The 54,558-nt window shown below is 70.3% G+C and carries 59 protein-coding genes (1 of these 59 only partly in view); 27 read left to right on the top strand and 32 right to left on the bottom strand.

Going from position 1 to position 54,558, the window contains the following annotated elements; translation table 11 throughout:
• Positions 1 to 150: 150 nt before the first annotated feature.
• Together VV01_RS23440 and VV01_RS24690 are read left to right on the top strand one after the other, a co-directional pair.
• Positions 151 to 336, top strand: coding sequence for a hypothetical protein (locus VV01_RS23440; RefSeq protein WP_050670996.1), 186 nt, complete (start codon positions 151 to 153; stop codon positions 334 to 336).
• Between the two features lie 55 nt (positions 337 to 391).
• Complete coding sequence (locus tag VV01_RS24690; RefSeq protein ID WP_050670995.1) at positions 392 to 3,298, top strand: helix-turn-helix transcriptional regulator; 2,907 nt, start codon at positions 392 to 394, stop codon at positions 3,296 to 3,298.
• A gap of 94 nt (positions 3,299 to 3,392) precedes the next feature.
• Here the strand turns inward: VV01_RS24690 and VV01_RS17365 are convergent, their stop codons facing one another.
• From VV01_RS17365 to VV01_RS24805, 3 genes are read right to left on the bottom strand one after another with little or no spacing between them, the layout of a single operon-like run.
• The gene (locus VV01_RS17365; RefSeq protein ID WP_050670994.1) at positions 3,393 to 4,628 is read right to left on the bottom strand and encodes an RNA polymerase sigma factor; all 1,236 of its coding nucleotides are present in this window, start codon (positions 4,626 to 4,628) and stop codon (positions 3,393 to 3,395) included.
• Entirely contained in the window at positions 4,625 to 5,008 is a 384-nt protein-coding gene (locus VV01_RS17360; protein ID WP_050670993.1) for a YciI family protein, read from the bottom strand. The genes VV01_RS17365 and VV01_RS17360 overlap by 4 nt, the downstream gene beginning before the upstream one ends.
• A 14-nt stretch (positions 5,009 to 5,022) precedes the next feature.
• Positions 5,023 to 5,805, bottom strand: coding sequence for a VOC family protein (locus VV01_RS24805; protein WP_050670992.1), 783 nt, complete (start codon positions 5,803 to 5,805; stop codon positions 5,023 to 5,025).
• Positions 5,806 to 5,893: 88 nt separating this feature from the next.
• Here VV01_RS24805 and VV01_RS17350 point away from each other — a divergent pair, with 88 nt between their 5' ends.
• Both VV01_RS17350 and VV01_RS17345 read left to right on the top strand, forming a co-directional pair.
• The gene (locus tag VV01_RS17350; protein WP_071606591.1) at positions 5,894 to 6,262 is read left to right on the top strand and encodes a YciI family protein; all 369 of its coding nucleotides are present in this window, start codon (positions 5,894 to 5,896) and stop codon (positions 6,260 to 6,262) included.
• Positions 6,263 to 6,272: 10 nt separating this feature from the next.
• On the top strand, positions 6,273 to 6,689 hold the full coding sequence (locus tag VV01_RS17345) for a PaaI family thioesterase (RefSeq protein WP_050670990.1): 417 nt from the start codon (positions 6,273 to 6,275) through the stop codon (positions 6,687 to 6,689).
• Positions 6,690 to 6,726: 37 nt separating this feature from the next.
• Here VV01_RS17345 and VV01_RS17340 read toward each other — a convergent pair whose 3' ends face one another.
• The 6 genes from VV01_RS17340 to VV01_RS17315 form a co-directional block, all read right to left on the bottom strand.
• Positions 6,727 to 7,176: a DoxX family protein gene (locus VV01_RS17340; protein ID WP_050670989.1), complete on the bottom strand. Its 450-nt coding sequence runs from the start codon at positions 7,174 to 7,176 to the stop codon at positions 6,727 to 6,729.
• A gap of 71 nt (positions 7,177 to 7,247) precedes the next feature.
• Positions 7,248 to 8,825: an ABC-F family ATP-binding cassette domain-containing protein gene (locus VV01_RS17335; protein WP_050670988.1), complete on the bottom strand. Its 1,578-nt coding sequence runs from the start codon at positions 8,823 to 8,825 to the stop codon at positions 7,248 to 7,250.
• A 294-nt stretch (positions 8,826 to 9,119) separates the two neighbouring features.
• Positions 9,120 to 10,187, bottom strand: coding sequence for an FAD-dependent oxidoreductase (locus tag VV01_RS17330; protein WP_050670987.1), 1,068 nt, complete (start codon positions 10,185 to 10,187; stop codon positions 9,120 to 9,122).
• Positions 10,188 to 10,355: 168 nt separating this feature from the next.
• Positions 10,356 to 11,618: a cytochrome P450 gene (locus tag VV01_RS17325; protein ID WP_071606427.1), complete on the bottom strand. Its 1,263-nt coding sequence runs from the start codon at positions 11,616 to 11,618 to the stop codon at positions 10,356 to 10,358.
• 57 nt (positions 11,619 to 11,675) lie between these two features.
• The gene (locus VV01_RS17320) at positions 11,676 to 12,155 is read right to left on the bottom strand and encodes a GNAT family N-acetyltransferase (RefSeq protein WP_197275087.1); all 480 of its coding nucleotides are present in this window, start codon (positions 12,153 to 12,155) and stop codon (positions 11,676 to 11,678) included.
• Complete coding sequence (locus VV01_RS17315; protein WP_050670986.1) at positions 12,152 to 12,502, bottom strand: nucleoside triphosphate pyrophosphohydrolase family protein; 351 nt, start codon at positions 12,500 to 12,502, stop codon at positions 12,152 to 12,154. Before VV01_RS17315 ends, VV01_RS17320 begins: the two co-directional genes overlap by 4 nt.
• A 73-nt stretch (positions 12,503 to 12,575) precedes the next feature.
• Between VV01_RS17315 and VV01_RS17310 the strand changes: the two genes are divergently transcribed.
• Positions 12,576 to 13,493: a quinone oxidoreductase family protein gene (locus VV01_RS17310; RefSeq protein WP_050670985.1), complete on the top strand. Its 918-nt coding sequence runs from the start codon at positions 12,576 to 12,578 to the stop codon at positions 13,491 to 13,493.
• 135 nt (positions 13,494 to 13,628) lie between these two features.
• Here the strand turns inward: VV01_RS17310 and VV01_RS17305 are convergent, their stop codons facing one another.
• Both VV01_RS17305 and VV01_RS17300 read right to left on the bottom strand, forming a co-directional pair.
• Positions 13,629 to 14,693 carry a LacI family DNA-binding transcriptional regulator gene (locus VV01_RS17305; RefSeq protein WP_071606426.1) on the bottom strand — a complete coding sequence of 355 codons (1,065 nt, stop codon included), beginning with the start codon at positions 14,691 to 14,693 and terminating at the stop codon, positions 13,629 to 13,631.
• Between the two features lie 9 nt (positions 14,694 to 14,702).
• Positions 14,703 to 15,269, bottom strand: a complete 567-nt coding sequence (locus VV01_RS17300) for a hypothetical protein (protein WP_050670984.1) — start codon at positions 15,267 to 15,269, stop codon at positions 14,703 to 14,705.
• A gap of 139 nt (positions 15,270 to 15,408) precedes the next feature.
• Between VV01_RS17300 and VV01_RS17295 the strand changes: the two genes are divergently transcribed.
• From VV01_RS17295 to VV01_RS17285, 3 genes are all read left to right on the top strand, one after another.
• Positions 15,409 to 16,677, top strand: a complete 1,269-nt coding sequence (locus VV01_RS17295) for an MFS transporter (RefSeq protein ID WP_082221064.1) — start codon at positions 15,409 to 15,411, stop codon at positions 16,675 to 16,677.
• A 112-nt stretch (positions 16,678 to 16,789) separates the two neighbouring features.
• A complete protein-coding gene (locus VV01_RS17290; RefSeq protein WP_050670983.1) occupies positions 16,790 to 18,565 on the top strand; it encodes a long-chain-acyl-CoA synthetase in 1,776 nt (591 codons plus the stop codon).
• A 175-nt stretch (positions 18,566 to 18,740) separates the two neighbouring features.
• Positions 18,741 to 19,349 (top strand): FMN-binding negative transcriptional regulator, encoded by a 609-nt coding sequence (locus tag VV01_RS17285; protein ID WP_050670982.1) that lies wholly within the window; start codon positions 18,741 to 18,743, stop codon positions 19,347 to 19,349.
• Here VV01_RS17285 and VV01_RS17280 read toward each other — a convergent pair.
• The 3 genes from VV01_RS17280 to VV01_RS17270 all read right to left on the bottom strand — a co-directional run bounded on the left by VV01_RS17280 (position 19,346) and on the right by VV01_RS17270 (position 21,024).
• Positions 19,346 to 19,849, bottom strand: a complete 504-nt coding sequence (locus tag VV01_RS17280; protein ID WP_050670981.1) for an acyl-CoA thioesterase — start codon at positions 19,847 to 19,849, stop codon at positions 19,346 to 19,348. The genes VV01_RS17285 and VV01_RS17280 overlap by 4 nt on opposite strands.
• A 77-nt stretch (positions 19,850 to 19,926) precedes the next feature.
• On the bottom strand, positions 19,927 to 20,616 hold the full coding sequence (locus tag VV01_RS17275) for a histidine phosphatase family protein (protein ID WP_050670980.1): 690 nt from the start codon (positions 20,614 to 20,616) through the stop codon (positions 19,927 to 19,929).
• A gap of 30 nt (positions 20,617 to 20,646) precedes the next feature.
• Entirely contained in the window at positions 20,647 to 21,024 is a 378-nt protein-coding gene (locus tag VV01_RS17270; protein ID WP_050670979.1) for a winged helix-turn-helix transcriptional regulator, read from the bottom strand.
• 103 nt (positions 21,025 to 21,127) lie between these two features.
• Between VV01_RS17270 and VV01_RS17265 the strand changes: the two genes are divergently transcribed.
• Both VV01_RS17265 and VV01_RS17260 read left to right on the top strand, forming a co-directional pair.
• Positions 21,128 to 21,985, top strand: coding sequence for an SDR family oxidoreductase (locus tag VV01_RS17265; protein WP_050670978.1), 858 nt, complete (start codon positions 21,128 to 21,130; stop codon positions 21,983 to 21,985).
• Positions 21,986 to 22,094: 109 nt separating this feature from the next.
• A complete protein-coding gene (locus tag VV01_RS17260; RefSeq protein WP_050670977.1) occupies positions 22,095 to 22,919 on the top strand; it encodes an alpha/beta hydrolase family protein in 825 nt (274 codons plus the stop codon).
• On the opposite strand, the gene VV01_RS17255 is transcribed toward VV01_RS17260, so the two are convergent.
• From VV01_RS17255 to VV01_RS17240, 4 genes are all read right to left on the bottom strand, one after another.
• The gene (locus tag VV01_RS17255; protein ID WP_050670976.1) at positions 22,906 to 23,376 is read right to left on the bottom strand and encodes a DnaJ family domain-containing protein; all 471 of its coding nucleotides are present in this window, start codon (positions 23,374 to 23,376) and stop codon (positions 22,906 to 22,908) included. The genes VV01_RS17260 and VV01_RS17255 overlap by 14 nt on opposite strands.
• Before the next feature lie 23 nt (positions 23,377 to 23,399).
• Positions 23,400 to 23,618: a hypothetical protein gene (locus VV01_RS17250; RefSeq protein WP_157508902.1), complete on the bottom strand. Its 219-nt coding sequence runs from the start codon at positions 23,616 to 23,618 to the stop codon at positions 23,400 to 23,402.
• A 92-nt stretch (positions 23,619 to 23,710) separates the two neighbouring features.
• Complete coding sequence (locus VV01_RS17245) at positions 23,711 to 24,949, bottom strand: fatty acid desaturase family protein (protein WP_082221063.1); 1,239 nt, start codon at positions 24,947 to 24,949, stop codon at positions 23,711 to 23,713.
• Positions 24,950 to 24,983: 34 nt separating this feature from the next.
• On the bottom strand, positions 24,984 to 26,036 hold the full coding sequence (locus tag VV01_RS17240) for a ferredoxin reductase (protein WP_050670974.1): 1,053 nt from the start codon (positions 26,034 to 26,036) through the stop codon (positions 24,984 to 24,986).
• A 95-nt stretch (positions 26,037 to 26,131) separates the two neighbouring features.
• Between VV01_RS17240 and VV01_RS17235 the strand changes: the two genes are divergently transcribed.
• The 4 genes from VV01_RS17235 (at position 26,132) to VV01_RS17220 (ending at position 30,266) form a co-directional block, all read left to right on the top strand.
• The gene (locus tag VV01_RS17235) at positions 26,132 to 27,325 is read left to right on the top strand and encodes a PucR family transcriptional regulator (protein ID WP_050670973.1); all 1,194 of its coding nucleotides are present in this window, start codon (positions 26,132 to 26,134) and stop codon (positions 27,323 to 27,325) included.
• Positions 27,326 to 27,387: 62 nt separating this feature from the next.
• A complete protein-coding gene (locus VV01_RS17230; protein WP_050670972.1) occupies positions 27,388 to 28,335 on the top strand; it encodes an SGNH/GDSL hydrolase family protein in 948 nt (315 codons plus the stop codon).
• A 132-nt stretch (positions 28,336 to 28,467) separates the two neighbouring features.
• Positions 28,468 to 29,481, top strand: coding sequence for an SGNH/GDSL hydrolase family protein (locus tag VV01_RS17225; RefSeq protein ID WP_231635263.1), 1,014 nt, complete (start codon positions 28,468 to 28,470; stop codon positions 29,479 to 29,481).
• Positions 29,482 to 29,600: 119 nt separating this feature from the next.
• Positions 29,601 to 30,266 (top strand): histidine phosphatase family protein, encoded by a 666-nt coding sequence (locus VV01_RS17220; protein WP_050670971.1) that lies wholly within the window; start codon positions 29,601 to 29,603, stop codon positions 30,264 to 30,266.
• A gap of 120 nt (positions 30,267 to 30,386) precedes the next feature.
• On the opposite strand, the gene VV01_RS22470 is transcribed toward VV01_RS17220, so the two are convergent.
• Both VV01_RS22470 and VV01_RS17215 read right to left on the bottom strand, forming a co-directional pair.
• A complete protein-coding gene (locus VV01_RS22470) occupies positions 30,387 to 30,560 on the bottom strand; it encodes a CsbD family protein (RefSeq protein ID WP_071606423.1) in 174 nt (57 codons plus the stop codon).
• A gap of 225 nt (positions 30,561 to 30,785) precedes the next feature.
• Entirely contained in the window at positions 30,786 to 32,072 is a 1,287-nt protein-coding gene (locus tag VV01_RS17215; protein WP_050670970.1) for an MFS transporter, read from the bottom strand.
• Between the two features lie 109 nt (positions 32,073 to 32,181).
• Here VV01_RS17215 and VV01_RS17210 point away from each other — a divergent pair, with 109 nt between their 5' ends.
• Together VV01_RS17210 and VV01_RS17205 are read left to right on the top strand one after the other, a co-directional pair.
• The gene (locus tag VV01_RS17210) at positions 32,182 to 32,694 is read left to right on the top strand and encodes a hypothetical protein (RefSeq protein WP_050670969.1); all 513 of its coding nucleotides are present in this window, start codon (positions 32,182 to 32,184) and stop codon (positions 32,692 to 32,694) included.
• 2 nt (positions 32,695 to 32,696) lie between these two features.
• Complete coding sequence (locus VV01_RS17205) at positions 32,697 to 32,936, top strand: hypothetical protein (RefSeq protein ID WP_050670968.1); 240 nt, start codon at positions 32,697 to 32,699, stop codon at positions 32,934 to 32,936.
• A 324-nt stretch (positions 32,937 to 33,260) separates the two neighbouring features.
• Here the strand turns inward: VV01_RS17205 and VV01_RS17200 are convergent, their stop codons facing one another.
• The gene (locus tag VV01_RS17200; protein ID WP_050670967.1) at positions 33,261 to 33,650 is read right to left on the bottom strand and encodes a MarR family winged helix-turn-helix transcriptional regulator; all 390 of its coding nucleotides are present in this window, start codon (positions 33,648 to 33,650) and stop codon (positions 33,261 to 33,263) included.
• An 8-nt stretch (positions 33,651 to 33,658) separates the two neighbouring features.
• Here VV01_RS17200 and VV01_RS17195 point away from each other — a divergent pair, with 8 nt between their 5' ends.
• Both VV01_RS17195 and VV01_RS17190 read left to right on the top strand, forming a co-directional pair.
• A complete protein-coding gene (locus VV01_RS17195; RefSeq protein WP_050670966.1) occupies positions 33,659 to 34,117 on the top strand; it encodes an MFS transporter in 459 nt (152 codons plus the stop codon).
• 57 nt (positions 34,118 to 34,174) lie between these two features.
• Positions 34,175 to 34,405, top strand: a complete 231-nt coding sequence (locus VV01_RS17190) for a transposase (protein ID WP_050670965.1) — start codon at positions 34,175 to 34,177, stop codon at positions 34,403 to 34,405.
• Positions 34,406 to 35,188: 783 nt separating this feature from the next.
• Here VV01_RS17190 and VV01_RS17185 read toward each other — a convergent pair.
• From VV01_RS17185 to VV01_RS17170, 4 genes are all read right to left on the bottom strand, one after another.
• Entirely contained in the window at positions 35,189 to 36,319 is a 1,131-nt protein-coding gene (locus VV01_RS17185; RefSeq protein WP_197275086.1) for an NAD(P)/FAD-dependent oxidoreductase, read from the bottom strand.
• Positions 36,320 to 36,460: 141 nt separating this feature from the next.
• On the bottom strand, positions 36,461 to 36,763 hold the full coding sequence (locus VV01_RS17180) for a putative quinol monooxygenase (RefSeq protein ID WP_050670963.1): 303 nt from the start codon (positions 36,761 to 36,763) through the stop codon (positions 36,461 to 36,463).
• Positions 36,760 to 37,329 (bottom strand): type 1 glutamine amidotransferase domain-containing protein, encoded by a 570-nt coding sequence (locus tag VV01_RS17175; protein WP_050670962.1) that lies wholly within the window; start codon positions 37,327 to 37,329, stop codon positions 36,760 to 36,762. Before VV01_RS17175 ends, VV01_RS17180 begins: the two co-directional genes overlap by 4 nt.
• Before the next feature lies 1 nt (position 37,330).
• Positions 37,331 to 38,497: a glutathione-independent formaldehyde dehydrogenase gene (locus VV01_RS17170; protein ID WP_050670961.1), complete on the bottom strand. Its 1,167-nt coding sequence runs from the start codon at positions 38,495 to 38,497 to the stop codon at positions 37,331 to 37,333.
• 327 nt (positions 38,498 to 38,824) lie between these two features.
• Between VV01_RS17170 and VV01_RS17165 the strand changes: the two genes are divergently transcribed.
• The gene (locus VV01_RS17165) at positions 38,825 to 40,474 is read left to right on the top strand and encodes a PucR family transcriptional regulator (protein WP_197275085.1); all 1,650 of its coding nucleotides are present in this window, start codon (positions 38,825 to 38,827) and stop codon (positions 40,472 to 40,474) included.
• Between the two features lie 52 nt (positions 40,475 to 40,526).
• On the opposite strand, the gene VV01_RS17160 is transcribed toward VV01_RS17165, so the two are convergent.
• Complete coding sequence (locus tag VV01_RS17160; protein WP_050670959.1) at positions 40,527 to 41,693, bottom strand: low temperature requirement protein A; 1,167 nt, start codon at positions 41,691 to 41,693, stop codon at positions 40,527 to 40,529.
• A 161-nt stretch (positions 41,694 to 41,854) separates the two neighbouring features.
• Between VV01_RS17160 and VV01_RS17155 the strand changes: the two genes are divergently transcribed.
• The gene (locus VV01_RS17155) at positions 41,855 to 44,221 is read left to right on the top strand and encodes an ATP-binding cassette domain-containing protein (RefSeq protein WP_050670958.1); all 2,367 of its coding nucleotides are present in this window, start codon (positions 41,855 to 41,857) and stop codon (positions 44,219 to 44,221) included.
• A 102-nt stretch (positions 44,222 to 44,323) separates the two neighbouring features.
• Here the strand turns inward: VV01_RS17155 and VV01_RS17150 are convergent, their stop codons facing one another.
• A complete protein-coding gene (locus VV01_RS17150; protein ID WP_050670957.1) occupies positions 44,324 to 45,328 on the bottom strand; it encodes a cation diffusion facilitator family transporter in 1,005 nt (334 codons plus the stop codon).
• 30 nt (positions 45,329 to 45,358) lie between these two features.
• Between VV01_RS17150 and VV01_RS17145 the strand changes: the two genes are divergently transcribed.
• On the top strand, positions 45,359 to 46,138 hold the full coding sequence (locus VV01_RS17145; protein WP_050671994.1) for a fructosamine kinase family protein: 780 nt from the start codon (positions 45,359 to 45,361) through the stop codon (positions 46,136 to 46,138).
• A gap of 36 nt (positions 46,139 to 46,174) precedes the next feature.
• Here VV01_RS17145 and VV01_RS17140 read toward each other — a convergent pair whose 3' ends face one another.
• Positions 46,175 to 47,698, bottom strand: coding sequence for a fatty acyl-CoA synthetase (locus VV01_RS17140; RefSeq protein ID WP_050670956.1), 1,524 nt, complete (start codon positions 47,696 to 47,698; stop codon positions 46,175 to 46,177).
• An 88-nt stretch (positions 47,699 to 47,786) separates the two neighbouring features.
• Between VV01_RS17140 and VV01_RS17135 the strand changes: the two genes are divergently transcribed.
• Complete coding sequence (locus tag VV01_RS17135) at positions 47,787 to 48,077, top strand: YciI family protein (protein WP_050670955.1); 291 nt, start codon at positions 47,787 to 47,789, stop codon at positions 48,075 to 48,077.
• Between the two features lie 32 nt (positions 48,078 to 48,109).
• Here VV01_RS17135 and VV01_RS17130 read toward each other — a convergent pair whose 3' ends face one another.
• A complete protein-coding gene (locus VV01_RS17130) occupies positions 48,110 to 48,778 on the bottom strand; it encodes a phosphotransferase (RefSeq protein WP_050670954.1) in 669 nt (222 codons plus the stop codon).
• A 245-nt stretch (positions 48,779 to 49,023) separates the two neighbouring features.
• Here VV01_RS17130 and VV01_RS17125 point away from each other — a divergent pair, with 245 nt between their 5' ends.
• Positions 49,024 to 50,226: a S53 family peptidase gene (locus VV01_RS17125; protein WP_050670953.1), complete on the top strand. Its 1,203-nt coding sequence runs from the start codon at positions 49,024 to 49,026 to the stop codon at positions 50,224 to 50,226.
• A 91-nt stretch (positions 50,227 to 50,317) separates the two neighbouring features.
• Here the strand turns inward: VV01_RS17125 and VV01_RS17120 are convergent, their stop codons facing one another.
• Together VV01_RS17120 and VV01_RS17115 are read right to left on the bottom strand one after the other, a co-directional pair.
• Entirely contained in the window at positions 50,318 to 50,614 is a 297-nt protein-coding gene (locus VV01_RS17120; RefSeq protein WP_050670952.1) for a hypothetical protein, read from the bottom strand.
• 9 nt (positions 50,615 to 50,623) lie between these two features.
• On the bottom strand, positions 50,624 to 51,058 hold the full coding sequence (locus VV01_RS17115) for an Hsp20/alpha crystallin family protein (protein ID WP_050670951.1): 435 nt from the start codon (positions 51,056 to 51,058) through the stop codon (positions 50,624 to 50,626).
• Between the two features lie 137 nt (positions 51,059 to 51,195).
• Here VV01_RS17115 and VV01_RS17110 point away from each other — a divergent pair, with 137 nt between their 5' ends.
• The 3 genes from VV01_RS17110 to VV01_RS17100 all read left to right on the top strand — a co-directional run bounded on the left by VV01_RS17110 (position 51,196) and on the right by VV01_RS17100 (position 53,151).
• Positions 51,196 to 51,435 (top strand): MerR family transcriptional regulator, encoded by a 240-nt coding sequence (locus VV01_RS17110; protein ID WP_231635262.1) that lies wholly within the window; start codon positions 51,196 to 51,198, stop codon positions 51,433 to 51,435.
• A gap of 49 nt (positions 51,436 to 51,484) precedes the next feature.
• Positions 51,485 to 52,453 carry an alpha/beta fold hydrolase gene (locus VV01_RS17105; RefSeq protein ID WP_050670949.1) on the top strand — a complete coding sequence of 323 codons (969 nt, stop codon included), beginning with the start codon at positions 51,485 to 51,487 and terminating at the stop codon, positions 52,451 to 52,453.
• 86 nt (positions 52,454 to 52,539) lie between these two features.
• The gene (locus tag VV01_RS17100) at positions 52,540 to 53,151 is read left to right on the top strand and encodes a hypothetical protein (RefSeq protein WP_157508899.1); all 612 of its coding nucleotides are present in this window, start codon (positions 52,540 to 52,542) and stop codon (positions 53,149 to 53,151) included.
• Between the two features lie 6 nt (positions 53,152 to 53,157).
• Here VV01_RS17100 and VV01_RS17095 read toward each other — a convergent pair whose 3' ends face one another.
• Positions 53,158 to 53,946, bottom strand: a complete 789-nt coding sequence (locus VV01_RS17095) for a hypothetical protein (RefSeq protein ID WP_050670947.1) — start codon at positions 53,944 to 53,946, stop codon at positions 53,158 to 53,160.
• 198 nt (positions 53,947 to 54,144) lie between these two features.
• Between VV01_RS17095 and VV01_RS17090 the strand changes: the two genes are divergently transcribed.
• Positions 54,145 to 54,558: the 5' end (the start) of an FAD-binding dehydrogenase gene (locus VV01_RS17090; RefSeq protein WP_050670946.1), read on the top strand. It continues 1,254 nt past the right edge of the window; the window shows 414 of its 1,668 coding nt (coding positions 1–414); its start codon is at positions 54,145 to 54,147; the stop codon falls past the right edge of the window.

Raw genomic sequence — 54,558 nt, 5'->3', positions numbered from 1 at the left:
TACCTCAGGGGCGAGCGACCGGCGTACCTGAGGCGTCTAAGGCACTGAGTGCACCTCAAGATGCGCCATCTGCCTCAGGTGCCGGGCTACCTCAGAGGCCGACTGTGGGTGATGTCAGCAGCACGACCATCACCAGCAGGAGCAGAGATCATGAACGGATCGCAGGTCCAGGTCATCCAGGCCGAGGTCGCCTACCGCCAGAGCAAGATCGCCCACGACTACGCCGTCGCCCGCGGCTGGGAGCTCGGCCTGCGCCGTGCCGGTCGCCGCCTCGCGAGCGTGTGGAACCACGACTCGTCGTCGCGACCGGGCGTGCGCCGTGTCGCCGCTCACTGAGTCACGAGCGGAAATCACTGACGCACCTGTCGGGGGAGCGCGTCAGAATGAGGGGGTGCCGCCCCTGCCTGAGCCCGATCGCCCACTCGTCGGACGCACCGACGAGCTGGCCGACCTGACCGCCCGGGCAGTGGAGTCCGGCACCCCCTCACTCACGCTGCTGGGAGGTGACGCCGGCGTCGGCAAGACGCGGCTGCTCACCGAGCTCACCAACCGGGCCCGGCAGGCGGGCGCGCGCGTGCTGCTCGGCCACTGCCTCGACCTCGGCGACAGCAGCGCGCCCTACCTGCCGTTGTCGGAGATGTTCGCTCGGCTCGCGCAGGACGACCACGCGCTCGCCCAGCGCATCGTCGCCGACCGGCCGCTGCTCGGGTCGCTGCTGCCGGAGTTCTACCGCCGCGACGTGCCCGCAGGCCTGCAGCACGACACCGCCTCCTTCTTCGACTCGGTGCACATGGTCCTCGAAGAGCTCGCCGAGACCCAGCCGGTCGTCGCGGTCATCGAGGACGCCCACTGGGCCGACCGTTCCACGCGTGAGCTGCTGACGTTCTTGTTCACGCGCCGGTTCAGCGGGCCGGTGTCGCTGGTCGTCTCCTACCGCAGCGACGACCTCAACCGCCGACACCCGTTGCGGGCCAAGCTCGCCGAGTGGTCGCGCCTGGCCGGCGTCCACCGGGTGCTGCTCGACCCGTTGACCGACGCCGAGGTCCATGACCTGCTGCATCTGCTGCGCCCGGACGCCACCAGCGCCGACGCCGCCACGATCGTCGAGCGCGCCGGCGGCAACCCGTTCTTCGCCGAAGAGCTGCTGGCCGCGAGCGAGCTCGGCCGGTCCGGGCTGCCCGACGAGCTGGCCGACCTGCTGCTGGTGCGCATCGACGCCCTCGACGACGACGCCCGCACCGTCGTACGCGCCGCCTCCGTCGCGGGTCGCGCCGTCGACCACGGGCTGCTCGCCCGGGTCGTCGACCTGCCCGGTCGAGAGCTCGACCGCGCGCTGCGCAGCGTCGTCGACAGCCACGTCTTCGAGGTCACGGCCACCGGCGGATACGCGTTCCGGCACGCCTTGCTGGGTGAGGCCGTCTACGACGACCTGCTGCCGGGCGAGCGGGTCCAGCTGCACTGGGACTTCGCCGACGCCCTGCGCGAGCAGACCGGGGCGAGCGCGTCGGCTGCTCTGGCGCGCCACGCGCGGGCCGCGGGCAACGTCGAGCTGGCGCTCCGGGCGTCGATCCGCGCCGGCGACGAGGCGATGTGCGCGGCCGGTCCTGCCGACGCGGCCCGCCACTACGAAGACGCGTTGTCCCTGCTGTCCGAGCACAAGGACGTCGACCCGCCGCAGACTCGAGTCTCGTTGGCACTCAAGGCGGCTGGGGCGTTGAGCGCGGCCGGCAACCCCTACCGTGCGGCCGACCTGCTCAACGGCGAGTACTCCATGTACACCGGCGACGACACCACCGAACGCGCCTCGCTCATCGCCGCCATGATGCGCGCGCGGCTCCTCTCCGACGAGTCGGACGTCGGTGTCGACCTGCTGCGTGAGGCCATCTCCTGGCTCGGCGACGGGCAGCCCACACCCGTGCTCGCCGACCTCTACGCCGTGCTCGCGCGAGCCCTGATCGCCGACAACGAGTTCGAGGCGTCGCTGCTGGCCGCCACCGAGGCGGCGTCGCTGGCCAGAGACCTCGACCTGCCCGTCCTCGTCACCGACGCCATGACCTCCATCGCGCGGCTCGACGACTTCGCCGGTGACCCTGCCGGGGCCGAGCGTGCCCTGCGCGACGTGGTCGACCGGGCTCGCGCGGCCGGCCACGTCTCGGCCGAGCTGCGAGCGCTGCACCAGCTCGCCCGCGTGCAGGCCCGCATGGACCGCTTCCGCGACGCGTACGAGACGCACCGCGAGGGGTACGAGCGGTCGCGCGACACCGGCCACCTCACCGACCCGTTCGGCATCGAGACGCGGGTCTTCGGTGCGCTGTACGCGCTGATGATCGGTGAGTGGGACGCCGCCGACGAGCTGCTCGCACCGCAGAAGGGTGTGACCCTGCCGCCGCTGATGGAGTCGGTCGTGACGTCGGTCCGCATGCAGCGCGATCTCGTCCGCGGCAAGGACGACGCACTCGACGCCCTTCCTCAGATGCGCGCCTTGTGGTCACGCGACATGTTCCTCACCGTGCACAGCTCGTCCGTCGCCGTCGACGCCCAGGGTGGCCGCGGCGACCTCGACGCGATGCTCAAGACGTACGACGACGTGGTCGAGACCTTCACCCGCGTCTGGTCGATGCCGTCGTTCGATGCGCGAATCCGGTTGTCAGCGCTGGCGATCGGGCACATCGCGAGCGCTGTCGTGCAGGGGCGCGCCAAGGCCTCCGCCTACGCCGAGCGGGTCGCCTCATTGGCCGCGGCGGTCGAGGACGTCGTCGCCAAACGGCGTACCGAGGACGCGCTCGGCCTCGAGTCACGCGCCTGGGTCAACCGGGCACGCGCCGAGCAGGGGCGGTTCGACTGGGGCGGGCGTGGCCGCGTACCGGACCAGCTCGTCTCCGACTGGGAGTGTGCGACCGAGGTGTTCGACGAGGCCGAGCTGCCGTTCGAGGCCGCCCGGTCGCGGTTGCGGCTGGCCGAGCTGCTGGCGTCGGCCGGCCGCCGACCCGAGGCACGCGACCTGCTCGACCAGGTGCGTACGACCGCCGAGTCCCTCGGTGCGAGAGGGCTGCTCGCTGCGGCGGCGCGCGGGCGGCGTACGTCCGAGGCCGAGTCGTCGTCCGAGGTCACGCTCACGCCACGCGAGCGTGAGGTGCTGACCCTGGTCGCCGAGGGTCGCACCAACGGCGAGATCGCGGCGGCGCTGTTCATCAGTGCCAAGACCGCGTCGGTGCACGTCTCCAACATCCTGGCCAAGGTCGGCGCTGCCACCCGTACCGAGGCCGCTGCCATCGCCCGCCGCGACGCCCTGATCTGAGCGCTGAGGCACCGGCACCCGACGAGACCCCCCCACTTCTTGACGACCCCAGCCGCTCGACTGACGAGCACCCGTGCGGTTGTCGGGGTTCTCGTCAGTCGTCGGGGGTGCGTGAGCGACCCGTGGGGTGGGGCAGCGCGGCCCGTCGTCTCAGGAACTGCTGCTCCGGGATGCTCGTCGTGAGCTCGGCTGCGCGTTCGTACGCCGATCGCGCGCCTTCGGTGTCGCCTGCCATCTCGAGCAGGTGGGCTCGCACGGCGACGTACCGGTGGTGGTCGGCGAGCCGGTCGGCCAGGGGAGCGAGCTCGTCGAGGCCGGCCGCTGCGCCATCCACCATGGCCACCGCGACAGCCCGGTTGAGCTCGACCATCGGGCCGGGCTGCACGACCCGCAGCACGTCGTACAGCGCGAGCACCTGCGGCCAGTCGGTGTCGGAGGCGCGCGCGGCCTCGTCGTGCACGGCGGCGATCGCTGCCTGAACCTGGTAAGGCCCCAACGGAAAGCGGGCCAACGCGTCCTCGATGAGAGAGACACCTTCGGTGATCGCCGAGCCGTCCCACAGCGTGCGGTCCTGCTCGGCCAACGGCACCAGCGCGCCGTCAGCGGTCTCACGGCCGGGACGGCGGGCGTCGGTGAGCAGCATCAGCGCGAGCAGACCGGCCGCCTCCCCGTCGAGCGGTCGCGAGCGGTGCAGCAGCCGGCCCAGCCGGATCGCCTCGCGGGTGAGATCGCGACGCTGCAGGTCCTCACCCGACGAGGCGGTGTAGCCCTCGTTGAAGATCAGGTAGATCACCCGCTTCACCGCGTCCAGCCGGTCGTCGAGCTCGGTCGCCGATGGCATCTCGAACGACGTGCCCGCTGCGCGAATCGCCTTCTTGGCCCTGCTGATTCGCTGCGCCATCGTCGACTCGGGCGTGAGGAACGCGCGACCGATCTCGCGGGTCGTGAGACCGCCGACCGCGCGCAGCGTCAGCGCCACCTGCGACGCCTGCGACAGCTCGGGGTGGCAGCACAGCAGCAGCAGGGTGAGCGTGTCGTCCTGGTCGGGTACCTCGGGCGCCGGCCCGGCGGTGACCGCGGCCGACTCCTCGCGAGCCCGTCGGGCGCCCTCGCTGCGCAGCAGGTCGGTCGTACGCCGAGCGGCCACCGAGATCAGCCAGGCGCGCGGGTCACGTGGCAGACCGTCGCGCGGCCACTGCGTCGAGGCCGCGAGCAGCGCCTCCTGCACGGCCTCCTCGGCGAGCTCGAAGTGGCCGAACCGTCGTACGACGGCCGCGACGACCTGTGGCGTGAGCTCACGCCACAGGTCGTCGTACGACGGCTCGCTCACATCTCTGCGCCGGACGCGGTCATGATCGGGCGCAGCTCGATCGGCCCGAACCGGCTGGACGGGAACCGCCCGGCGATCTGCTCGGCCCGTTCCCAGGAGGCGCACTCCAGCACGAGGTATCCGGCGAGCTGTTCCTTGGTCTCGGCGTACGGGCCGTCGACCACGAGCATCTCGTCGTCGACCACGCGGACGGTGCGCGTACGGGCGGGGTCGGCGAGGGGCAGCCCGCTGACGTACTCGCCCGACTCCTCCAGCTCGGAGAGCAGCGTGTCGAGCTCGCGCTGCCAGCGCGCGATGTCGGCCGGGTCGGAGCCGTGCTGCGCGAACGTCGGATGCTCCCACCGGCGCGGGTTGTCGTGGATCAGCATGAGGAAGCGCATCGCCTCAGATCCTGTCACTGCGGCTGCAGGACGGACAGCACGTTGCCGGCCGGATCGGTGAACCACGCGATGGGCGGACCGCCGTTGTCGCGCGAGATGCCGTGCTCGTCCTGGCCGAACCCGTCGTACCGCAGCATCTGGACGCCCTGCTCGACCAGGCTCGCCACGGCGTCGTCGATGTCGTCGACCGGGATGTTGAGGATCGTGTGCTGGGCGGGGACGTGCGTCTCCTTCGGGTACGCCATCACGAAGTCGCTCTCACCGAGCCAGATCGTGAGCAGCCCCATCGGGCCGTCGGTGACGTCGAGGCCGAGCATGTCGCGGTAGAACGTCGCGGCCCGGGCGGTGTCGTCGACCGCGAACCCGCAGAACGGTCGCGTCGGGGTCGCATCACGCCGCGCCTCGGCGAGCATCTCGGCGTCGGTCTCGGGCTTCATCTGGATGACCTGGACGTAGGTGCCGTCCGGGTCGGTGAACGTCGCGAACCAGCCCGGCTCGCGCTCCTCCAGGGGCGTGATCCACGTCGTACCGGCCTGCTCGATCCGCTGCACCGCCGCCTGGATGTCGCGGACTCCGAGGTTGAGGATGACGCGGCCGGGCTCGGTGGCCTGGTCGGCGACGTCGTCGCGAGGGTCGGGCAGGACACCTGCTGCGCCGAGCTCGACGAACCCGAAGCGGTTGGACTCGGTCGCGAATGCCGTGGCGTACCAGTCACGCAGCCGCTCGGGATCGCGCGAGCCGAGCAGCAGGCTGTTCAGCTGCGGGGTCTGGTCGTGGGTGCGCTGACGGATGGTCATGAGAGCTCCTTGGTCGTGGGTGGCACGGGTACGTCGGAGCCGCCTCGCGTTTCTCGACACGGGTCGCCGGATCGGTCAGGGTGGAGCGATGAAGTACGTGCTGCTCATCCGCAGCTCGGCGCAGCAGTGGGCCGAGCTCAGCGACGACGACCGGGCCGCGATCGGGGCGGGCACGATGTCGGTCGGTGAGGCGCTGCGGCGCGACGGCCGGTACGTCGACGGCGCCGGTCTGGGTGACGTGTCGCGGACGCGCGTGGTCCGGCGCGACGCCGGCGACGAGGTGGTCGTCACCGACGGACCGCTCGCCGAGGCCAAGGAGCACCTCGCCGGGTTCATGGTCGTCGAGTGCGCGACCGAGCAGGAGGCGTACGACATCGCGGCCCGGCTGCCCGACGCGGCGTACGCCGGTGTCGACGTCCGCCCGTGCGCGCCCGAGGTCTGGCCGAGCCACACCTAGCCTTGCCCGCATGGACCTCACCCTCGACGACGCCCGCTCCGTCCTCGCTGCCCAGCCGTTCAGTGCGTTGCTCGGCACCCGCATCACCGCCTTCGGCGACGGCACGGCGACCCTCGAGCTGGAGATGAAGGACGAGCACCGGCAGCAGTTCGGCTACGCGCACGGCGGCGTGATCGCCTACCTGGTCGACAACGCGCTCACGTTCGCGGGCGGTTCGCGGCTGGGGCCGCAGGTGCTGACCGCCGGCTACACGATCGACCTCGTCGCGCCCGCGCGCGGGCCGCTCCTGCGCGCTGACGCGACGGTCGTGTCGGCGTCCGGTCGTCGCGCGGTCTGCCGGGCCGAGGTGCGCGACGTCTCGTCCGACGTCCTGTGCGCGGTTGCTCAGGGGACGATCGCGCTCGCCGGCTCGAAGGCCGACGGCTGACCCGTTGCGCTGCGCTGCTGCAGCGCAACGGCTCTCCTCAGACCGCGCTCGAGCGCAGCAGCCGCGACGTCGCGTGGTCGATGCTGAACCTGCCCGCACCGACGGCGGCGAGCGCGACCGCTGCTGCGCCGATCATCGCCACGAGCTCCCAGCCACCCTCGGAGACGAACAGGCCGCCGTCCTTGTGGACGAACCACCAGGCGCCGAGCATGTCGAGAGCGACGAGTGCGCTCACGAGCGAGGTGAGCAGCCCGGCGATCAGCAGTGCGCCACCGCCGACCTCGAGTGCGGCGACGGCGGGTGCGGTGAGCGCGGGCAGGGGCACACCCGACTTCTCGAACATCGCCTCGACGCCGTCCAGGCCGAGGTCGTTGAACTTCTGGAGGCCGTGAGCGATGAGCACGACTCCGAGCAGGGCACGCCCGATCAGCAGACCGGTGTCTCGTACGGCGGCCGGGGTGCGGACGGACGTCAGGAATGAGCGCACAGGGGTCTCCTCGTAGTAGTTGAACGATCAACCAGGGCGAGCGAGCCTGAACGCAGACTGAACGCCGCCCGTCAGCCCATCGAGAGGTGCGAACCCGTCCAGCGCTGCCGCAGCCAACGGTCGTGACTCGCGATCACGACGGTCGCGCGTGTCGTGGCCAGGGCGTCCTCGAGGTCGTCGACCAGCGCCAGCGACAGGTGGTTGGTCGGCTCGTCGAGCAGCAGCAGGTCCGGCCGCCGCGCGATGAGGACCGCCACCGCGAGACGGCGCTGCTGCCCCTGGCTGAGGTCGCCGACCGGTCGACCGAGGTCGCGCGGATGGATGAGCCCGAGCGCGCCCAGCGGTCGCGCGGCGTCCGGGGCGGCGGCGTCGTACACCTCGCGCGGCGTCCGCTGCGGGTCGGCGAACGCGACGTCCTGCTCCAGCAGGCCGACCCGCCGCGCCTGGACGACCAGGTCGCCCTCGGCCGCGAGTCGTCCGGCCAGCACTGCGAGCAGCGTCGACTTGCCGCACCCGTTCGGACCGGTGACGAGCAGGTGCTCGCCGGCGTCGACGTCGAGCCGGTCGAGGCGCAGGCGATGAGGTACGACGAGGTGCCGCGCTCGTACGCTGCCCGCCCTCTGTGATGCGAACGAGCCCGAGAACTCAAGTGGCGCAGGCGGTTTGGGGATCAGGTCGCGTTCGATGGCGGCGATCCGCTGCTCGGCGTCACGGATGCGGCGGCGCACGGTCGCCTGCACGTTCTGCCCCTTGAACGCGTAGATGAACTTGTCGTTGTCGCGCGGCCCCCGGTTGTGGGCGATGTCGAGGTCGGTGGTCCTGGTCCTGCCCTGCAGCTCGTTCAGCTCGTCGCGCTGGGCGACGAACGCCTCTTCCCAACGCCGTCGGCTGTCGCGCTTGTGCGCGAGATAGCCCGTGTAGTTGCCGGTGAACCGACGACCGCCCTCACCGTCGGTGCCGAGGTGCGACGGGTCGAGGTCGACGACCGCGGTGCACACGCGGTCGAGGAACACCCGGTCGTGACTCGCCACCAGCACGATGCCGGGCAGCGAGTTCAGCTGTGTCTCAAGGAAGTTCAGCGCATCGTCGTCGAGATGGTTGGTGGGTTCGTCGAGGACGACGCACTCCGGCTGGCGCGTCAGCAACGCCGCGAGCGCGAGCCGGGTGCGCTGACCGCCCGACAGCTCACGGACGAGCTGGTCCCGGTCGACCGTCGCGAGCCCCAGGCGCCGCGCCGCCATCTCGGCGCGGCGGTCGGCGTCCCAGGCGTCGTGCTGCTGCGCCCAGGTGAGCAGGGCGTCGTACTCCTCGGCCGCGCCGGGAGCGGTGAGGTCGGCGGCCAGCTGCTCCATCCGGCGTACCCCGTCGTGCAGCGGCGCGAGCGCATCGGTGAGCACCTGACCGACCGTCGACGTGGGGTCGAGGCCGCTGTCCTGGGCGAGATAGCCGAGGTCGTCGGGCGCCGTGACCTCGCCGCCGTCGGGCTGCTCGCGGCCGGTGACGATGCGGATCAGCGTCGACTTGCCGGCGCCGTTCTCGCCGACGAGACCGACACGCTGGCCGGGCGACACCACGAGGTCGACGCCGTCGAGGACGGGGCGGGTGTCGTAGGTCTTGGACAGGTCGCGGATGACCAGGGAGGTAGACATGAGAGCTCCTGCGGCGGGCCCGACGTCGTACGCCGGCCGGCCAGGTGGTGCGGGTTGCTCGCCGGGCGTACGACGTCAGTGCGTCGGGGCCGCAGGCGCGAGCAGGGCAGGAGTCAGTGCTTCATGATGCGTCGAGGCTAGGCGCGGGCACGCGGTCCGCGCAAACCCCTTTTCCACGAATCTCGTCTGTCCGGCAGTGCATGGAGTGCCGACCAGACGAGATTCGGGCAAGGGTGCGGCGAAGGCTGTCTGTCCGGCAGTGCATGGAGTGCCGGACAGACGAGACTCGTGCGGTCAGGCGACGCGAATCGCGTCCTGGGAGCGGAGATACCGGCGTACGCCGGCCGCGGCCGTCCGGCCTGCGCGGTTGGCTCCGATGGTGCTCGCCGACGGTCCGTAGCCGACCAGCTGGACCCGCTCGTCGGCCACCGCCGTCGTGCCACGGCCGTTGCGGTCGAGCTGGATGCCGCCGGCCGGCGTACGCAGGTGCAGCGGCGCCAGATGGCCGATCGCCGGACGGAAGCCGGTCGCCCAGAGGATCACGTCGACGGGTTCGTACGAGCCGTCCGGCCACCGCACGCCGTGCGGCTCGATGCGTTCGAACATGGGGCGCCGGGCGTCGTACGCCCCGAGCCGGGCGGCCTCCTGCTCCTGCTCGCGCAGCATCAGGCCGGTCACGCTGACGACGCTCTCGGGCGGGAGGCCTCGAGCGACGCGTTGCTCGACCAGCGCGACTGCTGCTGCGCCGGCCTCGGGCGTGAATCTGCTGGTGCGCCAGACGGGTTCGCGCCTCGTGACCCACAGAGTGTCGGTGATCGGGGCGAGGGCGCCGAGGAACTGCACGGCTGACGCGCCGCCGCCCACGACGAGCGTGCGCATGCCGACGAAGTGCTCGGGGCCCGGGTAGTCGACCGTGTGGATCTGCTCGCCGACGAAGGACTCCGCGCCCGGGTAGTGGGGGATGAACGGCCGTGACCAGGTGCCGGTCGCGTTGACGAGCGTGCGGGTACGCCAGGTGCCGGCGTCGGCGTGCACCACCAGCGTGCCGGCGTCGTCGGTCACGCGACGCACACGCACCGGTCGGCGTACGGGCAGGTCGTGGGCACGCTCGTACTCGGCGAAGTAGGCGGGCACCGCCAGGTTGGCGCGAGCGTGGGTGCGCGGGGGCGGCTGCGAGCCGGGCAGCTCGGCGACACCGTGCACGTCGGTCATGGTGAGCGCGTCCCACCGGTGCTGCCAGGCGCCGCCAGGAGCGTCGTCGGCGTCGAGGACGATGTGGTCGATGCCGAGTCGGCTCAGGTGGTACGACGTCGACAGGCCCGCCTGACCCGCACCGATCACCACGCTCGACAGCTCGCTCACGGCAGCGTCAACACCGGCCGGCCGCCCGATGTTTCCCAGAGCCCTCGGCAAGAACTGTCTGTCCGGCAGTGCATGGAGTGCCGACCAGACGGTTTTCGTACGAGGCTGTGCGAATCTCGTCTGTCCGGCAGTGCATGGAGTGCCGACCAGACGGTTTTCGTACGAGGGTCAGGCGGTGAGGGGCAATCGGCGTACGCCGCGGATCACCCGTGATGTCCGCATCGGCACCCGACCGGCCAGGCGCAGCGTCGGCATGCGCTCGGCCAGCACCCGCAGCGCGACCTCGGCCTCGAGCCGGGCCAGAGGAGCGCCGACGCAGTAGTGGATGCCGCTGGAGAACGCCAGGTGGTCGGAGCCGTCCGTGCGGGTGATGTCGAACCGGTCGGGCGACGCGAACGCCTCGGGGTCGCGGTTGGCGCCGCCGATCACCGTCACGATCCACTCGCCGGCGGGGAAGTGGCGACCGGCGATCTCGTTGTCCTGCAACGCTGTTCGTGACGTCAGCTGGATCGGCGGGTCGTAGCGCAACGTCTCCTCGACCACGGCCGACGCGAGCGACGGGTCGTCGGCCAGAAGCCGCCACTGGTCGGGGTGCAGCATGAGCTGGTGCACGGCGTTGCCGATCAGGTTGACCGTGGTCTCGAAGCCGGCGACGAGCAGCAGCTGGCACAGCGGCAGCATCTCGACGGCCTTGATGCCCTGACCCTTCTCGCCGGCGAGCAGCGTGAGCAGGTCGTCACGCGGGTCGGTCTCACGCTCGGCCAGCAGCCGCCTGAACATCGCCTCCAGCGATCGTTTCGCTCCGAGCGCCTGGTGGGCGTGGTGCAGCGACGTGATGCCGTCGAGCGCCCGCCCGAGGGCGGTGCCGTAGCGGATGAACGTGTCGCTGTCGGCGTCCGGCACGCCCAGCAGGTCGCTGATCACCATGATCGGCAGCGGTCCCGCGAGCGTGCGCTGCAGGTCGAACCGGCCGCCGCGCGGCACCGCGTCGAGGAACGTGTGCACCTGCTTCTCGATGGTGGGTTCGTACGCCGCCATGCGCCTGGGCGTGAACGCCGGAGCCGCAACCCGTCGGATGCGCGTGTGGTCGGGCGGGTTGAGCTCGAGCAGCGACAGGTCGATCTCGCCGGTCGAGCGTCCGACCTGCTCGCGCGGGGTGGTGCCCCAGTCGCGGCTGCGCAGTACCTGGCTGCAGACGGCGTGCGTGACGGTCACGTGGGTGTGCGGGAAGCGGCCGGGTGACAGCTCGGGGCGGGCGCGGATCTGCTCGTAGAGCGCGTACGGGTCGCGGTGCCAGGGGCGCAGCCCGATACGGGCCATCGGTTCGCGACGGATGCGACCGGCGTACTGCGTCTGCAGCTTGGCCTTGTAGAGCTCGGTCGCGAAGCTGCGGGCGAGGCGCAGCTCGTCGAGGTCGATCGGTGACTTCATGCTGGCCTCCGGACGGCGCACTACGGGAGTAGTGACCAGCATCACACAGATCGGCGCTCAGAGGGCGAGCTTCATGCCTTCGTGGCTCGCGACGAACCCGAGCCGCTCGTAGAACGCCTTGGCCTCGGGGCGTGACTTGTCGGTGGTCAGCTGGACGAGCGCAGCGCCGTGCGAGCGGCTGTACTCGATCGCCCACTCGAAAAGCGTTGTGCCCAAACCAGATCCGCGCTGCGACGACGCCACACGCACCGACTCGATCTGAGACCGTAGCGCCCCGCCACGCGACAGCCCGGCAATGAACGACAGCTGCAGCGTGCCCACGACCTCGTCGTCAGGGTCGAGCACGACGACGAGCAGCTGGTGGGGGTCGGCGTCGATGCGCTCGAACGCCGAGGCGTACGCCGGGTCGTCGCCTGCGCGTTCGCGGCCACTGCCGAGGTGGTCGTCGGCGAGCAGTCCGACGATGGCAGGGACATGCTGCGCCTCCGCTCGTGCCACGCGTCGTCCACCGGTCAGCTCGCCCACGATCGTCGTCACGCCGGCGAGCCTACGTCGGTGCTGAACCCGCGCCCGCGGTGGAAGTCCTCGTACTGCAGCCACTTGTCGTGCATCGCCTGCGAGACGTCGATCCCGCGGCTGCGGGCGAACACCAGGCACATGCCGATCACGTCGGCGAGCTCGGAGGCCGTTCGGGCGTCCTGCTCGGCCTGCGACAGCCCGCGGTCGCGACCCTGGCCGCTGGCGGTCAGATGCGCCTGGACCAGCTCGCCGACCTCCTCGGTGAGCTTGAGCAGGATCCACTCGTCGGTGCGCTCGACGGCGTAGTGGTCGGCGTATCCGGCCGAGACGTACTCGACGCGGTCGGTGAGCTCGGCGATGTCCACCGGGCGACCGTAGCGAGGTCCGGTGACAGCACGCAGTTGACCTCAAGTCGACTTCACTTCTTAGCGTCGGCGCATGACCTCCGAACAGACCAGCCGAGCCATGGCCGTCGACCGGCCCGGCGTCCTGCGCCTCGTCGAGCGCTCACTCCCGCAGCCCGGACCCGGGCAGGCGCGCATCCGCGTCCGCGCCGCCGGTGTCCAGCCGTACGACGGAGCCGTGGTCGACGGCTGGGCGCCACCCGGTGCCGGCTCGACGCCGCCGATCATCCCGGGCAACGAGTTCGCCGGCGATGTCGACGCTCTCGGTGAGGGTGTCGACGGAGTGGAGGTCGGCGACGCGGTGCTCGGGTTCGGGCAGCTCGGTTCCTACGCCGAGCATCTCGTGGTCGCCGCCGAGCAGGTCACGCCCAAGCCCGAGTCGATGTCGTGGCGGGTCGCCGGAGGGCTCACGGCCGGCGGCCAGACCGCGCACATCGCGCTGGAGATGCTGGAGGTCGGGCCGGGCGACGTGCTCCTCGTGCTCGGCGCGGCGGGTGGCGTGGGTCAGATGGCCGTTCAGCTCGCCCGAATCGCCGGAGCACGTGTCATCGGGGGAGCACGCGTCGCGCACCATGAGCGCCTTCGCTCTCTCGGTGTCGAACCCGTAGACACTGCAACGGGATTCGCCGATCGGATGCGCGATCTTGCTGAAGGTGAGGTGGACGCCGTCATCGACGGCGTCGGCGGCGAGCTGCTCGACGAGACGCTCGGCCTGGTCAAGGACCGTGCGCGGGTCATCACGCTCGTCGAGCACGGCCGCGCACCAGAGCTGGGCATCCGGACGACCGAGAACCGCCGCTCGGCCGAGCGCCTGGCCGAGCTCGCCGCACTTCAGGCGGCCGGCGACCTCGACGTGCGCATCCGCCGGACGTTCCCGCTGGAGCAGGCCGCCCACGCGCTGCAGGCCCTCCGCGAGGGAGGCGGCGGCAAGATCGTGCTGACGGTCGACTGAGTGGCGTGACGTGGCGACTCCCCGCTCGACGACGCTCGTACGCGCAGACGACGCGCACATCTCCGCGTCGTCTGCGCGTACGAGCGTCGGCTGGTCGGCGGCCGGGCCGGGAGAGGTGAGCGGTCGGCGTACGCGTCAGGCGGGGCCGGTGGTGTCGCCGACACGCAGATCGACGGTCATCGTCACGTCGGTGACGTGCTCGCCCGCGAGCGCGCGGCGTACGAGATCGCCGGCAAGCCGGCCCTTCTCGACCGGGTGCTGGTCGATCGTCGTGAGGCGGTGACCGAGCCACGGCAGCTCGACGCCGTCGTAGCCGGTGACCGACAGGTCGTCGGGCACTCGCAGGCCGCGCTCCGCGGCAGCCTGGATGACGCCCGCGGCGAGGAGGTCGCTCTGGGCGATGATCGCGGTCGGGCGCGGGTCGAGGTCGAGCAGCAGCCCGGCGGCCTCGCGGCCGTGCTCGACGGACGCGGTCTCGGCGCACACCATCGGCACGCCGTCGCCGAGCACGTCGAGGACGCCGTACGCGCGGTCTCGTGTGATCGGGTAGGTGGCGGCTGCGACGCGGGCTCGGTCGACGACACGCGTCGGCCCGGGCTGCCCGAGCGGCATCAGGACGTGTCCGACGCGCTGGTGCCCCAGATCGCGCAGATGGCGTGCCAGCCTCGCGGAGGCGCCGCGGTCGTCGACGGACAGCTGGGTGACGTGCGGGTCGATCGGCGAGCCGGTGGCGATCATCGGGATGCCGCGACGCGCGAGCTCGGGCACGAGCGGGTGCTGCTCGGCGCTGCACAGCAGGAACACGACGGCATCGACCGCGAACGACGAACCCGGCGGCTGGTCGCCGTCGTCGGGCTCGGGCATCAGCAGCAGGCCGGACCCGAGATCGCTCAGGCTCTGCGCCAGGCCGTCGCACAGCAGCACGGCGTAGGGGTCGCGGAACGCATGGATCAGGCGCGCCGGCACGACCGCGCCGACCACGCCCGAGCGGCCGTGCCGCAATGACGACGCGAGCGGGTCGGGGCCCTGGTAGCCGAGCTCGTCGGCCGCCGCGCGCACCTTGTCAGCGGTGGCCTGGGCGACGGGCTTCTTGCCGCTGTAGACCAAGGACGCCGTCGACATCGCCACGCCCGCCCGGGCCGCCACGTCACGCAGCGTGATCCTGGGCGGTCGGGTCGAGGACTCGCGGGCGACCGGCACCCGCTGAGGCTATCGAATCGATTCGGGGACGGTCGTCGTCGACGAGCCGGTGACGAGGAGCGAGCTGAGGCCCTCGGTGCGCAGGTCGGCGACCCGGTCGCGGATCGCCGGAGCGGCACTCAGGCCGTCGGTGCCCAGCACGCTCACGACCTTGCCGGTGTGCCGGTTCTTGAGCTGCGCGAGCAGCAGGCGGTGCGGCTGGTCGCCGACCGGCACCTCGACCTCGCGGGCGTTGACCAGCGCCCAGGTCTGCTTGCGCCAGGTCACGGCGGCCCCGCGGGCGGTCGGCGTACCGGCATCGAGCTGGTAGAAACCCCAGTCGCTGTCGCGTCGGATCTCCCGTGCCTGAGCTGGATCGACGTCGGTGAGGGTGGCGATCGACACCGACTGTCGTTCGAGCCGGTCCAGGGACGGGGAGGGCGAGCCGTCGTCGTACGACGCGACGCGGGTGGCCGTGGGTGCTGCGGTCGAGCGGTCCTCCGCATGGGCCGGGACGGTCGGGCTGGTGAGGGCGGCGAGCGCCGCGGTGGCGACGACCGCGAGGGTGGCGCGGGTCAGGTGGGTGCGCGTGCTCATGGGTGGCCTCCGTCGGCGCGTGCAGGGGTGCGGGTCCGGGGCTCAGAGGGACAAGGGCTGCGGATGGTTCCGGCGTGCTCGCGCTTGACGGCCGACTCGCGCCGAGAGCACAATCCTGATGCCGTATCGAATCGATTCGATGACCCGCCCAGCGAGAGCAGAGACCGCGCCCGTGCACCCCCAGGCCGACGCCCCGAGCCGCCCCGCGAACGCCGACCACGACTTCGCGCTGACCTCACGCGCGGTCTACGCGACGTTCGCGCTCAACGGCGCAGCGTTCGCGACCTGGGCCTCGCGCATCCCCGACATCAAGGCCGAGCTCGGCCTCAGCACGCAGGGCCTCGGGCTGCTGCTGCTCGCCATGTCGATCGGAGCGGTGATCGCGCTACCCACCTCGGGACGCATCACAGCACTGCTCGGGGTCCGTCGCGCCGTCCTGCTCGGAGCCGCCGCCGCGGCCGTCGGTATCGGCGGCGCCGGCCTCGCGGTCGGGCTCCTGCAGTCGGCCGCGCTCGCCGGGGTCGGGATGTTCGTCGCCGGCATGTCGATCGGGGTCTGGGACGTCGCCATGAACCTCGAGGGCGCGCACGTCGAGCACTGCATGGGCCGGGCGATCATGCCGAGATATCACGCGGCGTTCTCCGGCGGCACGGTCCTGTCCGCACTGCTCGGCGCGGCGGCGTCGGCAGGTGAGGTGAGCGTCGCTGTACACCTCCCGCTCATGCTGCTGCTCATCCTCGGCGCCATGCTGCTCACGGCCCGCGGCTTCCGCCTCGTCGCGTCGGCGGAGGTCGAGGACGACGACGAGCCGTCGACCGCACGCAGCGCCTGGCGCGAGCCGCGCACCCTGCTCATCGGGGTCGTCACTCTCGTCGCGGCCTTCACCGAAGGCACCGCCAACGACTGGGTCTCGGTCGCGTTCGTGGAGGGCCACGACCTGCCGAGCTGGGCCGGCGTCCTGGCGTTCGCCGTCTTCCTGTCGGCGATGACGCTCGGGCGGCTGAGTGGCACGCACCTGCTCGACCGTTACGGGCGCGTGCCGGTCCTGCGGGCCATGTTTGTCGCGGCGGTGATCGGCAGTCTGCTCGTGGTGTTCGGCTCGCCGACCCTGGCGTACGTCGGTGCCGCGGTCTGGGGCGTCGGCGTCGCCCTCGGGTTCCCGGTCGGGATGAGCGCGGCCTCCGACGACCCGCGCCGGGCCCACGCGCGGATGTCGGTCGTCAGCACCATCGGCTACACCGCGTTCATCGCCGGCCCGCCGCTGCTCGGCTTCCTCGGAGAGCACGTCGGGATCCTGCACGCGCTGCTCGCGGTCGGCTGTGCCGTCCTCGTCGCGCTGGCGTGCCTCCCTGCCGTCCGCGAGCCCGCGTCCCGAGACCGTGTCGGCGGCGTGGCGGACGCGGCGTAACCTCGGAAGGCGGAGCCTCTTCCGACCGCGATGTGAGAGACGTCGAGCGTTAGCCACCACGGTTACTGTGAAGTAAGTAACATCGCGCCGGACATTTCCGAAGGGAGCACTCATGAGTGTGCAGACGCGCCATCGCGTCGGACTGCTCGATGTCACCAAGGGTCTGGTGCGTCTGACGCCGGACCTGGGCATGGTCCTGACCAAGGGCCGAGGGCTCGTGACGCGCAAGCCGACGGCCAAGGAGTCGATCGGCCAGATCTTCCAGAAGGTCGCAGCAAAGCAGCCCGATCAGCCGTTCCTGAAGTTCGACGGGCAGGTGCTGTCCTACGGCGAGGCCAACAAGCAGGTCAACCGCTACGCCTCCGTCCTGCAGGAGCAGGGTGTCGAGCGCGGCGACGTCGTGGGCGTCCTCGCCCACAACGAGCTCGAGACGATGCTGGCGATGCTGGCGACCGTCAAGCTCGGTGCCATCGCCGGCCTGATCAACTACAACCAGCGCGGCGAGGTCCTGGCCCACAGCCTCGGCATCCTCGACGCCCGCGTCGTGCTCGTCGGCGACGACTGCCCCGAGGTCCTCCCGAGCGCGGGCGAGGCCGGTGCACGCCAGCACGTCCTGACGTTCAGCGACCTGCGTGCCAAGGCCCAGGGCGCCTCCGACGCCAACCCCGAGGTCACCGCGCAGATCGTGGCCAAGGAGAAGGCGTTCTACATCTTCACCTCGGGCACGACGGGCATGCCCAAGGCCAGCGTCATGAGCCACTTCCGGTGGCTGAAGTCGTACTCCGGCCTCGGCGCCCTCGGCGTCCGTCTGCGCAAGGACGACACGCTCTACTGCTGCCTGCCGCTCTACCACAACAACTCGGTGACCGTCGGCCTCAGCTCGGTGCTCGCGGGCGGCGCCGCCATGGCGATCGGCCGCAAGTTCTCGGCGTCGAAGTTCTGGGACGACATCGTCGCGTACGACGCCACGGCCTTCGTCTACATCGGCGAGGTCTGCCGCTACCTCCTCAGCCAGCCCGAGCGTCCGATCGATCGCGAGCACCGCGTGCGCGTCATCGTCGGCAACGGTCTGCGCCAGGACATCTGGCACGACTTCCAGCGGCGGTTCGGCATCGACCGCATCGCCGAGTTCTACGGCGCCAGCGAGTGCAACATCGCGTTCATCAACGCCTATGGTGTCGACGAGACCGCCGGCACCTGCCCGCTGCCCTACAAGGTGGTCGAGTACGACCTCGAGACCGGTGAGGCCAAGCGCAACGCCAAGGGCCGCCTGACCAAGGTCAAGACCGGTGAGACCGGCCTGCTGCTCGCCAAGATCACCGACAAGCAGCCCTTCGACGGCTACACCGACCCCGAGGCCACCGAGAAGAAGCTGCTGCGCAACGGCTTCAAGAAGGGCGACGTCTGGTTCAACACCGGCGACCTCGTCCGCCACCAGGGCCTGCAGCACGTCGCGTTCGTCGACCGGCTGGGTGACACCTTCCGGTGGAAGGGCGAGAACGTCGCGACCACCGAGGTCGAGGCCGCGCTCGCACGCGTCCCCGGCATCGCTGACAGCACCGTCTACGGCGTCGAGGTGCCCGGCACCGACGGTCGCGCCGGCATGGCGGCGGTCGTCCTCGAGCCGGGCGCCGACCTGCACGGGCAGGCCGTCGCCGACAAGCTGTACGACCTGCTCCCGTCGTACGCCGTGCCGCTGTTCATCCGCGTCGTCGACTCGCTCGAGCAGACCTCGACGTTCAAGAGCCGCAAGGTCGAGCTGCGCAACGAGGGCTTCGCCGACTCGCCCGACCCGGTGCTCGCGCTGAAGAGCTCGACCGAGGGTTACGTCGACTACTACGACGGCTACGCCGAAGAGGTCGCCCGCACCGGCAGCGCGCCCCGCTGACCTGAGTTCCACCTCTCGACGAATCTCGTCTGTCCGGCAGTGCATGGAGTGCCGGACAGACGAGATTCGTGTGTGTACGCCGGTCGGCGGCTGTCCCGGTGTGACCTACCGCGTGGGGCTGCTTCCGGTGTGACGTACCGCGCGATGGTGGTGGCGACGGCGTACCTTGACCGGCATGTACCTCCCTGCTCACACGGCCGTCGACGACCGCGCGCAGATCGAGGAGTTCGTGCGTCGTACGGGCGTGGCGAGCCTGGTCACGGTCGGCGCCGACGGCGTGCCCGACTCCACGACGGTCCCGGTGCTGTGGGAGGGCGACCGGCTGATCGCTCATCTGGCGCGGGCCAACCCGCAGGTCGCCCGCGTCGTCGAGGGGGCGAGTGCTCTCGCCGTCGTACGCGGACCGGACGGCTACATCACCCCGAGCTGGTACGCCTCCAAGGCCGAGCACGGTCGCGTCGTCCCCACCTGGAACTACACGGAAGTACAGATCCGCGGCACGGTCACGACGTACGACGACGCCGACCGGCTGCTCGACGTCGTCACCCGTCTCACGGATCATCATGAGATCCAACGGGATTCGCCGTGGGCGGTGACTGATGCGCCCGACAAGTACGTGCGCACGCGGCTCAAGGCGATCGTCGGTGTCGAGCTCGTGATCACCGATGTACATGCCAAGGCGAAGGTCAGCCGCGACAAGCCGGAGGCCGACCAGGAGTCGGTGCTGGCCGCCATGCCCGACGGTCCGATGCGCGCGGCTCAGCTCTCGGGCGGACTGGCCTAGCCGGCCAGACGGGACTCCTTGATGGCCGCCCGGCGGGCGAGCCGGTGCTCACGGCGGATCTGGGCCTCGCGGTGACGACGCTGGTCCTCGTCGGTCTCGGGGTCCAGCGCGCGGACCGCGCGCGGCTTGCCCTCGACGTCGACCGCGACCATCACGAGGTACGCCGATGCGACGTGCACGGGAGCGCTCAGCTCGTCCCACCGCGTCGTCTCGACGCGGGTGCCGACCTCCATCGAGGTGCGGCCCGCCCAGTTGACCTGGGCGTGCACGGTGACGACGTCGCCCACGCGCACGGGTGAGAGGAACAGCATCTCGTCCATGGAGGCGGTCACGGCCGCGCCGCCTGAGTAGCGGGCGGCGACGGTGCCGGCAGCGTCGTCGACGAGCTTCATGATGTTGCCGCCGTGCACCGTGCCGAGCAGGTTGGTGTCGTGCGCGCTCATGATGTGCGCCAACGTCACTCGGGTGTCCGACGGTGCTGCGGTTCGTGACTCGTCCATGGGTGGACCGTCAGCCCGACCCACGGCGTACGCGGCATCCACAGACGCCGACGTGACCGACGCCACGGAGAGTCAGGTCAGCGCTGCGTCGCGAGGTCGGCGGCGTCGAGGTGGCCGATCTCGTTGTAGGTCAACAGCTGGGGCCCGCGGCGGCCGACGGTGATGCGGGTGACGCCGGTGTTGATGCCGGTGAACGCGAACTGCTTCCAGACGTCCATGTCGCCGTCGGCGAGCACGCGTGAGGCGGCCCGGCTGATGCACCCGACCGAGCTGACCACCAGCTGGCGTGGCGACTCGTGGGCGAGGACCCGGTCGAGCGCGCCGTCGACGCGGTGGCGGAAGGTCGCGAACGTCTCGTCGTACTCGTCGTCGTGCTCCCCGGACGACCAGCGCAGGATGGCCTGCTCGAACATCTCCTCGAACGCCGCACGCGGGCGCAGCGTGCGCACCATGTCGGCCTTGAGCACGAGCAGGTGCTTGTACGCCGGTCGGTAGCCGCTGATGACGGCGTCGTGGTCGAGCTCGTTCCAGTCGGCGTCGATCTCGGCGTCGAGGTCCCAGCCGGCGCCGACCGCGATCTCGGCGAGCGTCTGCTGGTGGCGTCGCATGCCACCACAGACGATGCGGTCAGGGGTCCAGCCGCGACGCCCGAGGTCCTCACCGAGCAGCCGCGCCTGGCGCCGGCCGGTGGGGGAGAGCTGGTCGTAGTCGCTCTTGCCGAACGACGCCTGGCCGTGGCGTACGAGCAGGACGGACTGGGGCTCCATGGACAAGAACTATCGCACCTGGCGCCGACGTCAGCGCGACCTCGACGACTCGGCGACGATCGCGGGCGCGTGCTCGACCATCCACACCATGAGCGGCGTCAGCAGCGCGGTGAGCTCGAGACCGCGCGCGGTCAGGGAGTACTCGACGTGCGGCGGGACGACGGGGTGGGCGTCGCGGCGTACGAAACCGTCGGCGGCGAGCGTACGCAGCGTCTGGGCGAGCATCTTCTCGCTCACGCCGTCGGCTCGGCGACGCAGCTCGCTCCACCGCACGGGCTCGCCGTCGCTGAGCGCGAGCAGCACGAGCAGCCCCCACTTCGACATCACGTGGTCCATGACGACCCGACTCGGGCACCCGGCCTCGAACACCGCGTCGGGGAGCGCCTGCTGCGGAGTACTTACCTTCATGTAGGTACCTTACTTAAAAGTCGGTACTAACCACAGGGAAGTGCTTGCGGTTGAACGTCGTTCGACACCGATGACAGCAGTCACCAGCTCGAAAGGACCTCCCATGACCATCCTCGTCACCGGCGCGACCGGCCACCTCGGACGCCTCACGATCGACGCGCTCCTCCGCCGCGGCACGCCGGCCACCGACATCGCCGCCCTCGTGCGCGACCCCGGCAAGGCGACCGACCTCTCCGACCTCGGCGTCGACGTGCGCGTCGGCTCGTACGACGACCCGGCGGCCCTCGACGTCGCGTTGCAGGGCGTCGACCGCGTACTGCTCGTGTCGGGCAGTGAGCTCGGCCGACGGATCACCCAGCACCAGAACGTCATCGACGCCGCCGCGCGCGCCGGCGTCTCGCTCGTCGCCTACACCAGCGCGCCCCGCGCCGACGTCTCGCCGCTGGGTCTCGCGAAGGAGCACTGGGCGACCGAGCAGGCACTCGCCGACTCCGGCCTGCCGTCCGTCGTCCTGCGCAACGGCTGGTACCTGGAGAACTACACCGGTCAGATCAGCACGCAGGTCGAGCACGGCGTAGTGCTGGGTGCGGCCGGCGACGGTCGGGTGTCGGCGGCGGCGCGAGCCGACTACGCCGAGGCTGCGGCCGTCGTCCTCACGCAGGACGATCACGCAGGTCAGGTGTACGAGCTGGGCGGCGACGCGCCGTTCACGATGAGCGACTACGCGGCCGAGGTGGCGAAGGCATCGGGTGCGGCGGTCGAGTACCGCGACCTGCCTCAGGCCGAGTACGCCGCCGCGCTGGTCTCGGCGGGCGTGCCCGAGCCGTTCGCCGAGGTGCTCGCCGACAACGACGCGGGCCTGAAGGGCGGTGCGCTGCTGGTCGAGACCGGCGACCTCAGCCGGCTCATCGGGCGCCCGACCACGAGTCTGGCCGAGGGCGTACGAGCGGCTCTCGTCTGAGCGGCCGGGGCGCCGCGGTCGGCCCTCGGTCGCGGTGCCCCGATCTGCTTGCGCCGCGGGGCCGACGGAGCCATAGTTACTCGTGAGTAACGAGGCGAAGGAGCCCACCGTGCAGGTCCCACTCCCCGACGGGTCACAGCTCGAGGTCACGCTGACCGAGGTCGACGACGCCGGTGCGCCGGTGCTGATCGTGTGGCCGGCGTTCGGTGCGAAGGCCCGGTTCTACGGTCAGCTCGCCCGCGCCCTCGCCGCGCGCGGCATCGCGTCGGCCGTGGTGGAGTGGCGCGGTCAGGGTGGCAGCACACCGCGCGTCGACCGGGACGCCTCGTTCGGCTACCACGACCTCGCGAGCGTCGATGCGCCCGCGGTGACGGCGGCCGTCCGCGCGGCCCGGCCGCACAGCCCGCTCGTGCTGCTCGGCCACAGCCTCGGCGGGCACGTCTCCACCCTGTACGCCACCACGCACCCCGGCGAGGTCGACGGGCTCATCCTGGTGGGCTCGGCGTCGCCGTACTTCCGTGGCTACGGGTGGACCGGGATCCCGCGCTCGTACATCGGGACGTCGTTCATGGCGCTGACGTCACGCGTGGTCGGCTACTGGCCGGGCGACCGGCTGAAGTTCTGGGGCCGCCAGTCGACGGTGCTGATCCGCGACTGGTCGCGGCTGTCGCGCACCGGACGCTGGCAGCCGGCAGGCGCCGACGTCGACTACGAGAACGCCATGGAGACGGCGCAGCTCGACGTGCTCACGATCTCGATCGAGGGCGACCCGCTCGCGCCGGTCAAGGCCGTCCACGCCCTGACCGACCGCCTGCGCTCGGCGCGGGTCACGTCGTGGCACAGCGCTCGCCGCGTCGGGCACATCCAGTGGGTACGCAACCACGACGAGATCCTCGACCGCATCGAGCAGTGGCTGAAGGTCACCGTCGCCTGAACAGCTGCCACCAGCGGCGACGGGTGGGCGGCTCGGGAGGCGGTGCGACCGGCGTACGAGCGGCTCGCTCGGCGCGCAGCTCGCGCCACCGCTCGACCACGTCGTCGACGTCGACGCCCGCGACGATCGGCCGCGACAGCTGTCCGAACGTCGGCTGCAGGATCTCGTCCCGCACGCGACGGTTGAAGTCACGCAGCACCTCACGCACCGACTCCTCGGTGGCCAGGCCGGCCAGTGACTCGGGGAAGCCCTCACGTTCCTTGCGCAGCGCGAGCGCCGGGGGCAGGGTCGCGCTGGTGTCGAGGCCCTCGCGGCGTACCCAGCGCTTGACCCACCAGTCGGGGTCGTCGATGTCGTGCAGGTCGAGGGGCTTGCCGGTGCCCGGCAGCTCGTCGAACTCACCGCGCTCTTGGGCCTCGCGGATCACCCGGTCGATGTGCCCCTCGTGGTAGCCCATGCGACCCAGTATCCGTCGGGGCGTCACGTCGTCCGGACATGGCCGTCGTCGTCGACGCGCAGGGTGATCGTGCGGTCGGCTGCGGCCGGCAGGGCGCTCGGGTCGTACGCCGCGCTCACCGGCTTCAGCTGCTGCTGCGAGATGCCTGCAGCAGCAGCCTCTTTCGCGGGCAACGACCCGATGCCGAGGACGGCGACGGCTCCGACGGACAGGGCGGTGGCGATGGCTGCTGGCGTCTTCATGGGTACGACGGTCGCGCCGTCTCCCATGAGCCGCCTGTGAGCCTTCTGTGCCGGTCCTACGGCCGGCCGCGACGCCGGCCGTGCGCCGCAGGTCAGGCGTTGTTCCAGGCCTCGCGCAACGACGCGATCGGACGTCGCTTGTCGAAGGTGTCGGGCACGGCGAGCTTGCAGATCTGCTTCCACGTCGACGCGAGCTGAAGCGCGAAAGGCCCTGTGGTGTAAGGCAGTCCGTAGCGCGCGCAGATCTCGCGCACCCGCGGAGCGATCTTGATGTAGTGGTTGGACGGGATGTCCGGGAACAGGTGGTGCTCGATCTGGTGCGACAGGTTGCCGGTCATGATGTGGAACAGCCTGCTGCCCGAGATGTTGGCCGAGCCGAGCATCTGGCGGATGTACCAGTCGCCGCGGGTCTCGCCGTCGATCATCTCCTCGCTGAAGGTGTCGACCTCCTCGGGGAAGTGACCGCAGAAGATCACGGCGTGCGCCCACACGTTGCGGATGACGTTGGCGGCGAGCGAACCGGTGAGGGCACGGCCGCCGGACTTGGTGAGCATCGCGATCGCCGGGAGCGCGATGTACTCCTTGACCACCTGGTCCTGCGCCTTGACGCGCAGGGCGAGCAGGTCGCTGTCGAACTGCTCGCGTGTCTTGTAGCCGGCCTTGACCATGTCCCACTCGAGGTCGTACGACGCGATGCCCCACTCGAAGACGAACGAAAGTCCAACGTTGACAAGGGGATTGAAGACATCGCGCTTCTGCCACGGCTGGTCGGGGCTGACGCGCAGGATGTTGTATCCCACGTCGCGGTCCTTGCCGATGACGTTGGTCCACGTGTGGTGCAGGTCGTTGTGGGTGTGCTGCCAGCCACGGGCCGGCGCGACGAAGTCCCACTCGTAGGTCGTGGAGTGGATGTCGGGATCGCGCATCCAGTCCCACTGGCCGTGCAGGACGTTGTGGCCGATCTCCATGTTGTCGAGGATCTTGCCGAGGGCGATCATGCCCGTGCCGGCGAGCCACAGCGGCTTGTAGCGGCTGCCGAGCAGTGCCGCCCGGCCGGCGAGCTCGAGGCTCTTCTGGATGGTGATCATCCGCCGGATGTAGGCCGCGTCCTTGGCGCCGCGCGAGGCGATGACCTCGTCGCGCAGGGCGTCGAGCTCCTCGCCGAGCCGGCGTACGTCGTCGTCCGAGAGGTGCGCGGCAGCCGGTGGGCGTACGGCGACGCCGCCGTCGGTGGGCAGGACGCCGGTGCGCTTCTCCTTGGGCGGCGTGTGACTGCGCCCGATGTCCTGGGCGGTCTTGTCGGCCTGCGTGGACTCGGCGGTCAGGGTCATGAGTGCTCCTCTGTGGGGGTGAGGGGGCGTGGAGCTAGACGTCGAGGTGGACGGGCCCGCACGGGGCGGAGATGCAGGTCTGGATGAGGTCGCCCTCGTCGGCGCGGATCTCGCCGGTACGCAGGTCCTTGACCTGGCCCGCGCGCAGCGGGACGAGGCAGCTGCGGCAGATCCCCATGCGGCAGCCGTGCGGCATGAGGACCCCTGCGTCCTCGCCGAGCTCGAGCAGAGTGGTGGAGCCGTCCCCGTCGGCCTCCTTGTCGGACTTCTCGAACACCACGTGCCCGCCGCTGCCGCCGTCGGCGAGCAGTGCGGTCTCGAAGCGTTCGACGCTCAACGCGTCGGGTGCGTGGTGCTCGTGCCACATGGCGGTGGCGTCGTCGAGCAGCTGGGCCGGACCGCAGACGTAGGCCTTGCGCGAGCGCCAGTCGGGGCACAGCCGGTCGAGGTCAGCGGGGGTGGTGAGGTCGATGCGGCCGTCGGTGCCGGTGTAGCGGTGCACCACGTGCAGCGACTCGTGCTCGGCGGCCAGGCGCGCGAGCTCGTCGCGGAACAGCGCGTCCTGAGAGGTGCGCGCCGAGTGGATCAGGACGACGTCGGCGTCGGGGCGGCGCGGCACGAGCGTACGGATCATCGACATGACGGGCGTGATGCCCGAGCCCGCGGTGAGCATCAGCAACGGTCGCGGGCCGGTCGGCAGGACGAAGTCACCCTGGGGTGGCGCGAGGAACAGGATGTCGCCGACCTTGGTGTGCTGCACGAGGTGGCTGGAGACACGGCCGACGGCGGTCACGGTGATGGCTGGGTCCTCGCCGGCCGGCGCCGACAACGAATAGCTGCGCCACTGGCGTACGCCGTCGATCTCGACGCCGATGCGGGCGTACTGACCGGCCTCGTGCGCGTGCCAGCCGCGCCCGGGACGGAACGTGATCGTGACGCTGCCGGAGCACTCAGGGGTCACCGAACGGACCACGCCACGGAGCTGTCTGGCCGAGGACAGCCGGTTGACCAGTCGCAGGTAGTCCTGCGGTTGGTACGGCGCGGTGAACACGGACGCTGCGGACAGCGCGACCTCTCGTACACCCACGTGTCCAGTGTGATTGCTGTGCGCGGCATAAATCTGCTGCCTCGCACTACAATCAGATCGCCAGAAACTATCCCCTCGCGAGCAAAGTTCCCGATATGTCCGAGCATCTGCCCCCAGCGGACGGTGATCCTCCGTGGGCTGAGCTCCCCGCCGAGGTGTCCGAGGCGATCCGGCCGCACGTCAGCGAGATCGTCGAGCAGATCATCGCGGCGATCCAGCGTGACGTCCCGGCGTACTCCCGACCGCTCGAAGGCGACTTCGGCACCGCCGTACGCCGCGGGGTCGAGGTGGCGCTCAGCCGACTGCTGCTCGAGCTGCCCGGCCGGGCCGAGCCGGCACTGAGCGCCGACGACCGGCTCGTCTACCAGCAGCTGGGTCGCGGTGAGGCGCGGACCGGTCGCCCCCTGGAGGCGCTGCTGGCGGCGTACCGCATCGGAGCGCGCGTGGCGTTCCGGTCGACGTCGCAGGTCGCGGTCGACGAGGGCCTCGACCCGACCGTGCTGCTGCCGTTGGGTGAGTCGATCTTCGTCTACGTCGACGAGCTGTCGGCCACGAGCGTCGAGGCGTTCGCCGACGAGCAGTTCCGTCAGGTGGGCGAGCGCGACCGGCGGCGCGGCGCGCTCCTGGAGCTGATCGTGTCCGGCCGGGTCGACGAGGCCGAGATGCGTACGCAGGCCGCCGAGGCCGCGTGGACCGTCCCCAGCGACGTGGTCGTGGCCGTGCTGCCCCTGGAGGACGCCGACGGCCTGCGGGTCGCGCTCGGTGACGCCGCGCTCGTCCGCGCCCGCAACCAGCACGCGGTGGCGCTGATGCACGCACCGGTCGGCGCGCGCGGGCGAGCCGAGATCGACCGGCTGCTCGGCCAGCGTCGAGCCTGGGTCGGCCCGGCGCGGCACTGGACCCGAGCCGGCGACTCCTTGCGGGCGGCCCTGTCGGGGCTTGCAGCCGAAGGTGACGACGCACCGGCCGCCAGTGGCGCCCGCTGGGTCGACGACCACCTCGCCGACCTGCTGCTCGGGGCCGACCCCGAGCTGATGGCCGACCTCGCGCGCCGGCGGCTCGCACCCCTCGACGACCTGCGCGACAGCCAGCGGCAACGGCTCGCCGAGACGCTGCTGTCGTGGCTGCGCCATCGGGGCGAGCGCGCCAAGGTGGCGGCCGAGCTGCACGTGCACCCTCAGACGGTCGGCTACCGCGTCTCGCAGCTGCGCGACGTGTTCGCCGACGACCTGGACGACCCCCAGATCCGGTTCGAGCTGGAGATGGTGCTGCGGGCCGGCCACCGCTGACCCGCCCGGCCGTCGTACGGGCCGCTGCCACCGTGCCTACGCCGGTCGGACATGCTGGAGACATGCCTGACTACGTCGCGCTGGGTGACTCCTACGCCGCGGGAGCCGGCGCCGGCCAACCGATGAACGCCTGCTTCCGCTCGGTCGCGGGCTACCCCGTCCAGATCGCTCGAGCGCTCGAGACCGACGTCAGCCTGCAGGCGTGCCGTGGCGCGACGGTCGCCGACGTGGCCGCCGTCCAGCTCGACGCGCTGTCGGAGTCGACCCGCCTGGTCACGCTGACCGTCGGCGGCAACGACCTCAACTTCACCGACGTGCTCACCGAGTGCGCCAAGCCGACGTGGATGACGCACAGTGCCGAGGCCGTCGAGGCCGCGCTGGAGTTCGTACGCCACGAGCTGGGTGAGCGCCTGACCGGCCTCTACGCGATGGTGCGTGAGCGCGCGCCGCAGGCGTCGTTCGTGGTGACCGGCTACCCCCGGCTCTTCGCGGGCAAGGACTGCAACCTCGCGACGTTCTTCAACGACGCAGACATGGCCCGCATGAACGACATCGCCGACGAGCTCGCCGCTGTCATCGAGGCGGCGGCCGCGCCGGCCGGTGCGATGTTCGTCGACGTCCGGCCGACCTTCGACGGGCACGCGGCGTGCGAGGACGACGAGTGGATCCGCGGCATGTCCCGACCGCTCGAGGTGTCCTACCACCCCAACACGGCCGGCCACTCGGCGTACGCCGTGCAGATCGCCGACGCGCTCGGCTTTCCGTACGGCGACATCGTCACGGCCGCGCGCGTGCCGGTCGTGGTGCAGGGCCCGCCGAGCGGCTCGGACGAGGCGGTGTTCGCGCCGCCGCAGCTGCTCAGCGACGAGAGCATGGCCGGCGCGCGGCACTACGGGCTCGACCCGGACGAGGTGGCCGAGCTGGCCCGCCGCAACGAGGCCGAGGCCGACCAGGCGGCGTACGAGCGCCTCTGGGAGCTCGACAAGGCCGCGCGCCAGAACGTCGGCTGAACTCCCGGAAACGGCTGTGCCACAGCGATATTCACCGACCGGTAGTTGACCAGTTCCTGACCTGTTCGCCGCGGAACGCGGGTTGTCGCCGGCACCTCGCGCGAGGACCTTTCTCGTATGACGAGACGATCTGTGAAGCGTGGACTGGTCCTGGCCGGCTCCGTGGCGCTCGCGGCGGGCCTGATCCCCACCGCCGACGCCGCCGCTGGTTCGTACGTCGCCCTGGGCGACTCCTACTCCGCGGGTGTCGGCACCCGCGCCAAGGTCGACAGCTGCTACCGCTCGACGTACGGCTACCCGGCGCTCGTGGCCTCGCGCTACGGGCTCGCGCTGTCGTACCAGGCGTGCAGCGGCGCGCGTACCGCTGACGTCACCAACAACCAGCTCGGTGCGCTGAGCAGCGGCACGGCGTACGTGTCGATGACGATCGGCGGCAACGACGTCGGGTTCGCCGACGTGCTCACCGAGTGCGCGCAGCCCGGCTGGATGAGTGACTGCGACGGCGCCATCGCCGGAGGTCGCGCGATCCTCACCGGTCAGCTGCCCGGCCGGTACGACTCGCTGTTCGGAGCGATCCGCAGCAAGGCGCCCAACGCCAAGATCGCCATCGGCGGCTACCCGCTGATCTTCAACGGCGAGGACTGCAACGCGTTGACGTTCTTCAGCCCGTCCGAGGAGGCGAGCCTGAACTCCGCGACGAACGACCTCGACAGCCTGATCCGGACCAAGGCGACCGCCCACGGTGCGTCGTTCGTCGACCCGCGGTCGTCGTTCAGCGGTCACGCGGTGTGCGACAGCACCGAGTGGATCAACGGCCTCAGCAACCCGGTTGAGGAGTCGTACCACCCCAACCGCCTCGGCAACGACGGCCTCGCCAAGCTGTTCGGTCCGGTGCTCACGGGCTCGGCGTACAAGACGTCGACCCTCACGACCGCGAAGCCGTCCACGGCGCAGCGCAACCGGGCCGCCGCCGACAAGGTCCTGCGGATGGACCTGGCCGCGCCCGCCAACCTGGACAAGGCCGCCCGCGCGGGAGTCTCGCCGACCGAGGTCAAGCGGCTGAACTCCCTTCTGCGGTCGAGTGATCCGGCCGTCGTGGACCGCGCGCTCACCGACCTGCGAGCCCTCGACCGCCAGGCGTCCTGACCTGTGCGGCGCTGAACAGCACGCGAACGTCCAGCAGCGCCCACGTGACGTGGCCCGACTCACCTGTCGGGCCACGTCGGCGTAGGCGAGGATGGAGCTCGATCTCGAAGGAGCCTCGCATGCGTCTGCTGCTCATCCGCCACGGTCAGACCCCGGCCAACGTCGCCGGATCGCTCGACACGAGCCTCCCTGGGCCCGGGCTCACCGAGCTCGGCCGGTCCCAGGCCGAAGCCATCCCGGAGGCCGTCCGTGACGAGCAGATCGGTGCGGTCTTCGCCTCTCGAGCCCTGCGCGCGCAGCTGACCGCGACGCCGCTGGCCGAGTCGCTCGACGTCCCCGTCGTCGAGCTGGCGGGCGTGCACGAGATCCAGGCGGGTGCGTACGAGAAGGCCACCGACGCCGCGAGCGTCGACGGCTATCTCGGCACGATGTGGAAGTGGGTCCACGGCGACCTCGACGCGCGGATGCCCGACGGAGAGACCGGCGCCGAGGTGATCGAACGGTTCGACGCGTCGCTGCGCGAGGTCGAGGCGGCCGGCGTCCCCGTCGCTGCGGTGGTCAGTCACGGTGCGGCGATCCGTGTCTGGACGACGATCCGCGCGGGCAACCTGGGCGCGGCGTTCGCGCGCAACAACCCGCTCGGCAACACGGGAGTCGTTGCTGTCGAAGGAGATTCGGCGTCCGGGTGGGTCGCGCTCTCCTGGATGGGCGCACCGCTCGGCGGCCCCGGCGTCGACGACTCCGACCCGTACGACGGACCGGCCGGCGAGCCGCTCCACGCGTGACCCTGCAACGGGTGTCGCCCGGGCGTCATAGCGCGCCGGACGACATCCGCTGTCGGAGCCGAGACACACGAACGCCCCACTCCCGTTGCGGGAGTGGGGCGTTCGGCGTACGCGGGTCGTTCAGTTCTTGAACGCGTCCTTGATGTTCTCGCCGGCCTTCTTGACCGAGGCCTCGGCCTGGTCGCCCTTGCCCTCGGCCTGCAGGCTCTCGTCGCCCTTGGCGTCGCCCAGGGCCTCCTTGGCCTTGCCGGCGACGTCGTCAGCGGCGTTCTTGATCTTGTCGGTGAAACCCATGGCGTACTCCCTTGTGATCGGTCGTTCGGCCCCCTCACTATGCGCCCCGTCCCTCGATCTGGCTAGACCGGGTCTCGCGGAGGGGCCAAGCGCTGCCCCGTGCGCTGACGAGCTGCTCCTGTCGGCTGACGAGCCACCCGACATCCGCCGGGGGCTTCGTCAGGCGTCGGGTGCGAGTCGTCGAGGGCTGGGGTTGTCGATGCCTCGGCCGGGCCGGCGGGCGCGTCAGGGGGTCGGGTGCTGGGCGTCGTACCGGAGGAAGCCGCGCTGCCACGACGCGAGCAGCAGCACGGCGATCACGCACAGGATGCCGCCGACCACGGCCGCGGTCGCCTCGTTCCACAGGGTGGCGCCCGAGCCGGCGAGCAGGTCGCCGAGGCGCGGCCCGCCCGCGACGACCACGACGAACACGCCCTGCAGCCGACCGCGCAGGTGGTCGGGTGTCGCGGACTGCAGGATCGTCGTACGGAACACCGCCGACACCGAGTCGCACGCGCCCGCGCACGCGAGAGCGACAGCGCCCAGCCACAGGGCCTGGTCGGAGGTGAGTACGCCGCCCGCGCCCGCCACCGCCAACCCGAACCCCACGATCGACACGCCCCAGAGCGCGACCGAGACGACGACGGCCAGGCCCTGCCGGCGTACGTGCCCGAGCGGCCCGGACACGGCCATCGAGATGATCGCGCCGACCGCCACGGCCGCCGACAGGATGCCGACCGTCTTGGCGCCGCCGCCGAACGACAGCGCCGCGACGGCGGGGAACAACGCGCGCGGCTGGGCGAGGATCATCGCGCAGAAGTCGGCGAGGAACGTCATGCGCACGTTGGGCCGGGTGCCGAGGAAACGCAGGCCGTCGAGGACGGACGACAGACCCGGACGCCGTTGTGGCACACCGGAATTCGCGGTCGGGTCGATCTCGGGTGGGATGGGTTCGAGGCGCAGCAGCCCCCAGATCGCGAACGTGAACAGGAGCGCGTCGATGCCGTACGCCAGCACGTAGCCGCCCCAGTCGACGAGCACGCCGGCCATGAGCGGGCCGACGGTCATGGCGATGTTCATGGCGGCCACTGACAGGGCGTTGGCCGCCGGCAGCAGCGCTCGGTCGAGCAGCCGCGGATAGATCGCCGAACGTGCTGGGCTGACCACCGCGAAGCCGGCGTTGTAGACCCCGACCAGCGCGTAGAGCACGCCGACGTGGGTGTTGCCGAGCGCCGCCTGCACGGTGTTGAGGATCGAGCCGGCCCACAGCACGAGCCCGGCGATCAGAGCGACCTTGCGGCGGTCGTGGGCGTCGACGAGCGCACCGCCGTACAGGCCCATCGCGACCAGCGGCACCAGCGCGCACAGCCCGACGATGCCGACCGCGAAGGTCGAGCCGGTGATGTCGTACACCTGCAGCCCGATCGCCACCGTGGCCAGCTGCGCGCCGATACCGCTGAGGGTGAAGCCGGTGTAGAGACGGCGGTACGACGGGTTGACGCGCAGCGGCGTGATGTCGAGCAGGAGGGCCACATCGGGAGGCTATGCGCGCGCGGCCGGGCACGTCGCAGCGGTCCATCTTTCTGCATCCGCAGCGTCGGGTGCCTAGGGTTGGGGCCGAGCACCGCGATCAGGAGGACCCATGCCCGGCAAGACCAGAGCACTCACCAGCGCCCTGCGCCTCGGGATGAAGTACGGACCCGTGGCCTACCAGGCGGCGCGCTACGGCCGAGGTCCCGCGCAGGCGGCGACGGCCGGCTCACTCGGTCGCGCCGGCACCAAGCGGCAGGCGCTGCAGCACGCCACCAGCCTGGTCAACGGCTCGGCGCTGCGGGTGTTCCACGGTGACAAGCAGGTGTGGGTGGTCTTCACCGGCGACCTGCCGGTGGCCACCCACCCCAAGATGAACGTCCCGATCTCAAAGCTGCTGATGCACGCCGACCTCAGCCGTCGCATCTACCCGCGGGCCGCCGTGCCCGCGGCGCGCGCCCTGCTCGAGAGCCGTACGCCGCCCGTCGCGGCCTCGCGTGGCCGACTCGCCGGCCGTCTGCGCAAGCCCGCGATGCGACGCCCCAACCTGCGGGTGCTCCCCGGGCGGGCGGGGCGCGAGGGCGCTGGGCAGGAGTCGGCCGAGCAGACCCGCCGCGAGGCCTGAGCATGTGGACGTCCTCCGCCAAGGTCGCGGCGCTCGAGCACCGCGTACGGGTGCTCGAAGCCCAGCTGGCCGAGATCGCGCGGGTGACCGGTGTCGAGCTGCCCGACGGCGTGCCCGTGCCCGATCACGTCGCCGCTCTCGCGCGTGAGGGCCAGCAGGTCCAGGCGATCAAGGCGTTGCGCGAGGCGCATCCGGGGCTGAGCCTGCTCGAGGCCAAGAACACCGTCGACGCGATCCGCTGACGTCCGGGGCGTCGGCATCCGGATCACGCGGTGGGCGCGGACTCTCCCTCGCGGTCGCCTCGGTTTCGACACGGTCTCGCGCCGGGGCGCTCGACCGGCTCAACCAGCGGGGGCAGATTCTCCCCTTCGATGCCACGCGCTCGACCGGCTCAACCAGCGGGTTCTCGGCTGGCACAGACCCTGCCCAGCAACGTCAACACCGTTGACGTTCGACCGCAACGATGTTGACGTTCCTGGGAGACCCCATGGCGACTGATGGCCCGCCGTCTCTGGCTGAACCACCAGCGCCGTTCGTCACCGCTGGTCGAGCAATCAGGGGCTCGGCTAGACCTGGGCCGGTGTGCGGTGCAGGAAGTCGACCAGTGGCGCGAGCTCGGGCAGCCCGGCGGCGTCGGTGAGCGCCTGCTCGAGCACGGCGTCGTACGTCGGCCGCGCCTTGTCGTACTGCTTGCGCCCCTTGGCCGTGAGCTCGGTGTAGATGCCGCGCCGGTCGTCGGCGCACAGCACGCGGGTGAGCAGACCGCGGTCCTCGAGCCGGTTGACCAGGCGTGTCGTGGCGCTGGGGGACAGGGCCGTCGCGCGCGCGAGCTGTGACATGCGCATGTGCCAGCCGTCCTGACGTGAGAGCGCGTCGAGCACCGTGAACTCCACGACGGACAGCGAGTTGGTGCGCATCAGCTCCTTCTCGAGCGCCGACCCGATGACTCCGTGCAGTGCGGCGAGTGCTGTTCGGCGTCGGCCTGTTCGCCGGCAACCTGCTCGGCGGTCGCTGGGCCGACCGCGCCCTCACTCGCACGCTGGTCGGGTTCGCGCTCGCGCTCGGCGTGGTGCTGGTGGCGTTCGCGCTGCTCACCGACAGCAAGGTGGCCGCCGTGGCGCTGCTCGTGGCGATGGGCTTCTTCGGGTTCGGCACCGTGCCGGGTCTGCAGATGCGGGTGCTCAACCATGCCGCGCACGCCCCGACGATGGCCTCGTCCGCCAACATCGCCGCGTTCAACCTCGGCAACTTCCTTGGCGTCTGGGTGTCCGGCCTGGCGATCTCGGCCGGGTTCGGCTGGGGTTCGCCGCTGTGGGTCGGCGCCAGCTTCGCGTTCGCGGGCCTCGCCGTGCTGGGACTGGCCGTACGCGCAGAGCGAGCCGACCGTCGTACGCCGGCCGCCGAGCTGGTCACCGCCGCCTAGCGTTTGAAGCGTTCGTGAATCTGTGCCGCATCTTTTCTGGTCAGGACGGATGCTGGTATGCCGAAGAAATTCGATCCCGCGGCCAAGCTCGGGATCTCCAAGGAGACGTTGCGCGGATGGGCCAGGCAGGCTGAGGTCGATGCTGGCTCTCGGGAGGGGTTGTCCTCTGATGAGCGGGAGGAGATCAAGGCGTTGAAGGCCAAGGTTCGCCGACTGGAGGACGACAACGCGATCCTGCGCTCGGCAGCGACTTTCTTCGCGGGGGAGCTCGACCCCCGCAACCGATGATCATGGACTTCATCCGCACCCAGGAGCAGGACGGGCGTCCGGTCGAGTCGGTCTGTGAGGTGCTGCGCGGGCAGGGCCTGCAGGTCGCCGCCCGCACCTACCGCAAGTCGCGGGCCGGGGCCGGCGCGCTCAGCGCGCAGGTGCTGGCGATGGCCTACCTGATGAACGCGATCCATACCCTGGCGTTCGTGCTCGACCCGGTCACCGGCCGCTACCACCGACGCCCAGAGGGCTTGTACGGGCGGCGGAAGATGACTGCTCTGCTGCGACGCAACGGGCACCCGGGTGTCTCCTATGGTCGAGTGCAACCGGTTCTGGATCAACATCCAGACCGACTACGACCTGGAGGTCGAGCGCGACCTGCACGCCGACGACCTGGCCAAGGTCACCGCCCTGGTCCCGAGCTGAACTCGGCAACGTGCGGCCTCACGGACGCCCCAGCGCCAGCCGAACTCGCGTTTGCGCAGTTCAGCATGGGTGCGTCGATCACTACTACGACCTGTAGTCACTTGTGCACGTAGAGCTCGAGCTCAACAGATTCGAGTACGAGGGCTCCGGCGTCGCCGGAGCCCTCGTCGCATCCCGGGCACGGCGAGAGCTACAGGCGCCGGCACTCCCCCGCGGCCGCTTCCCTTGTGCACGCTCATGCCGATGAGCGGGCGGGGTGTGCACTGGGTGACAGGGAAGGTCTTGTTGATCCATACCTCAACCTACGCTTGCCCTTGCCAGTCGGCTGCCGCGCACAGAAAGACCCGTGGTTGCTACGTCGAATGGATCGGGATCCTATTGCTGTGGTTCACCCAGGCGCGCCCCCGGCTCGAGCTCGGCGGCGAGACCTTCACCTGTCGCAGCCCGGGAAAGAGCGCGACCCAGCGCAGGTGCCTGCTTGAACAGATTGTGACCGGCCACAAAAATGATAGAGCCTTCCTCCCACACGGCCACGCCGTCCTCGCTCCATGGGAGGTCGGTCACCCAGCAGTGAAGAAAGTCGCGCGGCTCTGGGTGGAGACCGGGCAGCGCCCGTGTCACGTATTCGCGCGCGCGTTCGTCCAGTGATCGAATCGCCGCAGGGTCGATGAACGTCCCGTCGTCGCGGACGCCGACGGTCTCGCTGAGTCCGACCGAATAACTGCTGTTGCCCGGTAGCGGCGTCGCGTACACGCCGACTTCGCCGAAGACGCCGCTGCTGTCCTGCAGGCACGCGACTCGTGCCGGGGCGGCGGCTTTCACGTCGAAGGTCAGCCGGACGTGTGCGGCAAGGCGAACCGGCAGCGACAGGCCGACGCTGCGGGCCAGGCGGGCGGTTTCGCGGCCGGCGCACACGACCACCTTGGAGTAGACAGCCCGGTCGGTGACGCTGCGCACCTCGACGGTCCCATCGGCGCGGGGATCGATGGAGATGACCTCTGCGGTGGTGACGGCATCTGCGAGGGCACCCGCGAGTGCCGTGATCGCGGTGCGGGTGCGGATCGCGCCGCCCGACTCGTCGAGCACCGCTGGCCCCGAGTACCCAGCGAGCAGCGGCATTCGCTGGGCGAGCTCGGCTGCATCGATCTCGTGCGCTTCCACGCCGCCGACCTGGTCGAGCACCCGCAGCCGCGCCAGGGCGCTGTCGCCGAGCGCCACGACACCGTCTGATGAGACCAGCTCGACGTCGAAGTGTTCGGCCCACTCATCCCATATGCCGCGGCTTTCGCGCGCGAAAGCGACGAGTCGCGGGTCGTCGTGGGCGTGCCGGAAGATCCGCGACTCGCCTGCGGACTGACCCGTTCCGGGCAGACCGGCCTCGTACAAGCGCACCGGCACGCCCTGCTCTCGCAGCGCGTACGCGGTCGACAGACCGACGATCCCGCCCCCGATCACTGCTACCTCGGGTGAGCGCGTCGTGGCAATGCCGTCGTCAGTTCCTGTCATCGCGGTTACTCAATCGTTTGGTGATGTGCGATAGGCCGCAAGAGAAGGGGCCGCTGCCACGACGTCAGCGGGCTGTGTAAGCCCGTAGTCACCGCGTGCAGCGACCCCTCCCGTCTGGGCCACTACTCCCGGTCTGTGGTGTCAGGCGGGGAGTTTGGAGCCCAGTACGTCGAGCTTTTCGATCGTCGGTTCGGAGAACAACGTGCCGGTCTGCTCGCCGAGAGCTACCGCAACAGGGCCGGACAGGTGGGCGTCACGTCCGGCGTCGTCGGGGAACACGTCGAAGATCCCGAACGAGGTCGGCCCGAGGCGGATCGCGAACCACGCGGTGGTCGCCTGCTCGTCCTCGACAAGCGCACGACCGCTGTCAAGGAACTCCTTCACCTCGTCCTCCTGGCCGGGCAACGCGTCAAACCTGACCAGCAATCCCTTGGTCACACTCATGACTTCTCCTCTTCCTTTGTCGCGGTGCCTGCGAGTTGGGACACGATCGCCTCGGAGAACACCGGCAGGTCCTCCGGCGAGCGGCTGGTGATGAGATTCTTGTCGATCACCACGTCCTGGTCGACGACGTCGGCGCCGGCGTTGCGCAGGTCGGTGCGAATGCTCGGGTACGACGTCAGGGTGCGACCCGCGGCCACGCCGGCCTCGATCAACGTCCACGGCCCGTGACAGATCGCCGCCACTGGCTTGCCGCTCTCGACGAAGTCGCGGACGAAGGAAACGGCGCCCTCGTCGACCCGGAGCTGGTCGGGGTTAACCGTGCCGCCGGGAAGCAGCAGGGCGTCGTAGTCGCCCACCGAGGCGTCGGCGACCAGCCCGTCGACGGTGAACGTGCCCGCTTCATCCAAGTCGTTCTTACGGGCCTTGATCTCGCCGTCGTGGATCGAGAGGACCTCGGTCTGAGCGCCCGCGCGGTCCAGTACTTCGCGGGGTTGCTCGAGTTCAACGCGTTCGACGCCGTCGGCGGCGAGGATCGCGACCCTCTTGCCCTGAAGATCTGCTGCCATATCAGTTGGCCTTCTTTCCGTTTGACATGCCGGGCTTGATGACGACCTTGGTCCAACCCTCGGACCTGGAGTCGAAGTTCCTGTAGGCGTCGGCAGCCTGATCCAGCGAGATCTCGTGGGAGACGATCCAGGACGGCTTCGCCTTGTCAGCCGCGATGAGGTCTCTCAGCCGGCGGTTGTACCTCTTGACCGGGCACTGACCGTTGCCCATGGTCTGTCCCTTGAACCAGTGGGTGCCGAAGTCGATGGCCACCTTGCCCTGCTTGGCCAATTCGCCCTTGGCCCCCGGGTCCTCGGGGACGAACACGCCGACGGTGCCGATCCCGCCGGTGAACCGGACCGAGTTGATGAGCATGTTCAAGGTGGCAGCCGGGTCTTCGTTGCCCTCAGGGTCGTGGGCCTGGTAGCCGACACACTCGCAGCCACGGTCGGCTCCGAGCCCCATGGTCTCGTCCAGCACAGCCTGCACGGGGTCGACCTTGGAGTCGTCGATGGCGATCGCTCCGATCTGCTCGGCCAGCGCGAGCCGGTCGGGGTGGCGATCGACCACCATCACCTTCGCGGCACCCTTGATCGTCGCGGACAGGGCGGCCATCAGTCCCACGGGGCCGGCCCCGGCGATCACGACGCTGTCGCCCGGGATCACGCCGGCCATCTCGGTGGCGTGGTAGCCGGTGGGGAAGATGTCGGAGAGCATGACGTAGTCGTTCTCCTTGTCCTGCGCGTCTTCACCCAGGCGCAGCGCGTTGTGGTCGCCGAAGGGCACCCGAAGCAGTTCTGCCTGCCCGCCGCCGTACGGGCCCATTTCGGCGAAGCCGTAGGCCGCACCGGCGGTCGACGGGTCAGGTTGCGTCGTCAGGCAGTAGTTCGTGAGCCCGCGCTCGCAGTTCTTGCAGAACCCGCACGAGATGTTGAAGGGCAGCACGACCCGGTCGCCCACCTTGAACTTCTCTACTCCCTTGCCGACCTCCACCACCTCTCCCATGTTTTCGTGGCCGAACGTCCGGCCCTTCTCGAAGGAGGTCCGCCCCTCGTACATGTGCAGGTCCGAGCCGCAGATGTTGGTCGTTGTGACCTTGACCAGCACATCGGTGGGCCGTTCGATCTCGGCGTCCGGAACGTCCGTGACCGCGACATCTTTGGGTCCCTGATAGACGACAGCCTTCATGGCGAATCTCCAATCGTTGCGTCGGTGACTCCGATCAGTCCACACTCGTCGCCGACCACCAAGAAGTCATGGGCGCACCAAGCCAAAGTCCCGGGGCATGATTTGGTTCGAGTGCACAACTCCCCGCGGGTGGGTGCGCTGGGCAAGGGGTACGGTGAGCGCGACGCTGCCCCCGAGTTGATGAGGACCGATGAGCTCTCACGGACTCGGACTGGATCCCGGGATACATCCGTGCTGCATGTACCGAGGCGTCGCCGCTCAGCGCGACGACCTGTGGGGTCCCTACGGCACAGGGGGATCCCGGGCGGGCCGGCCAGGGATCAAGAGATGACCGTCTACGAGCCCGCCACAACCGGAACCGTTGTGCCAACCGGAGAGCTGGATCTGCGGCGTGCCCTCACCGGCCTCGATGGGCTGCTGGTGATGTCCATGGAGATGATGCAACGTCACGACGTGGACGAGGTCAGCAACGTCCTGAAGCGTGAGGTCGAGTCGGTGACCGGCTGCCAGTTGGTTCACGTCACCTTCCAGCGGGACCGGGAGTGGATCACCCTGCCCCCCGGGGAGCCAACGAAGCCGGCGGAACCGAGCCCCTCAACCGGTGAACGGGTATTCGTGCAGGACAACGGCGACTCCTGGACGTCGACGACGGCTGTGGTGGTCTTGAACGGCGCCCCGGGCCAACTGGTCCTTCGCAGCTCCGCCCGGCCCGACCCCGAACAACTGTTCGTCATCGAACGGTTGGGCGATCTCCTTGGGACGGCGCTCGCGGACGCGCAGGTGCACGAGCGCCACCGCCGACGCGCCCACGAACTCGATGCAGCCAATAACGAGATGGCGCGCACCGTCGCGGCGCTGCAGCACCGTGAGGGGGTGCTTGAGGAGTTCGCCCGACTATCCACGACCGGGACTGAGCTCGACGTGGCCACCTCACTCAGCCGGCTCACTGGCTCCGCTGTCGTGCTGCGGGACAGATTCGGGCACGAGACGACCCGGATCACGGTTGCCGGCCGGTACCAACCGGTCCTCGAGCGAACCTCGCTCGCGGAGGTCATCGGCGGACGCCCCGAACTCGGCACGATCGAACTGGAGGTGCCACCGGACAAAGACCGAGACGACGCATCATTCGCTCTGCGGTACGCGGGCGTCGCACTGTGGCTGCTGAGGGCTAAGGCCGCAGCGATGAATGAACTGGAGAACCGACTGAGTCGAGACCTCCTCGACGACCTTCTTGGAGGGCTCCCGGCCGACGTTGCCGTGGACCGGGCATCCGCTCAGGGCCACGACCTTGGCGTTCCGCACGACCTGATCGTGTGCGCATGGTCCTCCGAGCGGGGTCACCGCGGGCACGACCGCGACGTCGATCACCTCCGGATGGCCATGGCTAGTCAGCGACTGCCCTGCTTGGTCGTCCGGAACCGGGGACTGGTCGTCGCCCTCGCCCATAGAGGTGTCGACATGGGCCGCTTGTTCAACGACTTGTCGCGCGCCTACGGCGACACCAACGGTGTGATCGCCAAGGGGGAGCCGGCCAACTCGCCGGAACAGATCCCACGTGCGTATGAGCAAGCCCAACGAGCACTCAGGGCTCGTCAGCAGTCCCACAATCCGTATGGCTTCATCGCCTACGCCGACTTGGGAGTAGACCGGCTGCTCGCCCTCGACGGCAACGCTGAGGAAGTCGAGCGCCTCATCAGGGACTGGCTCGGCGACCTATTGAGCTACGACCGTCGCCACGGCACCGAGCTCGTCCCCACGCTAGCGGCCTACCTTGACCACGGGGGCAAGTACGCCGACACGTCAACGACGCTCACCATCCACCGCAACTCACTGCGCTACCGAATCAGACGCATCACCGAGATCTCGGGCCACGACCTCAACGACGTCGAGGCACAACTCAACCTCCACCTGGCGACACGCGCGTGGCGACTGCGCCGTGCCTCCGTCGGCGAGCCCCTGCGAAACGCCGTCCGGTGAGGTAGTCCCAAGCCCTAGTTGCGAGAGTCTGCGCGGCGATGGCACTGGATGATCAGGAGTCGTCGACCGGGCCGATCGCCGGGTGGTGCCAGAGTTCCCAGCTGGTGTGCAGCAAGCAGACGAGGGTTAGCCCGGCGAGCGCCGCCAAAGCAGGCGCCACCACCGCGACCGGGATCAGCGAAGCAGCCCCCACTGCGGCCACCAGGCGACCGGTGGCGAGCTGGTGGTGGTCGCGCCATCGGTAGGCGACGTCGCCGTCGTAGAACATCGCGACGCCACCGGCCAGGGCGACGGCCGGCAACAAGGGGAGTGGTTCCCCCGGTGCCGCGACTGCTTCGTGCACCCCGAGAGCGAAGAACACCACCCCGGCCACGAGCGGCAGATGCAGGTAGCTGTAGGAGTCGCGCGCGAGCCTTGACTGCTCCCGATCAGTGGTGCCGCGCAGCCGTCGTTCGGCACCGCCGCGCAGATAACCGAAGTAGGACCACCACAGACCGGCCGCGATCAGCACGGCGAGGAGGACGGCCGTCACAACACTCGGGCGCGGAAGAGCGGCTTCGGCGCCAGCGCCTACCCCGACGATCGCCTCACCCAGCGCGATGATGATGATCAGCCCGTGCCGCTCCACGAAGTAGGCAGGTGTCACGCTCCAACCGGTGGTCCCGACCAGGACCGGCCCCGACAGATCCATCACCGCGGCCACGATCCACAGCAACTCTCGTTCTGGCGTGTCGAAGAACGCCGCGGCCACCAGCACTGCCGGGCCGGCGAGCAGGGTGGGGACTAGTCGCAGCGCGGCCGAACCCACGTCCGCCTCGCCCCGCACGTCAAGAGCCAGCAGCACGACGTGGATCAGTCGGACCGCCAGGAATGCAAGCGCAAAGACCAGCGCCCGCGCGCCGAACGCCTGCGGCAGCGCGACCGCGGCCATCAGCATGGCCGCCATCGCGAGAAAGAGCAGCAGGCGAGGCCCGGGTCCGTCGTGGTCGGAGGTGTTCGTCAGCCAGGCGTAGCAGACCCACGCCCACCACACAGCAACGAGCGCCAGAATCCCGCGGCCGAACCCCGCCCAGGAGATGTCCGCGAGCATCAGGACAGTGACCTGCGACAGCGCGTAGACGAAGACAAGGTCGAAGAACAACTCCAGCGTTCCGACCGACCGATCTGCTGTGTCTTCGGCTACTTGCTCATCCGCATTGCCGAGATCATCGTCACGCATACGGTGCTCCTCACCCACTCGCCGACCTTGATGCTTGCGTACACCAACTCACAGTGGGCTTCGGAGGGCGGGCCCGTTTCGCCGTGGGAGTCTCAAGCACTCTTCGGGGAACGCGATACTTTGTTGTAGAGCAAACCGAGAACGACCAACAGGGGCCGCACGTGACCACCGATGCGACCGATGGCTTTGTGCGTGTCCGCGGTGCCAATGAGAACAACCTGCGCAACATTGACGTGGACATTCCTCGCAACGTGATGGTGGCGTTCACCGGGATCTCTGGGTCGGGGAAGTCGTCGCTGGCCTTCGGAACGCTGTACGCCGAGGCGCAGCGCCGCTACTTCGAGTCGGTCGCGCCCTATGCGCGCCGGCTGCTGCAGCAGGTCGGTGCCCCGCACGTCCAGGAGATCACCGGCCTGCCGCCTGCGGTCGCGCTTCAGCAGCGTCGGGGCGCGGCCACCTCACGCTCGTCGGTCGGCACCATCACCACGCTGTCCAACCTGCTGCGGATCCTCTACTCGCGGGCCGGCGATTACCCGGCTGGTGCCGATCACCTCGCGGCTGAGGCGTTCTCGCCCAACACCAGCGCGGGCGCGTGCCCGCGCTGCCACGGCCTGGGCGTCGTCCACGACGTCACCGAGGAGCTGCTTGTCCCGGACCCGTCACTGAGCATCCGTGAAGGGGCGATCGCCGCCTGGCCGGGCGCGTGGCAGGGCGCCAACCTGCGCAGCATCGTGATGGGGCTCGGCATCGACGTCGACAAGCCGTGGCACAGTCTCAGGAAGCGGGACCGCGACTGGCTGCTGTTCACCGACGAGCAGCCCTCGGTGCTCATCGAGCCGGAACCAGGTCGCGTCGACCACGGCTACTACGGGAAGTTCTGGAGCGCACGCAGCCACGTCATGCACGTGCTGGCCGACTCCACGAGCGAGCGGATGCGCGAGCGGGCCATGCGGTTCGTGGAGGAAGCGCCCTGCCCGGATTGCCAAGGCAGTGGACTACGGCCCGAGGCCCTCGCGGTGACCTTTCTCGGGCGTTCGATCGCCGAGGTCAACGACCTGCCCTTCACAGCGCTGGTGGCTCTGCTGCGTCCGGTCGCTGAGCGGCCCGCGGGTGCCGACGAGGTCGCGGCGCGGATCTGCACTGACCTGGTCGCGCGCGTCGAGGTGCTCCTCGATCTGGGCCTGGGTTATCTCAGCCTGGGACGGAGCTCGACGACGCTGTCGCCCGGAGAGGCGCAGCGCCTGCGGATCGCCACCCAGCTGCGTTCGGGTCTGTTCGGAGTCGTCTACGTCCTGGACGAGCCCTTCGCCGGCCTGCACCCGGCCGACGCGGAGCCGCTGCTGGATGTCCTGGACCGCCTCAAGGCGTCCGGCAACACACTGTTCGTCGTGGAGCACGACCTCGACGTCGTACGACGAGCAGATTGGGTCGTCGATATCGGCCCGGGTGCGGGCGAGGCCGGAGGTCGAGTGCTTCACAGCGGCCCTGTCGCGGGCCTGGAGGACCTGACTGAGTCGGTCACCAGCGCCTACCTGTTCGGTCGCGCTGAGCGGCTCGTGCACGATGCGCGGGCCCCGCAGGGCTGGCTGCGACTGACCGGCGCACATCGCCACAACCTGCGCGACCTGTCTGTCGATATCCCGCTGTGCGTGCTGACCGTCGTCACCGGGGTGTCCGGGTCCGGCAAGTCGACCCTGGTCACCCAGGTCCTGGCCGAGGACCCGACTGCTCGTGAGTCGTTCGACCGACTGGTATTGGTCGATCAGCGCCCGATCGGCCGGACACCGCGGTCCAACCTCGCGACGTACACGGGGATGTTCGATGCCGTGCGGAAGTTGTACGCCGCCACGGACGCGGCCCGGGCCCGCGGCTACGGCGCCGGCCGCTTCTCCTTCAACGTCGCCGGGGGCCGCTGCGAGACCTGTCAGGGCGAGGGATTCGTCTCCGTCGAGCTACTGTTTCTGCCTGGCAACTACGCTCCCTGCCCGACGTGCCACGGCGATCGCTACAACCCCGAGACGCTCCAGATCACCTACCGCGGCAAGAGCATCGCGGAGGTCCTCGACCTGTCCGTCGACGACGCCGCCACGTTCCTGGCCGACGTACCGGCCGCTGCACGCAGCCTCCAGACGCTTCGCGAGGTGGGTCTGGGCTACCTGCGACTTGGACAGCCGGCGACCGAGCTCAGCGGCGGGGAGGCACAGCGCATCAAGCTCGCCACCGAGCTCCAGCGCGCTCACCGCGGCCATGCCCTCTACCTGCTTGACGAGCCGACCTCCGGACTCCACCCCGCAGACATCGCTCTGCTGCTGCGCCAGCTGCACCGGCTCGTCGACGCCGGCAACACGGTGGTCCTCGTCGAACACGACCTCGACGCGATCGCCACCGCGGACTGGGTCATCGATCTCGGTCCGGGCGGAGGAGATGCCGGCGGTCGGGTTGTCGCGACCGGCACGCCGGCCGACATCGCGAGGGCCGAGGGCAGCGCGACCGCGCCCTACCTCTCGCGGCGGCTCGAACGGACATGAGCTGGGTGCGGGCGGCCGGTGTGCCGTCAGGCTGCCGCGCGGGAAAGCCAGATCAGATGTCACCTGTTCGTGCAGCAGTCCCTTTCGCCTGGTGAGTGGGCGTTAGCGGACGTCGGCGGCGGCGGCGCTGTCGCTCTGGGGCGTGAGCGCGTCCTCGGTCGGCAGCGACAGGGACAGTACGGCGGTCGTGATCATCTCGTGGCCCTCGATGACGTCCTCGACCTTCTGCAGCCGCACGGCCAGGTCCGACTCGGGCGAGTCACCCGTGAGGTCGACCGCGGCCACCACGAACAGCCGCTCCGGGCCGACGAACTCCAGGTGCAGGTACGTGACCCGCTCGATCTCCGGATGGCGCAGCAGCGCGGCGATGACGCGGTCGCGTACGGGCCCGCTGATGGCCTCGCCGACGAGGAACGCCCGGTTGCGGTCGACCAGGAAGATCGCGATCACCGCGAGCATCACGCCGACGACGATCGAGCCGATGGCGTCCCACACGGCGTTGCCGGTCACCTGGTGGAGCACCACGCCCGCGCCGGCGATGATCAGGCCGGTCAGCGCGGCGGCGTCCTCGAGGAATACTGCGCGCAGCGTCGGGTTGGACGTGCGGCTGATGAACGCCAACGGGTGCAGCCCCGCGGCCTGCGCCTTGCCGCGGGTCTGCCGGGTGGCCTGCAGGAACGAGATGCCCTCCAGCACGAACGCGATGCCGAGCACGACGTAGTTGATCACGTAGCTGTCGGCGGTGGCGTCCGAGCCGAGCTCCTGGATGCCGTGCACGATCGACACGCCCGCACCCGCGGTCAGCAGGCCGACGGCGGCGAACAACGACCAGACGTACGCCTCCTTGCCGTAGCCCAGCGGCCGGCGGGCGTCGCGAGGCCTGGCCGAACGGCGTTCGGCGATGATCAGGAAGACCTCGTTGCCGGCGTCCGCCCACGAGTGCGCGGCCTCGGCGACCATCGACGCCGAACCCGTGATCGCCGCGGCCACCGACTTCGCGATCGCGATCAGCAGGTTGGCGGTGAACGCGATCAGGACCGTGAGCATGCTCTCGCCGCCCTCACGCTCCGGCTTGTCGGTGCTCTCGTCCTGCGCGACGCTGCTCATGATCGCCAACCTATGCGCACAATGGCCGGCATGCCCTCACCTGAGGCCGCACACTTCGTCAAGACCTTGGCCGCCGCGCCGCCGGGCTACTTCGCCTGGGAGGCGGCCGGTCTGCGCTGGCTCGCCGCCGCTGCCGGGGCCCGCGTCGTCGACGTCGTCCGCGCCGACACGGACCACCTGGTCCTGCAACGCCTCACCGTCGACACGCCCTCGAGGCCGGCCGCAGAGGCGTTCGGGCGAGACCTCGCGCGGACGCACACGGCCGGCACACCGGCGTACGGCAGCGGTCCGGCCGGCTGGGACGGCGACGGCTGGCTCGGCCCCTCCATCGACCTGCTGCCACTACGGCTCGGTGCGTACGAACGGTGGGGTGAGATGTACGCCGAGCTGCGGCTGCTCCCGTTGGCGCACGAGGGTGTACGCCGGGGTGCTCTGACCGTGGACGACCTCGCGCTCGTCGACCGTCTCGGTGACCGACTGCGGGGCGCCGCGTACGACACCGGCGAACCACCGGCCAGGCTGCACGGCGACCTGTGGGCGGGCAAGGTGATCTGGACCGCCGACGGCGTCGTCCTCATCGATCCGGCGGCACACGGCGGCCACCGCGAGGCTGACCTGGCGATGCTGCAGCTGTTCGGATCGCCAAGGCTGCCAACGGTTCTCGCGGCGTACGACGAAGTAGCGCCGCTCGTAGACGGGTGGCAGGAGCGGGTGCTGCTGCATCAGCTGCACCCGCTCCTGCTGCACGCGGTGGTCTTCGGGGGCGGGTACGTCGGACAGGCGATGCGGGGCGTGCAGCACTACCTGTGACCGGTCCACCGTTCGCGGTGGCGACGCTCGCCCGGATCAGCCGGCTGACTCGCGCAGGTCGCGCTTGAGGATCTTGCCCGACGCGTTGCGCGGCAGGTCGTCGATGAAGTGGATCTCCTTGGGAATCTTGAACCCTGCCAACGACTTCCGGGCGTGGGCGATCAACGCGTCGGCATCGACCGAGGCGTCCGGCCGGCGTACGACGTAGGCCGTGACCTTCTCGACCCACTTCTCGTCGGGCGTGCCCACCACGGCGACCTGCGCGACGTCGTCGTGCGAGTACAACGCGTCCTCGATCTCGCGCGCGGCGACGAGGACGCCGCCGGTGTTGATGACGTCCTTGATGCGGTCGACGACGGTGATGTAGCCCTGCTCGTCGCGGCGCACCAGGTCGCCGGAGTGGAACCAGCCGCCCGCGAACGCCTCAGCGGTCGCCTCGGGCTTGTCCCAGTAGCCGTCGCACAGCTGGGGTGAGCGGTAGACGATCTCACCGAGCTCGCCCGGCGGCACGTCCTGGCCGGAGCCGTCGACGACGCGGGCATCGACGAACAGGATCGTGCGGCCCGCGCTGTCGGGGCGGTCGGCGTGCTCCTCGGGGCGCAGCACGGTGGCGAGCGGCGCGATCTCGGACTGGCCGAAGCAGTTGTAGAACCCGACGGACGGCGCTGCGGCCTGCCACTTCGCGAGCACGGGCCCGGGCATGATCGACGCGCCGTAGTACGCCTTGGCCAGCCCTTCGAACGAAAGCCCTTCGAACGACGGGTGATTGGCCATCGCCACCCACAACGTCGGCGCCGCGAAGAACGAGTGGTGGCCGTCGGACGACAGCCGGCGCAGCACGTCACCGGGCTCGGGCGTCTCGAGGATCGTGTTGGTCTGCCCGACCACGAGGCCCGGCAGCACGAACACGTGCATCTGCGCTGAGTGGTAGAGCGGCATCACGTGCAGGGGCGCGTCGTCGGCGTGCAGGTCGAGCGCGATGACGCACGAGACGTATTCGTGCACCAGGGCGCGGTGCGACATGATCGCGCCCTTCGGCTTCGACGTCGTGCCGGAGGTGTAGAGCAGCTGTGCGATGTCGCTGTCGGTCACCTCGACGTCGATCGGCGGCACGTCGCCATCGCGAGCCACGTCGACCAACGAGTCGGGTCCGTCGCGCAGCAGCATCACCGAATCAGGTTGGTGCTCAAGGTCTTTCAGGTTGTCGGCGAGCGCCGGGTCGGCGAGCACGAGCGTGCTGCCCGACTGCGACACGAGGTAGTCGAGCTCAGGCCCGGTGAGGTTGTAGTTGAGCGGTACGTGCACCAGCCCCGCACGGGCGCAGGCCAGGAACGCGATCAGGTAGGCGTCGGAGTTCTTGCCGTACGCCGCTACGCGGGCTCCGCGCTCGAGTCCGGCGCCGAGCAGGTGGGCTGCCGCACGGCTGACGGCCGCGTCGAGCTCGGCGTACGTCCACTCCCGGTCGGCGAAACGGACGGCGACGCGGTCGCCGAAGGTGGCGGCGGCTCGGCGTACGACATCGGAGACGGTGCTGCTGCGCAGCTGGGCGGGTGCGGACATCGCGGGCTCCTCGGTGTCTCGAGCGTGCTGTGAGCAATGCGTATCACGCAGTGCGCACGGTGACCGGGAGTTCTCTACGATCGCGGCCATGGCGACCTTCGCAGTGATCTACACCTACACCGACGACGACCAGGGGCGTGACAAGCACCGCCCCGCGCACCGCGACTTCCTCGGTCGGCGTGAGGAGGTCCTGCTGTCGGGGCCGTTCCTGGACTACCCGTCGGGCGCGCTGATCGTCGTGCGCGCCGACGACGAGGACGCTGTCGTCGCACTGCTGGACGAGGACCCGTTCCAGCGTGAGGGCCTGATCGCCGAGCGTCAGATCCGTGGGTACAACCCGGTCCTCGGGTCGCAGTCGGCGGCGTTCGTCGAGGACTGAGCCGACGCAGGCCAGGGCCGAGCCGACCGACGTCAGGGCGTGAGCAGGGCGGCGGCGCGGTCGAGCGAGGCCCGCTCGTCGGCCGACATGTTGGGGTCGGTGGCGCGATAGGCGAGCGCCTCGTCGACGTGCGTGAGGGGGCCGAGCAGCCCCAGCAGCGCCTCGAACATCGCGCGGGCGCCCGGCCCGAGGCCGGCCAGCTCACCGGAGGCGACCTGGGCCAGGATCAGCGCGGTCACCGCGCGGTCGAGACCCGCCGGGCCGCGTCGGGCGTTGCACCAGTCGATGACGACCGGGCCGCCGGGCGCCACCAGCACGTTCATGGGGTGCAGGTCGAGGTGCAGCACCACGTCGTCGGCAGCACGCTCGACCGCGACCCGCGAGGGACCGACGAGGTCGTCCGGTGCAGGGATCGCGTGCAGCAGGTCGAGCAGGTCCGCCGTCATCGCGGCGCCGTCGGCCGGTGACATCGCGCCCGACATGAGCATCTCGAGCATCGTCGGGCCGTGCACGTGGGCGAGGACGATGTCGGGCCCGGCGACGTCGTACACCATCGGCACGGGATAACCCCGGGCGTGGACGTGACGCATCACGACCGCCTCCGGCGTGGCGTCCATCGCGGCGTCGCGATAGCGGCGCAGCACCTTGCCGGAGCCGGCCTCGAAGACGTCCGCGTCCCGTCCGGACGCCAGCAAACGCATCCGTGAACCGTACGCCGAGGACGTCGTCGAGGGGGCCGAACCGACGAGCTCGCCTCGATCTAGCCGACGGGACCGGTCTGCGTCCATGACAGACGTCATGACTGTGATCCAAGGATTCGCCTGGCTCCGGACAACTTTCGGCATCTGCCTGTGAGATTGCCGAGAACCTCTGGCGCGCAACGGAATTCGGGTGCACCTTGCCGGGTGCGGCAGCCCTTCTGACCCCCTGCCGTGAGGAGTTCACCATGCGCAAGCTCTCGCTCGTGCCAGGCCTCGGGATCGCAGCCACCGGCGTCCTCGGCCTGATCAGCCCCACCGCGACGGCGGCCGTCACCCCGGCCTCCCACGCGGTGCAGCACCACCGTGTCTGCTCGGCACCCGTCGCCGGGCACGCCGCCTGCGACGCGATCCGCGTGCAGACCGACACCGGGCAGGCCGTCGCCCCCAACGGCAAGCCCGTCACGCCGACGGCGATCTCGGGCAAGACGCCCACCGACATCCAGAGCGCGTACAAGCTGACCGGCCTGAGCTCCGGCGGTCGCACGGTCGCGATCGTCGACGCGTACGGCTACCCCAACGCCGAGCGCGACCTCGGGGTCTACCGCTCGCAGTTCGGGCTCTCGTCGTGCACGAAGGCCAACGGCTGCCTGACGGTGATGAGCCAGACGGGCAGCACCACCAACCTGCCCCGCACCGACGTCGGCTGGTCGCAGGAGCAGGCGCTCGACCTGGACGCCGTCTCGGCCGCGTGCCCCGACTGCAAGATCGTCCTGGTCCAGGCCAAGTCGGCGTCGCTCGCCGACCTCGGCGCCGCGGTCAACCAGGCCGCCAAGGTGCCCGGCGTCGTCGCCATCTCCAACAGCTACGGCGGCGGTGACGTGTCCGACGCGTCGTACGGTGCGCCGTACAACCACCCGGGCATCGCCGTGACGGCCTCGACCGGTGACAACGGCTACCAGGGCGGCAGCTTCCCGGCGTCGTCGCACTACGTCACGGCGGTCGGCGGCACGTCGCTGAGCAAGGCGTCCAACACGCGCGGCTGGAGCGAGTCGGCCTGGTCGGGCGCAGGCTCCGGCTGCACCACGCTCAACACCGCGCCCTCCGGTCAGAGCTCGTCGGTCACGCAGTGCAGCGGCCGCGCGATCGCCGACGTGTCGGCCGTCGCCGACCCCAACACCGGCCTCGCGGTCTACGCACCGACCAGCTCGCAGAGCTCGGCCTGGGCGCAGTACGGCGGCACCTCGCTCTCGTCGCCGCTCGTCGCCTCGGTCTACGCCCTGTCCGGCAACACCGCGGGCTACGCCAACTCCATCCCGTACGCCCACGCGTCCGGCCTGTTCGACGTCACCTCCGGCAGCAACGGCTCGTGCGCCTCGTGGTGCTCGGCCAAGACCGGCTGGGACGGCCCGACCGGACTGGGTACGCCGAACGGCACGTCCGCGTTCTGATCGGTTCCGCTCACGCATCACCCCCGACGTCACGAGCGTCGGGGGTGATGCGCTGCCGAGTTCCGGTTCACCGAGCTACGGGACGCGGCTATCAGCGGCGAGACGTGGGCATGGGCCGAGCAGGAGGCCCCCGCTCACGAGAGCGCGGCTCAGCCACGGGCTCCTGCGAGATGTCGTACCCCGAGGAGTCGGCCGGGACGTGACCGCGCGTGCGTGGACCGTCGGCGTCACGGGCGCGTGCCGCTGAGGAGTCCGAGTCCGGAGGAGCGCTGCCGGCGTCGGCGTCGGACAGCGCGCTCCTCACGATGTCGAGGAACTCACGCTTCAGCAGATCGGCGTCCGAGCACACCAGGTCGATGAAGTCCTGGGTCATGGCACGGTCGGTCATGCGAGACCCTCAGGCCGGCAGGACCTTGTGCTCCGCCCGAGGCCCGTGCTGGACCTCGATCTTGCGTGGCTTCGCGGCCTCGGCGACCGGCAACGTGAGCCGCAGCACCCCACGGTCGTACGACGCGCTCACGTGCTCGGTGTCGACGCTCTCGCCGAGCACGAGCTGGCGGCTGAAGACGCCCCGAGGGCGCTCTGCGGCCAACAGCTCGTGCTCTCCGGAAGGGTCGCCGCGGTCTGCGCGGACGGTCAGCACGCCACGCTCGACGTCGAGGTCGATGGATGACGGCTCGACGCCGGGTAGGTCGAGCTCGACGACGAACTCGTCGTCCTCGCACCAGGCGTCCATCGGCATCGCAGCAGGGCGGGCCGTCGTGCCGGTCATCCCGACCATCTGCTGGGTCAGGCGCTCGAGCTCGCGGAAGGGATCGTTGCGAAGAAGCATGGGAATCATCTCCACGTGTCCAGTTCTGATGTGACCACGACCGCTGATCTGTAGCGGTCAACACACATTTCATATAGCGTTCAGGAGCGATGACGTCAACCCCCGGACCGCCTGCTCAGCGAGGTCGCCACCGAGGCGTGTACTCGATCTCGGTGGCCGCCGAGCTGTCCGGGCACTCGATCCAGAACCTGCGCGCGTACGAGCGCCGCGGGTTGCTGCAGCCGCTCCGCACCGACGGTGGCACTCGGCGTTACAGCGACGCGGATGTCGCTCGGCTCGCCCGGATCCGAGCGCTGCTGACCGACGGGCTCAACCTTGCCGGCATTGCCATGGTTCTCGACCTCGAGGACGAGGTTCTCCGACTGCGCCGTCGGTGACGCGGCGACCTCCCACTCGTGGGGCGCGGGATCGGCGTACCGTGCTCGGGTGACCTCCACACCTCCTGAGCCGCTGCCCTCCGAGTGGGCTGACGTCGACGGCAGCCGCGTGCACTACGTCCACGCCGACGGTCCGGACGACGGGCCGACGTTCGTGCTCGTCCACGGTCTCGGGGGCTCGCTGGTCAACTGGGACTCGCTCGTGCCGCTGCTCACGCCCCACGGCGAGGTCTACGCGCTCGACCTCGGCGGGTTCGGTCTGACCGAGGTCGACCCGGCTCACGCGACCGTCCGTCGCAACCAGCAGCTGCTGGACGCCTTCCTCAAGACGGTCGTCGGGCGACCCGTCGTCCTCGTCGGCAACTCGATGGGCGGGCTGATCTCCGCCACCCAGGCCGCCCGCGAGCCGGGCACCGTCAGCGGTGTCGTCCTCGTCGACGCGGCGCTCCCGATCTCACCGCTCAACCGTCCGCACCCGCTGGTGTCGGTCGCGTTCGGGATCTACGCCGTCCCACCGCTCGGCCGCCGCTTCCTCACCGGTCGCGCGGCCCGCGGCACGATCGAGCAGCAGGTGACCGAGGTGTTCACGCTCGTCACGGCCGACCGTCGCCGGGTGCCCCGCTGGTTGTTCGAGCGGCACGTCGAGGCAGCCCGCCAGCACGCCGACGACGCCTCGTCGACCGACGCGTTCCTGGTCGCCGCCCGCTCGATCCTGCTCGTCCTCGGCCGCCGGACGGCGTACGTGCGCGAGCTCGGCAAGATCCTCGCCCCGGTGCTGGTCGTCCACGGTGAGAAGGACCGGCTCGTCAACGTCGCGGCCGCGCGAGCCGCGGTGAAGAGATTTCCCGCTTGGACGTACGCCGAAGGCGCCGGCCTGGGACACTGCCCGATGTTCGAGGACCCGCAGTGGGTCGCCGATCACGTCCGTGCGTGGCTCGCCAGCCATCCGCAGACCACTGCCCGGAGCGCGCGCTACGCCGCCGATCCGGCCGCAGAGCCCGATGTCACGACGGCGTGACGATTTTGTCTGACCGTCCGGTCCGTGCATGGTTGTACGGGCTCGGGACCAGGACGGTCACCGAGCAGCACCGCTGGGAAGGAACCATGACCCGATCTGCACGCCGCCGTACGTCGGCCATGTCACTCGCCGCCACGGCCCTGCTCACCGTCGGGTTGTCCGCCTGCTCCGGCGGCGACGACGCCGGTTCCTCCTACACCGCACTCGAGACCGACGGCGGCGCCTCGACCGGTCTGCCGACCAGCACCTCGACCGCGTCGCGCACCCCGTCGTCACCGGCGACCACGCCGTCGTCGACCACGACGAGCGCGACGCCGTCGACCACGTCGACGACCACCACGGCGTCGCCGACCTCGACGGCGACGACCCCGGCGTACGACACCAAGCTCGCCTCGGCCTGCATCAACGCCACCGGCAAGATGAACTCCGTCGTGCGGCAGTGGAACAACGCCACCCGCACCAAGAGCACCAGCCAGCTCAACGAGGCCGCCAACGCCATGAGCACCACCGCGACCTCGCTGCGGACCATCGGCCGCAACTCCGGCGACAACACCTTCGCCGGTCACACCACCGACGTCGCCCGCGAGCTCGACAACATGAACGAGGCGCGCGACGACGGCAAGAGCGTGCTGACCGACGACTACAACACCCAGGCCCGCCAGCTGCGGTCGTACTGCAAGACCGAGATCGGCGAGTAGGACGCCTCAGGCGTCCTCGATCTCCTCGACCGCGAGGCGCGCCTGCTCGACGGCCAGCCGAGCCTGATGACGGCGTGACCGCGCCTGCGCGAACGCCTCCTCGGCGACCTCGAGCCGGCTCTCTGCCTTGGTGAGCTCGGCGCGGGCCTTCGCCAGCGCCTTCTCGTCGACCTGCGGCTCGGGCTGCTCCTTCTCCTGGGGCTCCGCGTCCTTCGTCGGCGTCGGCGTGGGCGCCGGCGTGGGCGTCGGCTCCTCCGGCTGCGGCACCGAGCGCAGGGGAGTGGCGACGGCGTCCGTCAGGTCGACCTCGCCGAACCCTGCGTACGACAACGGGTTGACCAGCCGCCCGCTGCGTACGGCCAGCTCGGCGGCGGGGTCGGCCACGGCCGCACCGAGCGTCGCCGTCACCTGCTCGCGGATCGGGACGCTGTCCTTGTACGCCGGATCGGCCTCTCCCGCGAGCGTCACCGCCCGCTGGGTCAGCTCGCCGACGACCTGACCGCGCTCCTGACCGAGCGTCTTCATCGCGGCGCCGTCGAGGCGCGACTGGGCCTCGCGCAGCCGGGCGGCGAGGTCGACGAGCTCGTCGAGCCCGCCGTCGGCACGGGCCAGCAGGTTGACCAGCCAGGCGGCGACGTTGGGCCTGCGCAGCGCCTTGATCTGGCCGGCGAGGTCGCGGTCGCCGTCGGACCGGGCCTGCTTGACCCGGGCGTCGCGGGCGGCGATGAACCCGCCCGGCAGCTCGGCGTACAGCTGTTCGGCGGCGGCGTCCAGGTCTGCGCTGATCTCGGCCACCCGCCCATTCAACCCGCAACTCCGACGAAAACCGTCTGTCCGGCAGTGCATGCAGTGCCGACCAGTCATTTTTCGTACGACGGCGCGGCGAAGTCTGTCTGTCCGGCAGTGCATGCAGTGCCGACCAGTCATTTTTCGTACGACGGTGCGGCGAACTCGCCGGTCCGAGGCGGCTACGGGCGGGTAGGTTCGCTGGTCATGGACGCGGATGTCATCGTCGTAGGAGCCGGTCTCGCCGGGCTCGTCGCCACCAGCGAGCTGATCGCGGCGGGCAAGAAGGTCGTCGTGGTCGACCAGGAGAACGACGCCAACCTCGGCGGTCAGGCGTGGTGGTCGTTCGGCGGCCTGTTCCTCGTCGACACCCCCGAGCAGCGGCGCCTCGGCGTCAAGGACTCCTTCGACCTCGCCTGGCAGGACTGGCAGGGCAGCGCCGGTTGGGACCGACTCGCCGACGAGGACAGCTGGGCCTCGAAGTGGGGCCGTGCGTACGTCGAGTGGGCGGCTGGCGAGAAGCGAGACTGGTTGCGGGGCAAGGGGATTCGCTTCACGCCGATGGTCGGCTGGGCCGAGCGCGGTGACGGTCGGGCGACCGGTCACGGCAACTCGGTGCCG

The sequence above is a fragment of the Luteipulveratus halotolerans genome, assembly GCF_001247745.1.
GTDB lineage: Bacteria > Actinomycetota > Actinomycetes > Actinomycetales > Dermatophilaceae > Luteipulveratus > Luteipulveratus halotolerans.
Note: the sequence above shows the minus strand (reverse complement) of the source record. Positions and strands in the feature narration are given on the sequence as shown.

Excerpts from the sequence above, each read along its gene's own strand:
- VV01_RS17270 (WP_050670979.1), bottom strand. The coding sequence starts at position 21,024 with ATGAAGGTAAGTACTCCGCAGCAGGCGCTCCCCGACGCGGTGTTCGAG.
- VV01_RS23440 (WP_050670996.1), top strand. The coding sequence starts at position 151 with ATGAACGGATCGCAGGTCCAGGTCATCCAGGCCGAGGTCGCCTACCGC.
- VV01_RS22470 (WP_071606423.1), bottom strand. The coding sequence starts at position 30,560 with ATGGGTTTCACCGACAAGATCAAGAACGCCGCTGACGACGTCGCCGGC.
- VV01_RS17165 (WP_197275085.1), top strand. The coding sequence starts at position 38,825 with ATGACCGTCTACGAGCCCGCCACAACCGGAACCGTTGTGCCAACCGGA.
- VV01_RS17325 (WP_071606427.1), bottom strand. The coding sequence starts at position 11,618 with ATGAAGTCACCGATCGACCTCGACGAGCTGCGCCTCGCCCGCAGCTTC.
- VV01_RS17135 (WP_050670955.1), top strand. The coding sequence starts at position 47,787 with ATGGCGACCTTCGCAGTGATCTACACCTACACCGACGACGACCAGGGG.
- VV01_RS17210 (WP_050670969.1), top strand. The coding sequence starts at position 32,182 with ATGCCCGGCAAGACCAGAGCACTCACCAGCGCCCTGCGCCTCGGGATG.
- VV01_RS17350 (WP_071606591.1), top strand. The coding sequence starts at position 5,894 with ATGAAGTACGTGCTGCTCATCCGCAGCTCGGCGCAGCAGTGGGCCGAG.
- VV01_RS17100 (WP_157508899.1), top strand. The coding sequence starts at position 52,540 with ATGACCCGATCTGCACGCCGCCGTACGTCGGCCATGTCACTCGCCGCC.
- VV01_RS17180 (WP_050670963.1), bottom strand. The coding sequence starts at position 36,763 with ATGAGTGTGACCAAGGGATTGCTGGTCAGGTTTGACGCGTTGCCCGGC.
- VV01_RS17125 (WP_050670953.1), top strand. The coding sequence starts at position 49,024 with ATGCGCAAGCTCTCGCTCGTGCCAGGCCTCGGGATCGCAGCCACCGGC.
- VV01_RS17360 (WP_050670993.1), bottom strand. The coding sequence starts at position 5,008 with ATGCGCTTCCTCATGCTGATCCACGACAACCCGCGCCGGTGGGAGCAT.
- VV01_RS17280 (WP_050670981.1), bottom strand. The coding sequence starts at position 19,849 with ATGGACGAGTCACGAACCGCAGCACCGTCGGACACCCGAGTGACGTTG.
- VV01_RS17205 (WP_050670968.1), top strand. The coding sequence starts at position 32,697 with ATGTGGACGTCCTCCGCCAAGGTCGCGGCGCTCGAGCACCGCGTACGG.
- VV01_RS17185 (WP_197275086.1), bottom strand. The coding sequence starts at position 36,319 with ATGACAGGAACTGACGACGGCATTGCCACGACGCGCTCACCCGAGGTA.
- VV01_RS17160 (WP_050670959.1), bottom strand. The coding sequence starts at position 41,693 with ATGCGTGACGATGATCTCGGCAATGCGGATGAGCAAGTAGCCGAAGAC.
- VV01_RS17170 (WP_050670961.1), bottom strand. The coding sequence starts at position 38,497 with ATGAAGGCTGTCGTCTATCAGGGACCCAAAGATGTCGCGGTCACGGAC.
- VV01_RS17250 (WP_157508902.1), bottom strand. The coding sequence starts at position 23,618 with ATGAAGACGCCAGCAGCCATCGCCACCGCCCTGTCCGTCGGAGCCGTC.
- VV01_RS17235 (WP_050670973.1), top strand. The coding sequence starts at position 26,132 with ATGTCCGAGCATCTGCCCCCAGCGGACGGTGATCCTCCGTGGGCTGAG.
- VV01_RS17335 (WP_050670988.1), bottom strand. The coding sequence starts at position 8,825 with ATGTCTACCTCCCTGGTCATCCGCGACCTGTCCAAGACCTACGACACC.
- VV01_RS17190 (WP_050670965.1), top strand. The coding sequence starts at position 34,175 with ATGCCGAAGAAATTCGATCCCGCGGCCAAGCTCGGGATCTCCAAGGAG.
- VV01_RS17290 (WP_050670983.1), top strand. The coding sequence starts at position 16,790 with ATGAGTGTGCAGACGCGCCATCGCGTCGGACTGCTCGATGTCACCAAG.
- VV01_RS24805 (WP_050670992.1), bottom strand. The coding sequence starts at position 5,805 with ATGACCATCCGTCAGCGCACCCACGACCAGACCCCGCAGCTGAACAGC.
- VV01_RS17255 (WP_050670976.1), bottom strand. The coding sequence starts at position 23,376 with ATGGGCTACCACGAGGGGCACATCGACCGGGTGATCCGCGAGGCCCAA.
- VV01_RS17245 (WP_082221063.1), bottom strand. The coding sequence starts at position 24,949 with ATGACCCTGACCGCCGAGTCCACGCAGGCCGACAAGACCGCCCAGGAC.
- VV01_RS17220 (WP_050670971.1), top strand. The coding sequence starts at position 29,601 with ATGCGTCTGCTGCTCATCCGCCACGGTCAGACCCCGGCCAACGTCGCC.
- VV01_RS17310 (WP_050670985.1), top strand. The coding sequence starts at position 12,576 with ATGACCTCCGAACAGACCAGCCGAGCCATGGCCGTCGACCGGCCCGGC.
- VV01_RS17285 (WP_050670982.1), top strand. The coding sequence starts at position 18,741 with ATGTACCTCCCTGCTCACACGGCCGTCGACGACCGCGCGCAGATCGAG.
- VV01_RS17345 (WP_050670990.1), top strand. The coding sequence starts at position 6,273 with ATGGACCTCACCCTCGACGACGCCCGCTCCGTCCTCGCTGCCCAGCCG.
- VV01_RS17115 (WP_050670951.1), bottom strand. The coding sequence starts at position 51,058 with ATGCTTCTTCGCAACGATCCCTTCCGCGAGCTCGAGCGCCTGACCCAG.
- VV01_RS17300 (WP_050670984.1), bottom strand. The coding sequence starts at position 15,269 with ATGAGCACGCGCACCCACCTGACCCGCGCCACCCTCGCGGTCGTCGCC.
- VV01_RS17140 (WP_050670956.1), bottom strand. The coding sequence starts at position 47,698 with ATGTCCGCACCCGCCCAGCTGCGCAGCAGCACCGTCTCCGATGTCGTA.
- VV01_RS17130 (WP_050670954.1), bottom strand. The coding sequence starts at position 48,778 with ATGCGTTTGCTGGCGTCCGGACGGGACGCGGACGTCTTCGAGGCCGGC.
- VV01_RS17275 (WP_050670980.1), bottom strand. The coding sequence starts at position 20,616 with ATGGAGCCCCAGTCCGTCCTGCTCGTACGCCACGGCCAGGCGTCGTTC.
- VV01_RS17175 (WP_050670962.1), bottom strand. The coding sequence starts at position 37,329 with ATGGCAGCAGATCTTCAGGGCAAGAGGGTCGCGATCCTCGCCGCCGAC.
- VV01_RS17265 (WP_050670978.1), top strand. The coding sequence starts at position 21,128 with ATGACCATCCTCGTCACCGGCGCGACCGGCCACCTCGGACGCCTCACG.
- VV01_RS17145 (WP_050671994.1), top strand. The coding sequence starts at position 45,359 with ATGCCCTCACCTGAGGCCGCACACTTCGTCAAGACCTTGGCCGCCGCG.
- VV01_RS17295 (WP_082221064.1), top strand. The coding sequence starts at position 15,409 with ATGACCCGCCCAGCGAGAGCAGAGACCGCGCCCGTGCACCCCCAGGCC.
- VV01_RS17150 (WP_050670957.1), bottom strand. The coding sequence starts at position 45,328 with ATGAGCAGCGTCGCGCAGGACGAGAGCACCGACAAGCCGGAGCGTGAG.
- VV01_RS17230 (WP_050670972.1), top strand. The coding sequence starts at position 27,388 with ATGCCTGACTACGTCGCGCTGGGTGACTCCTACGCCGCGGGAGCCGGC.
- VV01_RS17120 (WP_050670952.1), bottom strand. The coding sequence starts at position 50,614 with ATGACCGACCGTGCCATGACCCAGGACTTCATCGACCTGGTGTGCTCG.